Genomic DNA, 57,671 nt, shown 5'->3' with positions numbered 1-57,671 from the left:
TGAGTTAATCTGAGCCCCCTTGCCCCTGCCGAGCGTTCCATGTCCGACTTGCTCGACCGTTACCCGCTGACCGCGGGCACTTATCACGAATTGCTGGACGACAGCGGCGCGGTACGTGCCCATTGGCAGCGCCTGCTCGACCACCTGCAACGCAGCACGCCTGCCCAACTGGCCCAGCGCCAGGCGTTGCTGACCCGACAGATCCAGGAAAACGGCGTGACCTACAACGTCTACGCCGACCCCAAGGGCGCCGACCGCCCGTGGGAACTGGACCTGCTGCCCCATGTGCTGGCCGCTGATGAATGGCAGCAGTTGTCGGCGGGGATCGCCCAGCGTGCGCGCCTGCTCAACGCCGTGCTCGCCGACCTGTACGGCCCGCAACGCCTGATCAAGGAAGGCTTGCTGCCCGCCGAGCTGGTGTTCGGCCATAACAACTTCCTGTGGCCGTGCCAGGGCATCCAGCCGCCGGACGGAGCGTTCCTGCACCTGTACGCCGTGGACCTGGCGCGCACGCCGGATGGCCGTTGGTGGGTCACCGCCGACCGCACCCAGGCGCCTTCCGGTGCCGGTTATGCGTTGGAGAACCGCACCATTGTGTCCCGGGCGTTCCCGGATCTTTACCGGGATTTGCAGGTCCAGCACCTCACTGGTTTTTTCCGCACCTTGCAGGAAACCCTGGCCCGCCAGGCACCCGGTGATGACCAGCCGCCGCTGATCGTGCTGCTCACGCCGGGCCGGTTCAACGAAAGCTATTTCGAACACCTTTACCTCGCCCGCCAGCTCGGCTACCCGCTGGTAGAAGGCGGTGATCTCACGGTGCGCGACAGCACGGTGTTCCTGAAAACCCTCAGCGGCCTGCGCCGGGTGCACGCGATCATGCGGCGCCTGGATGACGACTTCTGCGACCCGCTGGAACTGCGCACCGACTCCGCCCTCGGCGTGCCCGGCCTGTTGGACGCGGTGCGCCAAGGCAATGTGCTGGTGGCCAATGCCCTGGGCAGCGGCGTGCTGGAGTCTCCCGGTCTGCTGGGCTTTCTGCCGAAGATCAACGAATTCCTGTTTGGTGAAAAACTGATTCTGCCGTCCATCGCCACCTGGTGGTGCGGTGAGGCGCCGGTACTCGCTGAAGCGCTGGAGAAACTGCCGGAGCTGCTGATCAAGCCGGCGTTTCCATCGCAGAGTTTTGCGCCGGTATTTGGCCGTGACCTGGACGATGAACAACGCCAGGCCCTGGCCGAACGCATGCGCGCGCGCCCCTATGCCTACGTTGCCCAGGAACTGGCGCAACTGTCCCAGGCGCCGGTGTGGCACACCGTGGATGACCACCTGCAACACCGCGCCATTGGCATGCGCGTGTACGCCGTGGCGAGTGACGAGGGGTACCGCGTGCTGCCCGGCGGCCTGACGCGTGTAGCGGCCGAAGCCGATGCCGAAGTGGTGTCGATGCAACGTGGCGGCGCCAGCAAGGACACCTGGGTGCTCGGCGAACGCGCTGCCGGTGGCGAGCACTGGCGCGCACAGCGGGCGATTGGCGCCCATGACCTGGTGCGCCGCGATCCCTACCTGCCGTCCCGCGTGGTGGAAAACCTGTTCTGGTTCGGGCGTTATTGCGAGCGCTGTGATGACAGCGCGCGCTGGCTGCGCATCGTGCTGGCGCGCTATGTGGACGGCGATGACCCGCTGGCCTTGCAGGCGGCGGTCGAGCTGGGCGAAAACCTGCGACTGCTGCCGGAAGAAGGCGAGTTGCCCGAACGCCTGCTGGCGGCACTGCTCGGCGATGACTGGCCGTCGAGCCTGCGCGCCAACCTGCAGCGCTTGCAGTGGGCGGCGTCCCAGGTGCGCGGCAAGTTGTCCCGGGAGAACTGGCAGGCCCTGGTGGAGCTGCAACGCGAAGCCATGGAGCTGGAACGCGACACCCCGGACTTTGGCGAGTTACTGGATTTCCTCAACCGCCTGGTGATGTCCCTGGCGGCGTTGTCGGGGTTTGCCCTGGACGACATGACCCGCGACGAAGGCTGGCGCTTCTTGATGATGGGCCGGCGCATCGAGCGCCTGCAATTTCTAAGCAGCAGCCTCGCGGCGTTCCTGCGTGGCGTGGCGGTGTTCGATCAGGCCGGGCTGGAGTGGTTGCTGGAACTGGGCAACAGCAGCATTACCTATCGCTCGCGCTACCTGGCGGTGCCGCAGTTGATCCCGGTCCTCGACCTGCTGTTGCTGGACGAGCAGAACCCCCATGCGGTGTTATTCCAGCTCAAGTTGGTGAGCCGCACCCTGCGGCGTCTCAATGACGACTTTGGTGTGCCACGGGAAACCGGTCTCGGCCCGTTGGTGGAGCGCCTGGCGCGATTCGACCTGGGTTGCCTGGAGAACCCGTTGTTTGGTGAGGCCAGCGTGCGTGCCGCGTTGGACGGCCTGGCGGACCTGCTGCAAGCAGTCGCCGATGAGAGTGGGCAAGTGTCGGACCGCCTGGCCTTGCGCCATTTTGCCCATGTGGATGATGTCAGCCAGCAAACGGTGTCGGTGTGATGAGTGCGCGCTACCAGATTTTCCACGATACCCATTACCACTACGACAGCCCGGTGTCCCTGGCCCAGCAGTTGGCGCACCTGTGGCCACGGCCGTGCGCCTGGCAGCGTTGCAGCTTGCAGCAACTGGATATCAGCCCGGAACCGACCTCGCGCCGCGATGAGTTGGATGTGTTCGGTAATCCCATCACCCGCCTGGCGTTCGAGCGGCCCCATGATGAACTGCTGGTGAATGCCGGGTTGACCGTGGAAGTGCTGGCGCGGCCAGTGCTGGACTTCCAGCAGTCGCCGGCCTGGGACCAAACCCGCGACAGCCTGACCTACAGCAGCCAGCCCATGTCGCCGCAGCTGATCGAAGCCTGCCGCTATCGGTTCGAATCACCCTACGTGCACCTGAAGAAAACCTTCGTTGAGTTCTCCGAAAGCTGTTTCCCCCCTGGCGAACCCTTGCTGTTGGGCGTGCAGGCGTTGATGGAAAAGATCTTCAGCGAGTTCACCTTCGATGCCGAAGCTACTCAGGTGGCTACCCCGCTGGTGGAAGTGCTGGAGCGCCGACGCGGTGTCTGCCAGGACTTCGCCCACTTGATGCTCGCCTGCCTGCGTTCGCGCGGCCTGGCGGCGCGCTATATCAGCGGTTACCTGCTCACCCAGCCACCGCCCGGCCAGCCACGGCTGATCGGCGCCGATGCGTCCCATGCGTGGGTGTCGGTGTATTGCCCGGTGTCAGGCTGGGTGGATTTTGATCCGACGAACAATGTGCAGCCGGCACTGGAGCACATCACCCTGGCCTGGGGCCGGGACTTTTCCGATGTGTCGCCGTTACGAGGGGTGATTCTGGGGGGAGGGAGCCATGACCCGGAGGTACGGGTGACGGTGATGCCGCTGGAATAGCGATTGATTGTGCCGAGCCGGGTGAGCCGGCTCAGCACAAAGGAAATTATTCAGCCGGATCCTTTGGTGTTTCGGGCTCGTCGCTCGTTACTTCACCATCGGCATCCGGGTTCAGTGCGCCGGCTTCTTCATCTGCAGCGGCTTTCTTGCGTTGCAGTTTTTCCTCTTTCTTCTGTTCCTTGGCCAAGTCTCTCTGACGTTTGGCGAAGGAGTAATTAGGTTTGGCCATGGGCGATCCTCTAGGGTCGAAGGTGAGGGTGGCGGCGCGCAGCTGCCTTGGGACGACATGGTAGCAGCTTCAAGGTGCGCTTGGCCTTCACTTACCGCAGGCGTAAGCGGCCAGCAGGCCGTTGAACAGTTGGTTGAGGTGCATGGCTCGGACTCCAGGGGGTGATGGGCCGATCATAGGCAGGTGGCAGTACTTTGGCTGGTAGATTGTGTTGATAAGTCTGATAGCCTAAAGTTGTATACAATCTGTTGATTCAGATCATAAGAATTTCTGCCTGCTTCAGGCACCCTTTGTCGCAATACGCGTTTTCTAAACCCTGCCTTGGAGATTCACATGTTTGCCAAACTCGTTGCTGTTTCCCTGCTGACTCTGGCGAGCGGCCAGTTGCTTGCTGCAGAGTGCAAGGTCACTGTCGACTCCACTGACCAAATGTCCTTCAACACCAAAGCCATTGAAATCGACAAGAGCTGCAAGACATTCACCGTCGAGCTGACTCACTCCGGCAACCTGCCGAAAAACGTCATGGGCCATAACTGGGTGCTGACCAGCGCCGCCAACATGCAGCCGGTTGCCACTGACGGCATGGCCGCTGGTATCGACAAGGACTACCTGAAACCCGGTGATGACCGCATCATCGCCCACACCAAGATCATCGGTGCGGGCGAGAAAGACTCGGTGACCTTCGACGTGTCGAAGCTGGCCGCCGGGACTGACTACGCGTTCTTCTGCTCGTTCCCAGGCCACATCTCGATGATGAAAGGCACTGTGACCCTGAAGTAACACCGCGTTATCGTTCTTCGCGAGCAAGCCCGCTCCCACATTCGACCGCGTTCCCATGTTGGAAAACGGTCAAGTGTGGGAGCGGGCTTACTCGCGAAGGCGGTCTAAAAAATCAACACAAACCTACAGGGTTCACCTCACGGCGCAAACGGCATGACCCGCTTGTGCTCGGTCTTGCGGTAGGTGTCGCAGATAATCTTGAACGCTTCCTCACGCACCGGCTCACCGTGCAGGAACGCATCGATCTCGGCGTAGGTCACGCCATGTGACGCTTCGTCCGGCTTGCCCGGCGACAGGTCTTCGAGGTCGGCAGTCGGAATCTTCTCCACCAACGATTCCGGCGCGCCAAAGTGCCGCGCAATCGCACGCACCTGGTTCTTCACCAGGCCGCTCAACGGCGCCAAATCGCACGCGCCGTCACCGAACTTGGTGAAAAAGCCCATCACCGCTTCCGCCGCATGGTCGGTACCGATCACCAGGCCACCGGCCGCGCCAGCGATGGTGTACTGCGCCACCATGCGCATGCGTGCCTTGGTGTTGCCCAGCACGAAATCGCGGGACACCGCGGCCTTGCCTTCAAATGCCGCCACTTCATTGGCCAGGGCTTTCACCGCCGGGCCGATGTTCACGGTGTGGCGCTCGTCCGGCTCGATAAAGTCCACCGACGCCTGGGCGTCGATCTCATCGAACTGGGTTTCGTACGGCAGGCGCACGGCGATAAAACGGTAGGCCTCATCGCCGGTGCTGGCGCGCAGTTCCTGCATCGCACGTTGGGCCAACAGGCCTGCGGTCAGGGAATCGACGCCACCGCTGATGCCCAGTACCAACGCTTTGAGCCCGGAATTGCGCAGGCAGTCCTGGATAAAGGTCACGCGGCGGGCAACCTCGGCCTCAAGGGCGGCCTGGTCGTTGAACGGTGCTTGGACCTTGAGCTGTTCAGCAATCTCACGCTGTACGGCTTGCATGATTCACTCCTTGCTAGAGATGGCAGGTACTTTGAAAACATGACGCAAATAGGCGACGAAATTCGGGTCGGTGCAGTGGGTCTTGCCCGCTTCATCGGAGATCTTCGCGACGGGTTGGCCATTGCAGGCGGTCATTTTAAGCACGATGCTCATCGGCTCAACACCTGGAATGTCGCAGGTCAGGTTGGTGCCGATGCCGAAGCTCACATTAATGCGACCACGCAGGGCGCGGAATATTTCCAGGGCCTTGGGCAACGACAGGCTGTCGGAGAACACCAGGGTCTTGCTCATCGGCTCGATGCCGAGCTTGTGGTAGTGGGCGATGGCTTTTTCTGCCCATTGCACGGGATCGCCGGAGTCATGGCGCAGGCCGTCGAACAGCTTGGCGAAGTACAGGTCGAAGTCGCCCAGGAACGCGTCGGTGGTGATGCAGTCGGTCAGGGCGATGCCCAGCAGGCCACGGTATTCGCGGACCCAGCAGTCGAGCGCGGCGATCTGGCTGTCGATCAGGCGCGGTCCGAGTTGCTGGTGGGCCATGATCCACTCGTGGGCCATGGTGCCCAGCGGCTTCATATCGAACTCGCGGGCCAGGTGCACGTTGCTGGTGCCGACGAAACGGCCGGGGAAGTCGTGCTTGAGCACGCTGACCACTTCTTCCTGCACGCGGTACGAAAAGCGCCGACGCGTGCCGAAGTCAGCCACTTGCAGCTCCGACAGTTCATCGCTGCTGGCGTTGGCGGTCAGCCAGTCGAACTTGCGGTACAGCTGCTCCCGCGCCTGTTCGAGGATCACGGTTTGGTAGCGATAGCGGTTACGCACTTCGCTGACGATGGCCAGCATCGGCACTTCAAACAGGATCACATGCAGCCACGGCCCGCGCAGGCGGATGAACAACTCACCGTTCTCGATGCCGGTCTGCACGTAGCGCAGGTTGAAGCGGAACAGCCCGAGGAAGCGCAAAAAGTCCGGCTTCATAAAGCTGATGCGTTCCAGGAAGCCCAACTGGTCCGGGCTCAGGCTCAGCTCGGCGAGGCGCTCGATCTGGTAGCGGATCTCCGCCAGGTACGGGCGCAGGTCTTCGCTGTTACGGCAACGAAACTCCCATTCAACTTCCACGTTGGGGTAGTTGTGCAGCACCGCCTGCATCATGGTCAGCTTGTAGAAGTCGGTGTCGAGCAAGTTCTGCACGATGCGATCGGCAAACACACTCTCGCTCATAACGGGAATCTCCAGACGGGTCGGCGATGGGCGCCGACCTTTACGCACAATTAAGGAAGGGGGCTAGTGGCGCATAGACGCGGGTCGGTTTGCCAGTGATTTTTTTGTCGAGGCTACTGGCGCTATCGCCGGCAAGCCGGCTCCTACCTTGAAATATGAACCCCTGTAGGAGCTGGCTTGCCAGCGATGGCGGTAGTCAGCCATCCACCTGCTCCATCATCCACTTCACAAAATCGCGCACCTTGGGCACCTCCGCCGAATGTTCCGGATACGCCAGGTAATACGCATCCTGACTCGGCATTGCATGCTGCCAGGGGATCACCAGCTTGCCATCGGCCAGTTCCTCTTCCACCAGAAAACGCGGCAGCAGCGCCACGCCACAACCCACCTGCGCGGCACGGATGCACATATAGAAGGTGTCGAACCGCGGCCCGTGATAGCTGTGCTCGGTCTGGTAGCCCTGGCTGGCGAACCAGTCATGCCAGCCCTGGGGGCGCGAGGCGTTTTGCAGCAGCACCAAGTTGCTCAATTGCGTGGGGTCGGAGAATGGCTGCGCCGGCAGGCTTTCCGGCGAACATACAGGTACAAGCTCTTCGCTGAACAATTTCAGGCTTTCGGTGCCCGGCCGTGAGCCCTGGCCGAAGTAGAAGGCCATATCCGCCTTGCCTTGCAGCAACTCGTCCGGCTCCTGCTCGTTGCACAGGTCCAAATGGATCTGCGGATGACGCAGGCGCCAGCCCTTGAGACGCGGCACCAGCCAGCGTGCGCCGAAGGTATAGGGCGTGGACACGCGCAGCACTTCGGTTTCGCCGCCGTAGGAGCGCAGGTAATGGGTGGACATCTCCACCTGGGTGAGGATTTTGCGCACTTCCACCAGGTACAGGTCGCCTGCCGGGGTCATCTGCAATCGCCGACGCACTCGGCGAAACAGCAGGTGTTGCAGCAGTTCTTCCAGTTGCGCCACTTGTTTGCTCACTGCGCTCTGCGTGAGGTTCAGCTCCTCGGCGGCGCGGGTGAAGCTCAAGTGGCGGGTGGCGGCTTCGAAACACTGCAGGGCAGTGATCGAGGGCAAATGTCTTTTGTTCAGCACGGCACGCCTCTTTTTATTCTTTGCATGAATAAACGGAATGATATCTCGCCTAATCGTCGTTTGTTGGCAAGTCTTGGGCCAGCTACAAATAAGGTCTGGATCGCCGTGTCGGTGGCGGCGCAACTTTTCTGTTTGTAGATTGAAGGAGTGACCCATGGTTGCCGCATTGCTTGATCGTCTCGGGGTAAACCCGGCGCTGTACCAGTCGGGCAAACAGCCCGTGCATTCGCCGATTGATGGCAGCCGCATCGGCAGCGTGCACTGGGAAGGGGCCGCCGAGGTGGAACAACAGGTCAGTCGCGCCGAGCATGCATTCGAGGCCTGGCGCAAAGTGCCGGCACCGCGCCGTGGCGAATTGGTGCGCCAGTTCGGTGATGTGTTGCGCGAATACAAGGCCGACCTGGGCGAGCTGGTGTCCTGGGAAGCCGGCAAGATCACCCAGGAAGGCCTGGGCGAAGTGCAGGAAATGATCGACATCTGCGACTTCGCCGTCGGGCTGTCGCGCCAGCTGTACGGTTTGACCATCGCCTCTGAGCGTCCGGGCCACCACATGCGTGAAACCTGGCACCCGCTGGGCGTGGTTGGCGTGATCAGCGCGTTCAACTTCCCGGTGGCCGTGTGGGCGTGGAACACCACCCTGGCGCTGGTGTGCGGCAATGCCGTGATCTGGAAACCCTCGGAAAAGACCCCGCTCACTGCGCTGGCCTGCCAGGCATTGTTCGAGCGCGTGCTGAAGAAATTCGACGGCGCCCCCGAGTACCTGAGCCAAGTGATCATCGGCGGTCGCGATGCCGGTGCCGCGTTGGTAGATGACCCGCGCGTCGCCCTGATCAGCGCCACCGGCAGCACCCGCATGGGCCGCGAAGTGGCGCCGAAAGTCGCCGCCCGTTTTGCCCGCAGCATCCTTGAGCTGGGCGGCAACAACGCGATGATCCTCGGCCCAAGCGCCGACCTGGACATGGCCGTGCGCGCCATCCTGTTCAGCGCCGTTGGCACTGCCGGCCAGCGTTGCACTACCCTGCGCCGCCTGATCGCCCATGAATCGGTCAAGGAAGAAATCGTCACCCGCCTCAAGGCCGCCTATTCCAAAGTGCGCATCGGCCACCCGCTGGAAGGCAACCTGATCGGCCCGTTGATCGACAAGCATGGCTTCGACAACATGCAGGACGCCCTGGAGCAAGCCTTGAGCGAAGGCGGCAAGGTGTTCGGCGGCAAGCGCCAACTGGAGGACACATTCCCCAACGCTTACTACGTGTCGCCGGCGATTGTGGAAATGCCCGAGCAAAGTGATGTGGTGTGCACCGAGACGTTTGCGCCGATTCTCTACGTGGTGGGCTACACCGACTTCGCCGAAGCCCTGCGCCTGAACAATGCCGTGCCGCAAGGCTTGTCATCGTGCATCTTCACCACCGACGTGCGTGAAGCCGAGCAGTTCATGTCGGCGGTCGGCAGTGACTGTGGCATCGCCAACGTCAACATCGGCCCGAGCGGCGCGGAAATCGGCGGCGCATTTGGCGGTGAGAAAGAGACCGGCGGCGGGCGTGAGTCGGGTTCGGATGCATGGCGCGGGTACATGCGTCGCCAGACCAACACCGTGAACTACTCGTTGGAATTGCCGCTGGCCCAGGGCATTACCTTCGACTGATTCCTCAAGTCGAAGCGCGGTCAATGTGGGAGCTGGCTTGCCTGCGATAGCATCACCATGGGGTACCTGATACACCGAGGTGCCTGCATCGCAGGCAAGCCAGCTCCCACATTTGATTGGGTTTGCAATTCAAAATAACAGTTGTTTGTTAGGTTTCATCCCGGAGTCTGGCAATGGCACTACGCGAAACATGTTTGTGGGAGCACCTCACCCCTCGCCGGCCGGATCGTGCGGCGCTCAAGGGGGAGGTCAAGGTCGATGTGTGTGTGATCGGCGCCGGGATCACGGGCCTTTCGGCAGCCATTCATTTGCTGGAGCAGGGTAAAAGCGTCGCCGTGCTGGAGGCTTATCGCACCGGGCATGGCGGTTCGGGGCGTAACGTCGGGTTGGTCAACGCCGGCATGTGGATCCCGCCGGACGACATCGAAGCCGGTTTTGGCGAGGCGGTGGGCAGCCAGCTCAACCGCATGTTGGGCGCGGCACCGTCGCTGGTGTTCAGCCTGATCGACAAATACAACATCGATTGCCAACTGCGCCGTGAAGGCACCTTGCACATGGCGCACAACGCCCGTGGCGAGGCGGATTTACGCAGTCGCGAAGAACAATGGAAGCGCCGTGGCGCACCGGTAGAACTGCTCACCGGCCAGGCTTGCGTGCAGGCCACCGGTACCCGGAAAATCGCTGCCGCCTTGCTGGACCGACGTGCTGGCACCCTGAACCCGATGGCCTACACCAGTGGCTTGGCCAACGCGGCGGTCGGCCTGGGCGGGCAGTTATTCGACCATTCTCCTGTCACCCAGCTTGAACGCCAGGGCGCGCACTGGTCGGTGCAGACCGCCCAGGGTTCAGTGCAGGCTGCACAGGTGGTGATCGCCTCCAATGCCTACACCGAAGGCGAATGGACCGAACTGCGGCGCAATTTTTTTCCCGGTTACTACTATCAGGTCGCGTCGGCTCCGCTGACGGACGACGCCGCCAAACAGATCCTGCCCGGTGGCCAGGGCTCCTGGGACACGCGCCAGGTGCTGAGCAGCATCCGCCGCGATGCCGATGGCCGCCTGTTGCTCGGCAGCCTGGGCAACGGCAACCGGAAACCGGCGTGGTTCCTCAAAGCGTGGGCCGATCGGGTGCAGCAGCATTACTTCCCGTACCTCAAATCGGTGCAGTGGGAATTCACCTGGACCGGCTGCATCGCCTTTACCCCGGATCACTTGATGCGCCTGTTCGAGCCCGCCCCTGGCCTCGTGGCAGTAACGGGCTATAACGGGCGTGGCGTGACCACCGGCAGCGTGGTCGGCAAGGCGTTTGCCGACTACCTGTGTCACCAGAATCCCCAGGCGTTGCCGATCCCCTTCGCGCCCATGCAGCCGTTGGCCGGGGTGGGACTGCGCAGCTGTCTTTATGAAGCAGGATTCTCGCTGTATCACGCTGGGCAATGCTTGAGGATCGTTATCTAATCAGCGAAATACCGCTCAGAAGCCTGCATTTTCTTAGCAGGCTACTAATCTGTATTGGTGCAAGTCGTAGCAATCACGCACTGTAAATGTGCAGTTCCGTTACGCCGTCTGTTACAGCTGTAGGAACTGTCGTTTATAGCTTTGGTTGCAGGTGCGACCTGCCGAGGTTGTACTTTTTGGATCCATTGGTTGCACCTTCTGATGCTAGAGGGTTGCACGTCCTGGCGAATGGAGGCGAAACGCCTGCAATAACAATGACACCGTGTCTTTTTGAAGAATAAAAACGTAATGGCACGCGCCTTGCTCTGGGCTTTCAGTGAAAAGTTTGAACGCAAGTTGTCGTGCCAAAAATCAAAAATATCGGAGCACCACTCATGTCCCAGACGTTTTACAAGAAAGGTTTTCTGGCCCTCGCCGTTGCAGCGGCGCTGGGTGTTTCTGCGTTTGTTCAAGCTGATGTGAAGATTGGCGTAGCGGGGCCGATGACCGGTGCCAACGCCGCTTTCGGTGAGCAGTACATGAAGGGTGCCCAAGCGGCAGCCGATGTGATCAACAAGGCCGGCGGCATCAACGGTGAGAAAATCGTGCTGGTGGCCGGCGACGATGCCTGCGAACCCAAGCAGGCCGTGGCTGTGGCCAACCGCCTGGCAGACCAGGACAAAGTGATCGGCGTGGTCGGCCACTTCTGCTCCTCCAACACCATCCCGGCGTCCGAGGTGTATGACGAAGCGGGCATCATCGCGATCACCCCAGGTTCCACCAACCCACAAGTGACCGAACGCGGCCTGGGCGCCATGTTCCGCATGTGCGGCCGTGACGACCAGCAAGGCATCGTTGCTGGCGACTACATCGTTGACGTGCTCAAGGGCAAGAAAGTCGCCGTGATCAACGACAAGGACACCTACGGCAAAGGCCTGGCTGACGCCACCGCTGCCCAGTTGACCAAACGCGGCGTCAAGCCAGTGCTGGAAGAAGGCCTGACCCGTGGCGAGAAAGACTTCAGCGCCCTGGTCACCAAGATCCGCTCCACCGGTGCCGACGTCGTGTACTTCGGCGGCCTGCACCCGGAAGCCGGTCCACTGGTTCGCCAGATCCGTGAAGCCGGTCTGAAAGACGTGAAGTTCATGTCCGATGACGGTGTTGTGACCGACGAACTGGTGGCCACCGCTGGCGGCAAGCAATACGTCGACGGCGTGTACATGACCTTCGGCGCCGACCCGCGCCTGCTGCCAGACAGCAAGGCCGTAGTGGAAGAGTTCCGCAAAAACGGCACCGAGCCAGAAGGCTACACCCTGTACGCCTACGCGTCGGTCCAGGCCCTGGCCGCCGGCTTCAACGGTGCCAAGTCCAACAAGGGTGAAGACGCCGCCAAGTGGCTCAAGGCTCACCCGGTAAAAACCGTCATGGGCGAAAAGGCCTGGGATTCCAAGGGCGACCTGAAAATCTCCGACTACGTGGTTTACCAGTGGGATAAAGACGGCAAATACCATCAGCTGGAAAAACAGAAGTAAGCATTAACGCGACCACGCAGGCACCACAGAGCCACTGTGGGAGCCGGGCTTGCCCGCGATGACGGACTGACAGTCGACACCTGTGTTGAATGTGAAACCGCTATCGCAGGCAAGCCAGCTCCCACAGGGGATCGAGGTTGCCAACTGCATCGTGTCCAGCAACGACTCTGTTTTTTCCTCCAGAAGCGCCGCACACCCACCGGTGTGCAGGTGCTCACCGCGTGAGATTGCGTTATGGATGGTATTTTCCTGCAGCAACTGGTCAACGGCCTGACCCTCGGGTCGGTCTATGGCCTGATCGCCATCGGCTACACAATGGTCTATGGCATCATTGGCATGATCAACTTCGCCCATGGCGAGGTTTATATGATTTCCGCTTACCTCGCGGCGATCAGTCTGGCACTGCTGGCTTACTTTGGCATCGAATCCTTCCCGCTGCTCATTCTCGGCACCTTGATCTTCACTGTCGTCGTCACCGGCGTTTACGGTTGGGTCATCGAGCGTGTCGCCTACAAACCGCTGCGCAACTCCACCCGACTGGCCCCGCTGATCAGTGCCATCGGCATCTCCCTGATCCTGCAGAACTATGCGCAGATCGCCCAGGGCGCCAAGCAACAAGGTATTCCTACCCTGCTGGCCGGGGCCTGGCGTGTCGACATCGGCAGTGGGTTCGTCCAGCTCACGTATACCAAGGTCTTCATCCTGGTCGCCGCCTTCGCCGGCATGGCCCTGCTGACCTACGTGATCAAGTACACCAAGCTCGGCCGCATGTGCCGCGCGACCCAGCAAGACCGCAAGATGGCGTCGATCCTCGGCATCAACACCGACCGGGTGATCTCCTACGTGTTCGTCATTGGTGCCGCCATGGCTGCATTGGCCGGCGTGCTCATCACCCTCAACTACGGCACCTTCGACTTCTATGCCGGCTTCATCATCGGCATCAAGGCATTTACCGCAGCGGTACTCGGCGGCATCGGCTCCCTGCCTGGGGCGATGTTGGGCGGGATCATCCTCGGTATCTCCGAGTCGTTGTTCTCGGGGTTGATCAACTCTGACTACAAAGACGTGTTCAGTTTCTCCCTGCTGGTGGTGATTCTGATTTTCCGTCCCCAGGGCCTGCTTGGTCGCCCACTTGTGGCGAAGGTGTAAACATGTCTGCTGCCAAACCAATCGATATCAAGAAAAGTGTGGTCGATACGGTCCTCGCCGGGCTGATTTCGTTGATCGTGTTCGGTCCGATCGTCGGCGTTGTACTCGACGGCTACAGCTTCAACCTGGAACCGGCCCGCGTGGGCCTGCTGGTGGCCATTGTGATGGTCGGCCGCTTTGCCATGAGCCTGTTCCTGCAAACCCCCAAGGGCCTGAAGATTTTGCAGGGCTTCGAGAGCAGTGGCTCTGGCGTGCATGTGCTGGCGCCGGACTACAAGTCGCGGCTGCGCTGGATCATCCCGGCACTGATCGTGATCGCCATCGTGTTTCCGATCTTCGCCAACAAGTACCTGCTGACCGTGGTGATCCTCGGGCTGATCTACGTGTTGCTCGGCCTGGGCCTCAACATCGTGGTGGGCCTGGCCGGCTTGCTCGACCTGGGTTACGTGGCGTTCTACGCCATCGGCGCCTACGGCCTTGCACTGGGTTATCAATACCTGGGCCTGGGCTTCTGGACCGTGTTGCCACTGGCGGCCATCGCCGCAGCGTTGGCGGGGTGCATACTCGGGTTCCCGGTGCTACGAATGCACGGTGACTATTTGGCCATCGTGACCCTGGGCTTTGGTGAAATCATCCGTCTGGTGCTCAACAACTGGCTGTCGTTTACCGGCGGACCCAACGGCATGCCGGTGCCCTCGCCGACTTTCCTCGGCCTGGAGTTTGGCAAGCGCGCGAAGGATGGCGGGGTTCCCTTCCATGAATTCTTCGGCATCGACTACAACCCCAACATCAAATTCCTGTTCATCTACATTGTGCTGTTCCTGGTGGTGCTGGCCGTGCTGTACATCAAGCATCGCCTGACCCGCATGCCGGTAGGCCGCGCCTGGGAAGCGCTGCGCGAAGATGAAATCGCCTGCCGTTCCATGGGCCTGAACCACGTGCTGGTCAAGCTCTCGGCCTTCACCATCGGTGCATCGACTGCCGGTTTGGCCGGTGTGTTCTTTGCCAGCTACCAGGGCTTCGTCAACCCGTCATCGTTCACCTTCTTCGAGTCGGCGCTGATCCTGGCCATCGTGGTGCTGGGCGGCATGGGCTCGACGGTGGGCGTGGTGATCGCGGCCTTTGTATTGACCGTCGCCCCGGAGCTGCTGCGCAGCTTCTCCGAATACCGCGTGCTGCTGTTTGGCGTGTTGATGGTGGTGATGATGATCTGGCGACCGCGCGGCCTGATCCGGATCAGCCGTACCGGTGTGACGCCACGTAAGGGGGTAGCGCCATGAGCAAGGAAGTCGTGCTCTCCGTGGAACACCTGATGATGCACTTCGGTGGCATCAAGGCCTTGAGCGACGTGAGCCTCAAGGTCGAACGCAACTCGATCTTCGCCCTGATCGGCCCCAACGGCGCCGGCAAGACCACGGTGTTCAACTGCCTCACCGGTTTCTACAAAGCCAGCGGCGGCAAGATCGAACTCAACATCCGTGGCAAGCAGACCAACGTGATCCAACTGCTGGGCGAGCGCTTCAAGGCCACCGACTTTGTGTCGCCCAAGAGCTTTTTCAGCCGCGTTTACTACAAGATGTTTGGCGGCACCCACCTGGTTAACCGTGCCGGTTTGGCGCGTACCTTCCAGAACATTCGCCTGTTCAAGGAAATGTCGGTGCTGGAGAACCTGCTGGTGGCCCAGCACATGTGGGTCAACCGCAACATGCTCGCGGGCATTCTCAACACCAAGGGCTACCGCAAGGCTGAAAGCGATGCCCTCGACCACGCCTTCTACTGGCTGGAAGTTGTGGACCTGGTGGACTGCGCCAACCGTCTGGCGGGTGAACTCTCCTACGGCCAACAGCGCCGCCTGGAAATAGCCCGCGCCATGTGCACGCGGCCGCAGATCATCTGCCTGGACGAACCCGCTGCGGGCCTCAACCCCCAGGAAACCGAAGCCCTCAGCGCGATGATTCGCCTGTTGCGCGACGAACACGACCTCACGGTGGTGCTGATCGAACACGACATGGGCATGGTGATGAGTATTTCCGACCACATCGTGGTGCTGGACCACGGCAACGTGATCGCCGAGGGTGGCCCGGATGCGATCCGCAACGACCCGAAAGTGATTGCCGCCTACCTGGGCGCTGACGAAGAGGAGTTGGTATGAGTGCACCTATCCTCGAAATGAAGGACCTGGACGTGTATTACGGCCCGATCCAGGCCCTGAAAAAAGTCTCGCTGCACATCAATGAAGGCGAAACTGTCAGCCTGATTGGCTCCAACGGCGCGGGCAAGTCCACGCTGCTGATGTCGATCTTCGGCCAGCCACGGGCCGAGTCGGGGCAGATCATCTATAACGGCGTGGACATTACCCACAAGTCGTCTCACTACATCGCCTCCAACGGCATTGCGCAGTCGCCGGAAGGGCGGCGGGTGTTCCCTGACATGACCGTCGAGGAGAACCTGCTGATGGGCACCATCCCGATTGGCGACAAGTTCGCCTTTGATGACATGCAGCGCATGTTCGAGCTGTTTCCACGGCTCAAGGAGCGGCGTAACCAGCGCGCCATGACCATGTCCGGCGGCGAGCAGCAAATGCTCGCCATCGCCCGCGCGCTGATGAGCCGGCCCAAGCTGTTGCTGCTGGATGAACCGAGCCTGGGCCTGGCGCCGATTGTGGTGAAGCAGATCTTCTCGACGTTGCGCGAGCTGGCCTCCACCGGGATGACTATCTTCCTGGTGGAGCAGAACGCCAACCATGCGTTGCGCTTGTCGGACCGCGCTTATGTGATGGTCAACGGCGAGATTCGCCTGACCGGCACCGGCAAGGAACTGCTGGTGAACGAGGAAGTGCGCAACGCCTACCTTGGCGGTCACTGATGTAAAACTTGATGCAGGCCTCCTGTAGGTGGCTGCTGTATGTGGGAGCTGGCTTGCCTGCGATGCAAACGCCTCGGTCTATCAGTTGAACCGAGGAGATTCCATCGCAGGCAAGCCAGCTCCCACATTTGTTTTTGTGGTGTTCACAAGGCCGATGCCAAATTGTGGAAAACAAATCTGGCTCCCCTCCAAAGCGCGACATATAGCCGCCGCAAATCCCTGTTTTGTCACAGTTTTGACTTGTCCCCATCCGCTGTGGAACCGGCTGTGGGTAACGTGGGTGTAGCTGGCTGAACGCCAATAAATACGTGGCTTGTAGCGCGATGGTTGTTTTTTGATCAGGCGGTTTTTAGTGGCCGCCCCAGCACTTTGTCAACCTGTTTAAAGACACAGGTATATGACCGAAAAATGTCCATCCAGCCTGTGGATAAGTCTGTGACTAAACTCTGGAAAGACCGCCGCAGAGGCCGGAATGACTGGCCTGGAGCCATCGTTCCGGTTTCCCCTTCTTCCTGGGGCCTACATACGCTCCCACCAAGGTCAAGCAAAAAACTTTCTAAAACCGCCTGAAACCCTTGTGTATAGAGGCCTGAGGCATTTTGCACTTGCCCCCAAAGACTGTGGGCGCAGCTGTGGATAACCTGCGTGCACATAGCTGCAAGCCACGGTTTATATGGTCTTGCTCGTCATGGTTAAAAAATGATCAGGGGTGTATGAGGTTATGTGCATAGCGGTTGCCGCCATCGCGGCGTACGGGCATTCTGCTGGCTGATTTTTTCCCCGATGCCCGCAAGGAGAACACCATGTCCGACACGCTGTTTATTACTGGCGCAACCTCCGGTTTCGGCGAAGCCTGCGCCCGTCGTTTTGCCGAAGCCGGCTGGAAACTGGTGCTCACTGGCCGTCGTGCCGACCGCCTGAATGCGCTGGTCGAAGAACTTTCCAAGCAGACCGAAGTACACGGCCTGGTCGTGGACGTGCGTGACCGCAAGGGCATGGAAGACGCCATTGCCAACCTGCCTCCGTCGTTCGCCAAGCTGCGCGGGCTGATCAACAACGCTGGCCTGGCCGTGGGCACCGACCCTGCGCCCAAATGCAACCTCGACGATTGGGAAACCATGGTCGACACCAACATCAAGGGCCTGCTGACCACGACCAGCCTGCTGCTGCCGCGCCTGATCGCCCATGGCCGTGGCGCCGGTATCATCAACCTGGGCTCCATCGCCGGCAGCTACCCGTACCCCGGCAGCCATGTGTATGGCGGCTCCAAGGCGTTCGTGAAGCAGTTCTCGCTGAACCTGCGCTGCGACCTGCAGGGTACCGGCGTACGCGTCACCAACATTGAGCCAGGCCTGTGCGAGAGCGAGTTCTCGTTGGTGCGTTTTGGCGGTGACCAGGCGCGGTATGACGCGACTTATGCGGGTGCCGAGCCGATCCAGCCGCAGGACATCGCCGACACGATCTTCTGGGTGCTCAACACACCGGCGCACGTGAATATCAACCGGTTGGAGCTGATGCCGGTGAGCCAGACTTGGGCTGGGTTTGCGATTGAGCGTGGCGCCAAGGGCTGACGCTGCGTCCTGCTGGTTTTTGTGGTGAGCGAGCTTGCCTCGCGCGGGGCAAGCCCGCTCACCACAGGATCAGATTTTTACCGCTAACCATGTGGCAAATCGGCCAAAACACGACATAAGGTACACTCCACCCGGTAAAACCCCTCCGCACCGTGCGGATTTAAGGTTTTGACGGGAGGAAATGTGAGTAACCGAGGTGAGCAGGCACTGCTCAAACAATCGACCATCCTGATGTTCGCTGTCGCGATCGCCGGGATCGTCACGGGTGTGGTATCCGGCGCCCAATCCATTCTGTTCGACGGCTTTTTCTCGCTGATCGCCACCGCCATCAAGGTGTTGATGCTGATCACGGCCAAGCTGATCGCCAAGAAAAGCAACGAGCGCTTCCAGTTCGGCTATTGGCACCTGGAACCCATGGTGCTGCTGATCGAAGGCAGTTTCCTGTTGCTGATCGCCATCTATGCGTTCCTCAACGGTGTGTTCGGCATCATCAATGGCGGGCGCGAGATCGAGTTGGGGCTGGTGATCATCTACGCGGCGGTGTTCACCGTCGTCGAGTTCGCCTACTTCTTCTACGTGCGCTACCGCAATCGCAGGCTGAAATCATCGCTGATCCAGTTCGATAACATCAGTTGGCTGGTGGACGCGATGCTGTCGGTGGGCTTGCTGATCAGCTTCCTGGCGGCACTGGTGCTCAAGTCCCAGGGCTATGGCGAGTGGGCCGTATACGTCGACCCGTTGATCCTGATCCTGCTGGCCCTGAGCATGCTGGCGCCGGCGTTCAAGATCTTGCGCCCGGCATTGCGCGAGGTGCTGGGGATTGCGCCAGACCATCTCGACGACAAAGTGCGCGAGGTGATGGAAGCGGCGCAGGCCAAACATGGTTTCGACGACTACGTGTCCTACGTGCAAAAGCACGGGCGGGCGCGGTTTATCGAGATTCATGTGGTGTTGCCGGCGGATTACCCGGTGGATAACGTCGCGACCCTCGACGCGCTGCGCGAAGAGATATCCACAGGGCTCGGCACGCCGGATGCGGCGCGCTGGCTGACGATCAGCTTTACTGGAGATCGCAAGTGGATTGCGTGAGGTCAGCGAGACCGAGATGACGCCTTCGCGAGCAAGCCCGCTCCCACATTTCGACCGTGTTTCAAGGATGTACTCGGTCAAACTGTGGGAGCGGGCTTGCTCGCGAAGAGGCCCTGGCGTTCACCCAAGATGCTGGATCAGGCCCTGATAGCAAGTCGCCAAATGATAAGGCGTGGTCGACGGCATATCCCGCCGACTCACCGCCCCTTGGGCGTCCAGGCATTCGTTCCAGCCTTTTGCATGCAAGAAGTGCTGTTGCAGCGCCAGCAATTGGCGCTGCAACACCGCCTCGCTGTCCGGCCGCAAGGTCAGTGCGCGCAGGTACTCGGCCTGGGCCCAGATCCGCTGGGTGCCGTCGCGCACAGTGCCATCCAGCGCCAACATGCCGCTGACCGCACCGCTGGCGTTATCCACACCCTTGAGCTCGGCGTAGGCGAAAGCCCGCGTCAACGAAGCATGCAGTGGCGTACCGCGCAGCACACCCGAAGACTCCAGCAGAAAGAACCACTCGAATTGATGGCCCGGTTCGAACCAGTTATCCACAGCGCCCAGCGGTTTTTCCATCATCACGCCGTGCTGGCGGTCGATGAAACGCTGCTGCATGGCCGTCGCCAAGGCCAGCAGGGCCGCTTGCACCTGTGCGTCTTCACGCACGGCCAGGGTGGCGAGGAAACCTTCGGCCAGGTGCATCAGTGGGTTCTGCAACGGGCCGGACTTGAGGGACGACCAGTTGCGCTCCAGCACGGCTTCATACAATCCGTCGCCGGTGGAGAACCGCTCGGCGACCACTTCAAGGGCAGCATTGAGGACTGATTCCACCAGCGGCTCACGCACCTTGGCCCAGTAATGGGCGCAGGCAAAGATGATGAACGCGTGGGTGTAGAGGTCTTTGCGCTTGTCCAGCGGCTGGCCGGCCGGGTCGATGCTGTAGAACCAGCCGCCGTGCTCGGCATCGTGGAAGTGCCGTTGCAGGGAACGGAACAGCGCCGCCGCGCGCTCTTCGGCAAACCCTGCGCCGGGCTCGCCGATCAGGCTGGCGAACAGGTACAACTGCCGTGCACAGGCCATGGCGCGATAGCGTTGGGGGGGGAGCGGCTGGTGATCGGCGTCCAGCGCCTCATAGGGCAATGCCAACTCGGCGTTCCAGCCAGGGCCTTGCCAGAGCGGCACGATCAGGCTGTGGAAGTGCGTGAGCACGGTGTTCAAGGCGGGTTGGGAAGCGCTGGGCATTGGCTGGCGTCGTCACGGCAGGGGTGTAGGCGCGCATGGTATCAGGCTTGGGTTCTGTGGTGTCTTTGAGACCGTTATCGCGGGCAAGCCCGGCTCCCACATTTTTGATTTGCAAACCCAATCAAATGTGGCAGCTGGCTTGCCTGCGATGAGGCCCGTAAAAGCGCAACATCACTCAGCCCGCGAGCAACCACACCCCAGTCGCCGCCGAAGCCGCGCCCGCAATCCGCACCAACGGCGCCGCTGCGGCTGGCAGGAAGCGCACCACGGCATAACCGGCCGCGTGCAGCACCGCCGTTGCACCGACAAAACCCGCCGCATACGTCCAAGGGCTGGACATGTCCGGCAGTTCCAGGCCATGGGCCACGCCGTGGAACAGCGCAAACAAGGCCGTCGCCCCGACTGCCACGAACAACGGTGGACGCACCGCCAGCGCCACCGCCAAGCCCAGCGCCAGCACCGACGCGGCAATCCCGCTCTCCAGCGCTGGCAATTCCAGGCCTTCAAAACCCAGCACACCACCGATCAGCATAGTGCCCACGAAGGTGCACGGCAGTGCCCAGCGCGCGGCGCCCTTTTGTTGGGCGGCCCACAAGCCGACCGCCACCATGGCCAGCAGGTGGTCGATACCGCTCAAAGGGTGGCTGATGCCGGCCACCAGGCCATTGTCGCCATGGCCCGGATGAGCGAAGGCCAGGGCCGGGGCCAGCAGCAGGGCGGCGGCGGTGAAGAGTTTCTTGAGGCTCATGGACAGGTTCCTTATGGGTTGATCAGGCGGCGGTCAGCAGGCCTTGGCGTTCGATGAAGGCGACGATGTCATCCAGGCCGACACCGGTTTTCTGGTTGCTGAACACAAAGGGTTTACCGTTACGCATGCGCTGGGTGTCGCTGTTCATCAGCTCCAGCGAAGCGCCAACCAGCGGTGCCAGGTCGATCTTGTTGATCACCAGCAGGTCGGATTTGCAAATACCAGGCCCGCCCTTGCGTGGCAGCTTGTCGCCGGCGGACACATCGATCACGTAGATAGTCAGGTCGGACAGCTCCGGGCTGAAGGTCGCCGAGAGGTTGTCACCGCCGGACTCCACCAGGATCAGATCCAGGCCGGGGAAGCGGCGGTTGAGTTGATCCACCGCCTCCAGGTTGATCGAGGCGTCTTCGCGGATCGCCGTGTGCGGGCAGCCGCCGGTTTCCACACCGATGATGCGTTCCGGCGCCAGGGCCTGGTTGCGCACCAGGAAGTCGGCGTCTTCGCGGGTGTAGATATCGTTGGTGACCACGGCCAGGTTGTAGCGGTCGCGCAGTGCGAGGCACAGGGCCAAGGTCAGGGCGGTCTTGCCGGAACCGACCGGGCCGCCAATGCCGACGCGCAGGGGTTGTGTATTCATGGGTGTGTTCTCCTAGGAACGGAACAGGCGGCTGTACTGGCGCTCGTGGGCCATGCACGCCAGGGACAGGCCAAACGCGGCACTGCCGAAACGGGTGGGGTCGATGCGGCTGGCAGCTTGCTGGGCTTGCTGTAATAGCGGCAGCAGTTCGCTGGTCAGGCGCTGGGCGGCTTGCTGGCCCAAGGGCAGGGTCTTCATCAGCACGGCCAATTGGTTTTCCAGCCAGCTCCATAGCCAGGCGGCGAGGGCATCGGCGGGGCTGATGCCCCAGGCGCGGGCGGCGAGGGCCCACCCCAAGGCCAAGTGGGGCTCGGGGGTTTGTGCGAGGAAGTCGCGCGCAGCGTCGTCCAATTCCGGCAGGCCGTTGAGCAATTGTTGCAGGGAGTAGCCCATCTGCCGGCTCTCCTGATACAGCTCGCGGGTCTCGCGGCTGGCGCGGTGTTCGTCGCACAGCTGCGCCAGGCGCGACCAATTTGCGTCCAGGGCGGCCTGGCAATGGGCGAGCAGCAGCGGTGCCTCGAAACGCGCAAGGTTGAGCAGCAACTGATCGCTGATCCAGCGTCTTGCACTGGTTGCGTCAGCGACGCGGCCGTTCTCCACTGCCATTTCCAGGCCCTGGGAATAGCTGTAGCCGCCAATCGGCAATTGCGGACTGGCCAGACGCAGCAGCGCCCAGGCTGGGTTCATAGACGCACGCCGAACTGATGCAGCTTGGGCGGGTAGTTGAAGTCTTCATCGCCATGGCGCGAGTGATGGTGCCCGCCGCCGTAGGCGCCATGCTCCGGCTGGAACGGCGCCTCGATGGTTTCGGTGTGCGCACCCAGCTGTTCGAGCATGGCCTTGAGCACATAGTCGTCGAGCAGGCGCAACCAGCCATCGCCCACTTGCAGCGCTACGTGGCGGTTGCCCAGGTGATAGGCCGCGCGGGTCAGTTCAAACGCACTGCTGCACGTCACGTGTAAGAGTTGTTCAGGCCGAGCGCACACGCGTACGACGCGTCCGTCCTCGGCCTGCAGGCATTCGCCATCGTGAAGCGGTGGTTGGCCACGCTCCAGGAAAAGGCCAACGTCTTCACCGTCGGCACTGAAACAGCGCAGGCGGCTTTTGCTGCGTGCTTCGAAATTCAGCAGCAACTCGGCAGCCCAGAGGGCTTGGGGGGCGATTCGACGGTGGATCACCAGCATCAGGAAGCTTCCAGCTATGAGCGATGAAACAGCTAGAGCAAGGGGCTTGCCAACCTTGTTGGGGATTAGGAATTGCCTGTAGGCAAGTGAGGCAGCGCCACTAAATAGGGCGAGCGAAGACGGACTAATTGCGCCAAAGTGGTGCGAGGTATTGCGTGTTGCACAAGCGGTGGGCGTTTTAGGATTTTCCCTACAAGGTCTAAGGAAACGGCGTTCATCAGCTTACCTGCGAGATCATTAGTCTGTGCGCCGTGTTTAATCCACTGCGACGTTCATCATGTTCAAGTCACTTTGTTACCTGTTTATTGCCAGCCTGGCATTCGCGCTTTCATCGGCCTCCGCCTCTCTACAGCCCCATACGTCTTTCTCGGCCTCACTGAAGGAAGTGTCCATCAACGATGTGATCGACCGCGCCCACGAACTGCTGGGCATCCCTTACAAATGGGGCGGCACCTCGGCGGACCAGGGCTTCGATTGCAGCAGTTTCCTGGTCTATCTGTTCAAGACCGAGGCCAATATCCAGATACCGCGCACCACCGCCGCGATGCACCGATCAACCGCCGCGACCATCAAGCGCACTGCGCTCAAGCCCGGTGATGCGGTGTTTTTCAAAGGTAATGGGCGCGGCCAGATTAGCCATGTGGGCCTTTATATCGGTGAGGGCAAATTCATCCATTCGCCGCGCACGGGCAAGAGCATCCGCATCGACTCGTTGAGCAACACGTACTGGAACAAGCACTACACCACGGCCAAGCGTTTCCACTCGGCGGGGTGATCGCGTTATTCGGTGCTGCCCAGGCCTTGCCAGTGCTTCAAGCCGATAAAGATAAAGCGCAATTGCTGGGTGATTTTCGCCTGGGGCGTGAGGTGGTCGGGCAGGGCCTGGGCCGGTGGGTCGATGATATCGGGGAGGGTGGCGAACACACTTTTGACGATCAGGTCGGCCATCACGTGCAAGCCTTCGGGATCCAGGTGCTGCAGCTTGGGCATCAGCGTCAGGTCGGCCGCCAAGTCGCGGGTGATGTCTTCGCGCAATGCACCGATGGCCTGGCGCACGGCCAGGCAGCCGCCGTACTGCTCGCGGGCCAGGAAGAGGAATTGCGATCGGTTGGCCGAGACCACATCGAGGAAGATCCGCACGGAGGCATCGATAATGCCGCCCATCACGAATTCGTTGTGGCGCACCAGACGGATCGTGGCGCGGAAGGTCTGTCCCACTTCACTCACCAGCACAAGGCCAAGCTGGTCCATGTCGGCAAAGTGGCGATAGAAACCGGTGGGCACGATGCCGGCCGTCTTCGCCACTTCGCGCAGGCTCAGGCTGCCAAACCCACGGCCACACTCCATCAGATGGCGGGCTGCGTCCATCAGGGCGAGGCGGGTCTGTTGCTTCTGTTCGGCGCGGGGCAGCATTGGCGGGTGGGCTTTGTCGGCAAGTACAGCGACGCACTCTAGCAAAACAGCTTCGCTGGCGTCGAACTTGGCTGGGAGGGCATGCGTGACAAGGTCTACAAAAAGTCAAAAGCCCGATCGGCTGATCGGGCTTTTTTATGGGCCACCACGGGGTTAGCTCTGTGCTTGATGCAGTTCTTGCAGACGGTCTGCACCACCTTCGGCAACACCTTCGGTGTAGGCGCGTTTGTTGGCTTGTTCAGCACCGCCTTCGACCAGGCCTTTCTGTTCGAGGCGATCACGACCACCTTCGGCGACAGCGTTACGTTCCAGCAAGCGATCAGCACCGCCTTCAACCAGACCTTTCTGTTCCAGGCGGTTGCGACCGTTTTCGGTCAGGCCTTCGGTGTAAGCGCGTTTGTTGGCTTGTTCCGAACCATTTTCAGCAACAGCACCTTTGGCGTAGTCACGGTTCTCTTCTTCTTGCGAACCGCTGCGAGCGACAGTCTGGCTGTAATGAACGGCGTCAGCTTTAACTTGTGGGGTGGCCTGTTCGGCGGCTGGCAGGGCAAAGGCACTGGAAGCCAGGATGGATAACAGGGCGGTAGCGAGTACTTGGCGTTTCATGATGGGTTGCTCCTTGGGAGGGCGATAAAGTGGGTACAGGGCTAATGCTACTCTCGATAAGTCGATATAAAAGTTCATAAACACAATGGTAATAATCAACAGAATTGATTGTTCTAGGCGGAGGCTCTAGAACGGGCCTCTCAAGCACGCGGTTTTGCACCGGGGTGGGTATTTTCGACACGCACATGGGTAACATTGGTGCGCCGTCCCTGGCGGAATCTGTCGGGGTGGTCAGAAATCGAGGTTTTTCCTGGCAAATCGGGGATTGGGTTAAACCCCCGCGCGGTTTGCCAGTCGTAGTTCTATAAGCTGTCCTAAATGGCTGTGACCCAGCCAGTCGTATTCAGGAGTCCTGTGCAATGACGCGCACTCGTAAAATCATCGCTTGGAGCTGCGCCAGCTTCGTTCTGTTAATCGCCGTGGTGGTTGTGGTCCTGGTGTTCTTTGACTGGAACCGCATCAAGCCGACCCTCAATGCCAAGGTTTCCGAAGAGCTGCACCGACCGTTTGCCATCAATGGCAACCTGGCGGTGGTGTGGGCGCGTGAGCCCGATGAAGGGGGCTGGCGCGCCTGGGTGCCGTGGCCTCATGTGATTGCCGAAGACCTGACCCTGGGCAACCCTGAATGGTCGAAAACCCCGCAGATGGTCACGCTCAAAAAGGTTGAGCTGCGCATTTCGCCGCTGGCATTGCTGGTACAGCGCGTGGTGATCCCGCGCATCGACCTCACCGAGCCGAGCGCGCAATTGCAGCGCCTGGCCGACGGCCGCGCCAACTGGACCTTCAAGTTCGACCCCAAGGACCCGAACGCCGAGCCCTCCAATTGGGTGGTAGACATCGGTGCCATCGGTTTCGACAAAGGCCATGTGACCCTCGACGACCAAACCCTCAAGACCCAACTGGATGTGATCATCGATCCGCTGGGCAAGCCCATCCCCTTCGGCGAAATCGTCGGCGATGCCGATGCCAAGAAGGCGCTGGAAAAAGGCTCCGCCCCGCAGGACTACGCGTTTGGCCTCAAGGTCAAAGGCCAATACCACGGCCAGAAGCTCGACGGCAGCGGCAAGATCGGCGGCCTGCTCGCCCTGCAGGACGCGGCCAAGCCGTTCCCCTTGCAGGCCCAGGTCAAGATTGCCGACACCAGCATCGCCCTGGCCGGCACGCTCACTGACCCGCTCAACCTGGGGGCCCTCGACCTGCGCCTGAAACTCGCCGGCTCCAGCCTGGGCAACCTCTACCCACTGACTGGCGTGACCCTGCCGGACTCGCCAGCCTACTCCACCGACGGCCATCTGATCGCCAAACTGCACGAAGCCAGCGGCGCCTCGTTCAGCTATGAAAACTTCAACGGCAAGATCGGCAACAGCGATATCCACGGCAACCTCGCCTACGTCGCCAGCCAGCCACGGCCCAAGCTCAGTGGCGCGCTGGTCTCCAACCAATTGCTGATGACCGACCTCGCGCCCTTGATTGGCGCCGATTCCAATGCCAAGCAAAAAGCCCGTGGCGGCGACAGCAAGCAGCCAGCGACCAAAGTGCTGCCGGTGGAAGAGTTCCGCACCGAGCGCTGGCGCGTCATGGATGCCGATGTGGAATTCACCGGCAAGCGCATCGTGCACAGTGCCGAGCTGCCCTTCACCGACCTCTACACCCACTTGGTGCTCAATGACGGTGAGCTGAGCCTGGAACCCCTGCGTTTCGGCGTGGCCGGCGGCAAGCTGGACGCGCAGATTCGCTTGAATGGCCGCACGGTACCGATGGAAGGCCGCGCCAAACTCACCGCGCGCAACTTCAAGCTCAAGCAGCTGTTCCCAACCTTTGAACCGATGAAAACCAGTTTCGGTGAGCTTAACGGCGATGCCGACATTTCCGGGCGCGGCAACTCGGTCGCAGCACTGCTGGGCACCTCCAACGGTGACCTCAAGATGCTGATCAACGACGGCGCTATAAGCCGTGGCCTGATGGAAATCGCCGGGCTCAACGTGGGCAACTACGTGGTGGGCCGCCTGTTTGGCGACAAGGAAGTGAAGATCAACTGCGCGGCGGCGGACTTCGGGATCAAGACCGGCCTGGCGACCACGCGGTTGTTTGTGTTCGATACCGAGAACGCCATCATCTACATCGATGGCACCGCGAACATGGCCACGGAGCAATTGGACCTGACCATCACCCCGGAATCGAAAGGCTTCCGCCTGTTCTCCCTGCGTTCACCGTTGTACGTTAACGGGCCGTTCATCAAGCCGAACGCCGGCGTGAAAGCCATTCCCTTGGCGCTGCGTGGTGCAGGCATGGTGGCGCTCGGTGTCATCGCTGGCCCGGCGGCCGGGCTGCTGGCATTGGTTGCCCCAAGTGGCGGCGAGCCGAACGAGTGCGCACCGTTGCTGCAACAGATGAAGGAAGGCAAGGCACCGAAAACCGTAAAAGGTTGATCGGCCACAAAAAAGGAGCCGGCAAGCCGGCTCCTACAGGGTATTGCGGGGTTACAGGCTTTCTAGGATGTCGGCCATATCGTCGGCATGCTCTTCTTCCTGGGCCAGGATTTCTTCGAAGAGGCGGCGCGTGGTTGGGTCTGTATCGCCGATGTACTGGATGATTTCGCGGTAGCTGTCCACGGCAATGCGCTCGGCTACCAAGTCTTCGTAGACCATTTCCTTCAAGTTATTGCCTGCCACGTACTGTGCGTGGGAGTTCTTCGACAGCAGGTCCGGGTTGAACTCCGGCTCACCGCCCAACTGCACGATGCGCTCGGCGAGCTTGTCGGCGTGTTCGGCTTCCTGGGTAGCGTGCTCAAGGAATTCCTGCGCGGCGACTGCCGCCTTGATGCCGCTGGCCATGAAGTAGTGGCGCTTGTAGCGCAATACGCAGACCAACTCGGTGGCCAGCGAGGCGTTCAGCAGGCGAATGATTTCTTCGCGATCGGCGTCGTAGCCCTCGGTCACGGCACCGTTTTCGACGTTCTGGCGGGCGCGGCTGCGCAGGGTCGCAACGTCAGTCAAGTTTGCTTCAGTCATTTCAATCTCCTGGGGCTAATCCGGTTTTGCGCCACGCTCTACCGGCGTGATCGCTCCAAGTTGTGAGTCCCAGGCAACGCAAAAAGTTTTATCGGATTTTCCGGCCGCGTCATCAGCCGGACTTGAGGCTGGGCTAGGCTGCATGGATCAGATTAAGAGGATGCCCGGTTCATGCCGCAGTCGTTGGCCACGCGTTACCCCCTGGTGTTGGTGCCGGGCATGCTCGGATTTGTGCGCCTGGTTTGGTTCCCCTACTGGTACGGCATCGTCCCGGCGCTGCGGGCGGGCGGGGCGCAGGTGTTTCCCGTGCAGGTGGCGCCGCTGGATTCCAGCGAGGTGCGCGGCGAGCAATTGCTGGCGCACATCGAACGCATCCGCCGCGACACCGGGGTCGACAAAGTCAACCTGATCGGCCATAGCCAGGGCTCGCTCACCGCGCGGTATGCGGCGGCCAAACGTCCGGAGTGGGTGGCGTCGGTGACGTCCGTGGCCGGCCCCAATCATGGCTCGGAGCTGGCGGACCATATCCATCTTCATTATCCCGCTGACGGCGTAAAAGGCCGACTCATGAGCGCACTGTTTCATCTGGTCGCCTTCGTGATGGGCGTGCTGGAAACCGGCTATCGCGGGCCACGCTTCAAGGCGGACTTGCAGGCGTCCCATCACTCCCTGACCAGCGCCGGCGTGGCGCTGTTCAATCGAAATTATCCACAGGGGTTGCCGCAGACATGGGGCGGGCAGGGCGCGGAAGTGGTCAACGGCGTGCGCTATTACTCATGGTCCGGCACCTTGCAGCCGGGCATTACCGACCGCGGTCGTAACCTGTTCGACGGTACGAACCGCAGTTGCCGCCTATTCGCCCGCAGCTTCGTGCGCGAAAAGGGCCAGTGCGACGGCATGGTCGGGCGCTACAGCTCACACCTGGGGTTGGTGATCGGCGATGACTACGCCCTTGACCACTTCGATATCGTCAACCAGTCCATGGGCCTGGTGGGCAAGGGCGCGGAGCCGATCCGTCTATTTGTCGAGCATGCGCAAAGGCTCAAGGCTGCTGGAGTTTAGTCGGGAGACCGCGTTTTCGTTCTTCGCGAGCAAGCCCGCTCCCACATTCGACCGAGTTCCACCTTTGGAATGTGGCCGAATGTGGGAGCTGGCTTGCCTGCGATAGCGACGGTTCAGGCAGCACTGACCGGCGTGGTCCAGCGCTCCGACAAGATCACCCCACCCAAGGTCAATAGGCCGCCCACCAGGTGATACAGCGCCAGTTCTTCCTTCAACACCACTGCCGCAATCAGCGCGGTGATCAATGGCAGCAGGTTGAAAAACAGCGTGGTGCGGCTCGGGCCCAAGGTCTTCACCGAGTGCATCCACGCCAGCGGCGCGACCATCGAGGCCAACAGGCACGCGTACAGCACCAGTGGAATGTTCGCCCAACCCAAGCCAGCTTTCGCCGAAAACAGAAACAGCGGAAACAGCACCACCACCGCCACCAGCACCTGCAGATACAGCAACACCAGCGGCGGCAGGCGCAGCTGCCATTTTTTCAGCAGGGTGCTGTAGACCGCGTAGGCCAGGGTCGCGACCAGCATCATGCCGTCCCCCAGGTTGACCCCGTGCTGCAACAGCGCGTCGAGGCTGCCGGCGGAAACCACCACCACCACGCCAGCGAATGACAGCACGGCACCGGTCATCGCGCCGTAGGTCAGGCGTTGGCCGAGGCTGATAATGGCCGCCGTCAGTGCCATCAATGGCATCAACGACAGGATGATGCCCATGTTGGTCGCGGTGGTGAGCGACGCGGCGTAATACGCCAGGCTCTGGTACACCGCCATGCCCAACACACCGAGGATGAACACCTTGCCCAGGTTCGGACGGATCAACGCCCAGTTGGCGATCACCGGCTTGATCATGAACGGCGTGAACAGCAGCGCCGCCAGCAACCAGCGGTAAAAGCCAATTTCCGCCGGGAACAGTGCGCCCACGGCTAGCTTGTTGACGACGGTGTTGCCGGCCCAGATGAAAATGGCCAGCAAGGGATAAGCGTATTGCATCGAAAGGAACCAGGTGTGTTGATGAGGCGGGATTATCCATTGTCTGGATCGAAGCCTATACTGCGATCCAGACAACCGACCTCTGTATCCAGACAATATGGCCAAGCACAACGTACGCCTGGCGGATTTCCCCCGGCTGCCGAGCCCGGTGTACTTCCGCTATTCGGATTTCGCCCCGGACACCGAATGCACCCCGCACCAGCATTTATGGGGCTCGCTGGATTACTCGGCCAGCGGCGTGATGCGCATGGAAGTGGCCGGCAACCGCTTCATGTCACCCCCGCAATACGCCGTGTGGGTGCCGCCGCATACCGAACACAGCTCCTACAATGCCGAGGCCATTGTCTACCACTCGGTCGGGTTGGCGCCGGAACTCTGCGAGCAGTTGCCGCAGCAGCCTTGCACCCTGGCCATCAGTGACATCCTCAAGGCCATCCTCAGCGACTTCGCCCAGCGCGATGTGAACATGCCGCAGACTGAGTCCGACATCCGCCTGGCCCAGGTGCTGGTGGACCAGCTCAAGCAAGCGCCGATTCATGAGTGTTTCTTGCCCTACGCCCGCCACCCCGGCCTGCTCGGCGTGCTGGAAGGCCTGCAGGCCGACCCCGGAGACAACCGCCCGCTGGCGCATTGGGCCGAACAGGTGCATGTGAGCGAGCGCACCCTGGCGCGTCAGTTTGTGCGCGAGCTGGGCATGAGCTTTGGCGAGTGGCGCCAGCGCTTGCGTTACCTGGCGGCCATCGAGGCTCTCGACAGCGATCGCAGCGTGCAACATGTGGCGTTTGACCTGGGCTACAGCACCGCCTCGGCGTTTATCGCCATGTTCCAGCGCCAGGCCGGCTGCACCCCTGAGCAGTATCGACGGACACACATCCGCGGCCGATGAAGATGTAACAAGCTTTGACTACACTGCTGGGTAGGCCGTGCCCCCCGGTGCGGTAACAGGGAGAAAACTCCATGAAGATGCTGCGAATTCCGCTGTTGATGATGGGCCTGCTGCTGTGTTCCCAAGGTTTTGCCGCCACCGCCCAGCAAAACAAAATGACCACCTGCAACGCCGAAGCCACCACCAAGACGCTCAAGGGTGACGAGCGCAAGGCCTTTATGAAGACCTGCCTGTCGGCCCCGGCAGCCAATGACGCCAAGACCCTGACACCGCAGCAGCAGAAGATGAAGGATTGCAACGCGGACGCCAAGACCAAAGCCTTGACCGGCGACGCGCGCAAAACCTTTATGAGCACCTGCCTGAAGAAATAATAGCCCCAGGCCATAGAAGGCTGCGACACTCGCACACAGCCCCCTGTAGGAGCTGGCTTGCCAGCGAAAAAACGTGAACGTTGGCGCGTTCATTCAGACTAAACGCGGTGCACTTGCGTTTTTCGCCGGCAAGCCGGCTCCTACACATCCTTTAACGCCGTTCGTTTTGAGGCTGTATGCCAACGTTTTCTCAACGTCACGTGATATTGCTGGCCAGCTACATCATCATTTTCGGCGGGTTGCTGCTGGTCCTGCCGCTCAAATTGCTGCCCAGCCTGCTGGCCGGCCTGTTGGTCTATGAACTGGTCAACATGCTCACCCCCCAACTGCAGCGATTGATCGAAGGCCGGCGCGCGCGTTGGCTGGCGGTGGCGTTGCTCGGCACCCTGATCGTCAGCGTGCTGACCCTGATTTTTGCCGGCGCCATCAGCTTCCTGCTCCACGAAGCGGAAAACCCCGGGGCGTCCCTCGACAAATTCATGGGCGTGGTCGACCGTGCGCGCGGGCAGTTGCCGCCGTTCCTTGACGCCTATCTGCCCGCCAGCGCCGCCGAGTTCCGCGTGGCCATTGGCGACTGGCTGAGCAAGCATCTGAGCGAACTGCAGCTTGTGGGTAAGGATGCTGCCCACATGTTCGTCACGTTGCTGATCGGCATGGTGCTCGGTGCGATCATCGCCCTGCAGCGCGTGCCCGACCTGACCAAACGCAAACCCCTGGCCGCCGCGCTGTTCGACCGCTTGCACCTGCTGGTCCAGGCGTTTCGCAACATCGTCTTCGCGCAAATCAAGATCGCCGCGCTCAATACCGCGTTCACCGCCATATTCCTCGCTGTGGTGCTGCCGCTGTGCGGCATCCACCTGCCGCTGACCAAAACCCTGATCGTGCTGACCTTCCTGCTCGGCCTGCTGCCGGTGATCGGCAACCTGATGTCCAACACCCTGATCACCATCGTCGCGCTGTCGTTGTCGATTTGGGTCGCAGTGGCGGCGCTGGGTTACCTGATCGTGATCCACAAGGTCGAGTACTTCCTCAACGCGCGGATCGTGGGCGGGCAGATCAGTGCCAAGTCCTGGGAATTGCTCCTGGCGATGCTGGTGTTTGAAGCCGCCTTCGGCTTGCCGGGCGTGGTGGCGGGGCCGATTTACTATGCGTACCTGAAAAGCGAGTTAAAGCTCGGCGGGATGGTTTGACGCAATAACTGAAGTGCTGTTGCTTCGTGGACTTTAAAGGGACTTAGAGGGATACAAGCTGTGAGCGACAATATCTATGCTCCGCCAACGGCGGAATTGTCTGAGGCGGTAAAGCCCGCTGCCGAGTTTTATGTCATTTCCCAGAAAAAGCTGCTGATTCTGAGCCTGCTCAGTTTTGGGCTGTACACCTATGTCTGGGCGTATAAAAACTGGAGCCTGTACAAGAAAGCCAACCAAGCCGATATCTTGCCGTTGGCGCGCGCGTTCTTTTTTATCTTCTTTGTGCACAAGCTTTACCGCCTTGCCTACCGGCGGGTGGTCGAGAGCGGCCGAAAATTCGATTTCGATTTTGAGCAATGGGCGACGGTGTTTGTGGTGGTGACTGTGGGCGCCAACGTGTTCGACGCCGTGGCTGCGCGCGTCGAGGCGTTGTTTGCCTATAAAAGCCTGACGCTCCTGGCGCTGCCTCTTTGTGCCTACATCCTTCAACAATCCCAGGCCCTGATCAATTTTGCCGCCGGCGACCCGGAAGGTCAGAGCAACGCTCGGTTCAATCCGTGGAACTACTTGGTGATCGTGCCCGGTATTGTCATGTGGGGCCTGACATTTCTTGGGCTGTGGGCGATCTATTTTCGCTAGCCCCCCGCAAAAAGGACTCCTCCATGAACAAGGAATTAAGCGTCGTACTCCTCGCCATCGGCTTTTCGGCACTGGTCGGCTGTTCCGCAGCCGGTGTCGTGGCCAGTTCCGATCCCCGGCAAAAGTTGGCTGACGCCGACGCGTTACTGGATCAGGGGCGGCCACTGCCGGCCGAGCGCTTGATTGCCGAGGCCGTGCAACGGTGCACGGCGGCCGGGGATCAGTTGTGCCTGGCGGACGCTTATCGCGGGTATGGATTGTTTTTCATGTCGTCGGCGTTGGCCAGCCAGAAGGACCGCTATACGACGCAGGGCTTTCGTGACACCACGGCGACCTACGAACAGCGCTACGTGAAAGCCAATGAGTACCTGGAGAAGTCCCGGGCGATCTATGCCCATGCCGGGCGGTTTGAGGTGGTGACCAATCTCAATTTGAACCGGGGCTTTGCCTACGAGATGGCGGGGGATAAGTCGGCGGCTTGCCAGGCCTATGTTGATAGCCTGGCGGCAAGTCGGGAGAACGCGCGGCTCAAGCCGGGCGCCGTGATCCAAGTGCCGGCCAAGTACGGGACATTTGAGCAGTACATCGGCGTGCAAAAAGCGCGGGTGGGGTGTGGCGTTTAGCGTCTTGGGGCGAACTGAGTCTTTGTGGTGAGCGGGGTAAGCCCACTCACCACTCGACAGATCAGTTTCCGTAACGCTTGCTGGCCTCAATCGCCAGGCCACTGCCGATACTGCCAAAGATATTGCCTTCCACATGCCGTGCATTCGGCAACATCGCCGAGATGCTGTGTCGCAGTGCCGGGATGCCGCTTGAACCACCGGTGAAGAACACCGTGTCTACCTGTGCCACGCTCACCGACGCATCGTTGAGCAACTGCGTGACGCTGTTGCGCACGCGCTCCAGCAAACCGTCGATGGCCGATTCAAATAGCGTCCGGCTCAGCTCCACGCTCAACCCTGGCTCAACACGGTCCAGCAGCACGTGGCGGCTGTCTTCGTGGGTCAGCTGGATCTTGGTTTCTTCCACTTCCATGGCCAGCCAGTGCCCGGCGCGCTGTTCGATCAGCTTGAACAGGCGGTCGATGCCACCGGTGTCTTCGATGTCGTAGCGCATACTGCCCAATGCCAGCTGGGACTTTTGCGAGTACACCGAGTTGATGGTGTGCCAGGTGGCCAGGTTCATGTGGTGGCTGGTGGGCATGTAAGCACCGCTTTTCATGCGGCTGCCGTAGCCGAACAGCGGCATCATCCCTTGCAGGCTCAACTGCTTGTCGAAGTCGGTGCCGCCGATGTGCACGCCACCGGTGGCAAGGATGTCGCTCTGGCGGTTGTCGTTGTGGCGACGGTCCGGGGACAGGCGCACCAGAGAGAAGTCGGACGTACCCCCGCCGATGTCGACGATCAGGACCAACTCTTCCTTCTCAATGGTGGACTCGTAGTCGAACGCCGCTGCAATCGGCTCGTACTGGAACGAGATGTCTTTGAAGCCGATCTTGCGTGCCACGTCGACCAGGGTGTTTTCGGCTTCCTGGTCAGCCATCGGGTCGTCATCGACGAAGAACACCGGGCGGCCCAGTACCACTTCTTCGAACTCACGCCCGGCATTGGCTTCGGCGCGGCTCTTGAGCTGGCCGATGAACAGCGCCAGCAGGTCGGTGAAGGGCATCGCGGTGCCCAGCACGCTGGTGTCGTGCTTGATCAGCTTGGAACCCAGCAGGCTCTTGAGCGAGCGCATCAACCGGCCTTCGTAGTTTTCCAGGTATTCGTGCAGGGCCAGGCGGCCGTACACCGGGCGGCGCTCCTCAAAGTTGAAGAACACCACCGACGGCAACGTGATCTTGTCGTCCTCCAGCGCGATGAGCGTCTCCTCGCCGGGGCGGATCCAGCCGACGGTGGAGTTGGACGTGCCAAAGTCGATGCCGCAGGCACGGGCTGGGGATGGGTTTTTCATGATCTATCGGGTTCCGGTTGAAAAACGGCCGCGCAGTGTATGCCAGTCGAAGGCGGATGCGTAGGCCGACTATCCGCTAAATCGTGCTTGAAAGTTGGGTATTTGCCCCCACATCTGCTGCATACGGCTAGTGCCGATAACACTTTGACGCACCCCCCAGGCCACAAGACTCAACAAGTGCAATGCAGCGCACGTTGTGCCTTGGGCGGTGCGATCTCGATTAAGGATGGTGAAACGCCGATGGATTTCAAAGACTACTACAAGATATTGGGTGTCGAGCCGAGCGCCGATGACAAGGAAATCAAGGCTGCCTATCGCAAACTTGCACGCAAATATCACCCGGATGTGAGCAAGGAAAAAGACGCCGAAGCCAAGTTCAAGGACGCGTCCGAAGCTTATGAAGCGCTTAAAAGCGCCGATAAGCGCGCCGAGTACGACGAGCTGCGCAAATACGGCCAGCACGGCCAGCCGTTCCAGGGCCCGCCGGGCTGGCAGAGCCGTGGCGGCTTCGGCGGTGGCGGTGGTGGCGAGGATTTCTCGGACTTCTTCAGCTCGATCTTCGGCTCGCGCGGCGACGCCTTTGGTGGCGGCCAGCGCCGTCCTGCCGGGCGCAAAGGCCAGGACGTCGAGATGCAGCTGTCGGTGTTCCTGGAAGAAACGCTGTCCACCGAGTCCAAGCAGATCAGCTTCCAGGTGCCGCAGTACGACGCCTCGGGGCGTCACGTCAGCAACACCACCAAGAGCCTGAACGTGAAGATCCCCGCCGGCGTGGCCGATGGCGAGCGTATCCGCCTCAAGGCACAGGGCGCCCCCGGTATCGGCGGTGGGGCCAATGGCGACTTGTACCTGATCATCAAGTTCGCGCCACACCCCAAGTTCGAAGTGGACGGCGAAAACCTGATCATCAACCTGCCCCTGGCCCCGTGGGAGTTGGCGCTGGGTGCTGAAGTGCAGGTGCCGACGCTCACCGGCAAGATCAACCTCAAGGTGCCTGCCGGCAGCCAGAACGGCCAGCGCATGCGCGCCAAGGGCCATGGCCTGCTGAACAAGGCCGGGCAGCGCGGTTACCTGTTCGTGCAGCTCAAGGCGGTGATGCCAAAGGACAGCAGCGATGAGGTCAAGGCGCTGTGGCAGGCACTGGCTGCCAAGGCGGCGTTCAACCCGCGTGAGGGGTTCTGATCGGCCCTCTGGGCTAAGCATCTACCACGGCCAGCGGTGCCGGGCATGGTGTGCTGTCTCTTCATTTGAACCAGGAGAGCCACTATGCCCGGCACACTATTGCCACTCCCGGCCACACCAGCCAGCGCAAGTATCCACAACGCTCTGCTTGAGCAAACCATCCCCGATTGGCTGACCCAGGCCACGCCGCGCCGTTGCTCGGCCAGGCGCTAAAAGACGCCTTGAACGGCTCGCCCCGGGAACGCCAGGCCCTGCTGGGTCGGGAGTTCTGGAAGGATTACATCACGCATAAAAACCAGGATCAGTTCGAGGCGTTCAGCCAACCGTTCCAGGATCGACTGGCTGCACGCCACGCTGATTTTGAAGCGGACCTGATCCAGGCCATGACCCAGGGCGAACTGGCAGAACACTCCAGGGCGTGATTCAAAACAGAAAGTAACGCTGGGCCATCGGCAGCGACTCAGCCGGCTCGCACCACAGCAACACGCCGTCGGCCTTGACTTGGTAGGTCTGTGGGTCGACGTCGATGTGCGGCAGGTAGTCGTTGTGGATCAGGTCGGATTTCTGCACGGTGCGGCAGCCTTTGACCACGGCGATCTGCTTCTTCAAACCCAGCGCTTCGGGCAGGCCGGCCTCCATCGCGGCCTGGCTGATAAAGGTCAGGCTGGTGGCGTGCAGCGAGCTGCCGAAGCTGGCGAACATCGGGCGGTAGTGCACCGGTTGCGGTGTCGGGATCGACGCGTTGGCATCGCCCATCAGGCTTGAGGCGATGGCGCCGCCCTTGAGAATCAAGGTGGGTTTTACGCCGAAGAAAGCCGGTCGCCACAGGACCAGGTCGGCCCACTTGCCCACTTCGATCGAGCCGACGATATGGCTGACGCCGTGGGTGATCGCCGGGTTGATCGTGTACTTGGCGATGTAGCGCTTGGCGCGGAAGTTGTCATTGCCTGGGCCGTCACCGGGGAGTGGACCACGTTGCTTTTTCATCTTGTCGGCGGTCTGCCAGGTGCGCGTGATCACCTCGCCGACGCGGCCCATGGCCTGGCTGTCGGAGCTGATCATCGAGAACGCGCCGAGGTCGTGCAGGATGTCTTCGGCGGCGATGGTTTCGCGGCGGATACGGCTTTCGGCGAAGGCCACGTCTTCGGCAATGCTCGGGTCCAGGTGATGACAGACCATCAACATGTCGAGGTGCTCATCGATGGTGTTGCGGGTGAACGGCCGCGTCGGGTTGGTTGAGCTCGGCAGCACGTTGGCGAAACCGCAGGCCTTGATGATGTCCGGTGCGTGACCGCCACCGGCACCTTCGGTGTGGTAAGTGTGGATGGTGCGGCCCTTGAGCGCGGCGAGGGTGGTTTCGACAAAGCCGGACTCATTGAGGGTGTCGCTGTGGATCGCCACCTGCACGTCGTAGTCATCGGCAACGCTCAGGCAGTTGTCGATACTCGCGGGGGTGGTGCCCCAGTCTTCATGCAGCTTCAAGCCGATGGCGCCGGCCTTGACCTGTTCGATCAACGGCTCCGGCAGGCTGGCGTTGCCCTTGCCGGTGAACCCGATGTTCATCGGGAACGAATCGCTGGCCTGGAGCATGCGCGCCAGGTGCCACGGCCCGGAGGTGCAGGTAGTGGCGTTGGTGCCGGTGGCGGGGCCTGTGCCACCACCGATCATGGTGGTGACGCCGCTGTTCAGCGCTTCTTCGATCTGCTGCGGGCAGATGAAGTGCACGTGGCTGTCGATGCCGCCGGCGGTGAGGATCATGCCTTCCCCGGCGATCACTTCGGTGCTGGCACCGATGGCCATGGTCACGCCGGGTTGGATGTCCGGGTTGCCGGCCTTGCCGATCGCATGGATACGACCGTTCTTCAGGCCGACGTCGGCCTTGACGATGCCCCAGTGGTCGATGATCAGCGCGTTGGTGATCAGGGTGTCGACCACTTCATGGGCGAGCAACTGGCTCTGGCCCTGACCGTCGCGGATCACTTTGCCGCCGCCGAATTTCACTTCCTCGCCATAGACGGTGAAGTCTTTTTCAACCTCGACGAACAGCTCGGTGTCGGCCAGGCGGACCTTGTCACCGACGGTGGGGCCGTACATGTCGGCGTAGGCGCTTCTAGAAATTTTCATGGGCATGCCTTTGTATTCAAGTGAATGGGGGACCGCTCGCGCGCTCGCTTTCGCCGGCAAGCCGGCTCCTACAGGTCACCCATGATGCGGCCGGCAAACCCGAACACCCGCCGCTCGCCGCTCAAATCCACCAACTCGATCTCCCGACTCTGCCCCGGTTCAAACCGTACCGCCGTCCCCGCCGGAATGTTCAAGCGCATGCCACGACTCGCCGTGCGATCAAACGTCAGCGCGTCATTGGTCTCGAAAAAATGGTAATGCGAGCCCACTTGGATCGGCCGGTCGCCGCTGTTGGCCACACTGAGGGTGACGGTGCGGCGGCCGACGTTGAGTTCGATATCGCCAGGCTCGATCTGATATTCACCAGGAATCATGCAGGTTGCCCCAGGGTCTTGAAGTAGATGGCGGTCGGGCTGTAGCGCCCGTCCGGGCTTTGGCAGTAGTCGGGCAGTTCACCGATCTTGGTGTAGCGCAGTGACTGATAAAAGGCCTCGGCCGGGGAGCCGGCCTCGGTGTCCAGGTACAACAGGCCGCGCTTGTGCTGGCGTGCGGCAAGCTCCAGGGTGTTCATCAACTGCTGGCCCAGGCCATGGCGTCGGGCGCTGCTGTGTACCAGCAGCTTTTGCACTTCGGCACGGTTGAGGCCGTTGGCCTTTTGGCAAAGCGCCAGTTGCACGCTGGCGATCACCCGTTCGTCGCGCACCACCACCCACAGCAACAGGCTGGCGTCTTCGATGCTGGCTTGCACGCCTTGGAGGTAGGCGCGGGCCTCGGCCTCGTCGAAGTCCGCCATGAAGCCGACCGAAGCACCGTGCTTCACCGCGTCCAGCAACAGCTCGATCAAACCCAGGCGGTAGTGGGCAAAACTTTCTGCATTCACTCGACGCAGTTGCGTAGCGTTCATCGACTTCACTCCTTGGGCGGTTCCGCGCCCGGGTTCAAGGCCAGTTGCATGAAGGTCAGGTCCAGCCAGCGGCCGAACTTGATGCCGACCTGGGGCATTTGCCCGGTGGTGATGAAACCCTGGCGCTCATGCAGGCGGATCGAGGCGTGGTTGCCGCTTTCGATGGCGGCGACCATCACGTGCTTGCCGGCTGCGCGCGCGCGTTCGATCAGGGCTTGCATCAGCAATGGGCCGAGGCCCTTGCCGCGTTGGTCGCTGCGCACATACACCGAGTGCTCGACGCTATAGCGGAAGCCCTCGAAAGGCCGCCAGTCGCCGAACGAGGCGTAGCCGGTGACCTCGCCATTTTCGACACTGACCAGGATCGGATAACCCTGGGCGTGGCGTGCACTGAACCAGGCCTGGCGATTGCCCAGGTCCACCGGTTGTTCGTTCCAGATCGCCGTGGTGTTGAGCACCGCGTCGTTGTAGATGTCGCGGATCGCCGGCAAGTCGTTTTGGGTTGCGTCACGAATCATGGCCGGGCCTCAGGCGATGGGTTGGTGGACGGTGACCAGCTTGGTGCCGTCGGGGAAGGTGGCTTCCACTTGGATATCCGGGATCATCTCCGGGATGCCTTCCATTACCTGTTCGCGGCTGAGCAGGGTGGTGCCGTAGTGCATCAGGTCGGCCACCGTGCGGCCATCGCGGGCGCCTTCCATCAAGGCTGCGGAGATATAGGCGATGGTTTCCGGGTAGTTGAGCTTCACACCGCGCGCCAGGCGACGCTCGGCCACCAGGCCTGCGGTGAAGATCAACAGTTTGTCTTTTTCCCGTGGGGTCAAATCCATGGTTCAAGGTCCTTGAAAAAACAGCATTCTTGACTACAACAGAGATCCACATTTAGATCGTCATGTGCTCCAGATTCGGGGTGAAACCGCCTCTCGTCCAAGCACCGCCGGGCGTAACAGCCGCCATAAATCAATCAACCATCCCCGCGCCAGCAACGCTTCACTGGCCAGGCAGCGGGCGACCAGCAGGCCGGGCAGTTGGGTCAGGTCGCCGCGCACTTCATGGGGCAGGGCGCGGCAGGTGTCGAGTAATTCGGGGTCTATGTCGCCGGTCAGCAACAGGGTCGCAAATACCGGCTGCCCATCCAGGCCGATGGGTGAGTCGAGCAAGCCGTCGGCCCCCACAATGCGCTGGCGCTCATGCCAGAGCAACTGGCCGTCGCGACGGATATCCAGGTGCGATTGAAAGTGGCCCAGGTCAAAACGCTCGCCACTGGCCGGGCGACCCAGGGCGACCACATCCCAGTAGAACAAGCGGGCATCGCCTTGCAGCTCGATGCGCGTGGTGAGTTCGGCCTGGGCGGCGCTGAACACGATGGTTTCCTGGGGCAGCCATTCCAGGGTGGCACCCGCTTGCACGGTGAGGTCCAGTTGCTGGTAGGCCGGGCCGCTGGCGCGATACCACTTGGCCGCGCCGGGGCTGGTCAATTGCGCCCAGGCACCCGCGCCGACATGCGCGCTGATGTCCAGGCGATCGCCGCCGGCAATCCCGCCGGGCGGGTGCACGATGATGTGCTGGCACACCTCGGGGCCTTCGGCGTAGAGGTGCTTTTGCACCCGCAGCGGGCCGAGATGGCGACGCATCACCGGCCGCGTGGTGTCGCCGAAACGCGCATAGCCGAGTTCCAGCTCGGCGTGCCAGCTGGGGGTGAACAGTGTGGAAATAACGGGCAGGCTCATGGCGTAGTGGTTGTCGTCAGGACGCTACAGATTAGTGCGCAGCACCATGGGGCGCGCACGCTCGCTATGCAAATTCATGGAGGTCCGTTTGTGCTAGCAAGGGCTATGCCCGCTTTGACTGTATGGCGTGGCTGCGCAGGCAACGGCAGGTCACAGGTATCAGCTGTGCGCGTATTTGGGGCGCGGCTCAGCAATTGCACTGCTTTGGTGCTAGATCTTGCATGCCACAGCAGATAACCAAGACTGGGACGGCGCCTCGCTACGAGGCCGTGAACATGTAGCGCATGGCGTCGACGTGATTGGTTGAGGATGTTTGAACTTAATCCTCAACCCTGAAGGAGCCGAAAGTGGCTTTGGATCAATCGCATCAAAATGATAGTCCCTCCCCCTCAGTAGACAAATCAGCGTTGGAAGGGCCTTTTTTACACGCGGACGATGCGGCGTATTGGGCGCATCGGCATATTGGTGGTGAGCGTAGCGTTGAGTACGGCGGCGTGATTCTAAAGAAAGGCACGCGTTTTTTCGCCTCGATACCTCAGCCGAGTAAAGGGCAGTTTGTTCGTAGCGATCTAGTCACGGTAAGCCCTGAAGGCAAGATGATTTTCCCTGATGGCTACACACCGTACGCGTTTTACCACTCGCATCCGACGCAGGCGCAACCGGCTGGACAGCCTACTGTGTCCGATGAAATGTGGTCTGTTTATTCCGGGATGTTTTCTTACGCCGATATTGAACGGATCATCGAGAATGGCTCCGTTGTACCCGCTCATTACCTATCTGGACCGGGAGACGCGCTGATCAAGTACGTGGTCAGCGGTTCGATCAGGGAGCGTGAGCTCGTCAGTCGCCTGCGGCCCGAAGACCGTCGGCCGTTTGATTTCTTTACCGATTACATCCCGATGATGGCTGGGGTCGGCGAGTTGAGTGTGGTGCTTGCCAGCGAGGCATGGGGTGGTATTCGTGGGCGTGTCGGCGAAGATTGGCGGATGGGCGTACCGTTGGCGGCAGATGTGTTGTCGCCGCTTTTCGAAAAGATTACCTCCAGCCCGAACTTCGGCGACCTCTTGTGGGAGAGGGCAGGCTCCTTGGTCGGCTACCAACTGAAGGCCATCGACAAAGAGGAATACCTCGTCATGGTGAAGGAGTGGGAGCCCGCTAGGCTGACGTCGCCAGAGCGGTTATTCCCGCTGAACCCGGATGGCGGGGTAAGGCTGCCTGCCAATTTTCGAATCAGTTCCCTTTACTGTTGGGAGGACTCGCGCGAAACCCCGAGTAGCGGCCACTTCTTTTCCCCGACGCTACTTGCCGGAGTAGCGGAACAACTGCGTACATCGCCTGAGCTGTACTTGCAGGAGCCACGTCTGCGACTGGTCATGTTAAGCGGCGATGGTGCATTGCTGTCTTACCGGTTTTCTGCAAGTGACAGCGAAGTGCAGTATCTGGGGAGGGGGGGCGCTACCGTTAACGCTCAATTGAAAGAAGGTCGTCTGACCGGGAGGCAGTTCTTCTTGCATATGGCTGGCATTGGCGAGTTGGAGACGCTGAGAGCTGGCAGTTCATGGCTTGCCGTCGGTAGAGTTTTGCCGGAATTGACTCTGGTCGATCAGTTGCACGCGACCATGAGCCCGGCGTTTATCACGGCGGATGATGCCGCCCGTTATTTGCATGATCGAGTTCGCGATCGTAGCGGGGAGATGCTTGGTTTGGTCTTTCAGCGAAATGATGGCCGATTTGTATCAACGCCTCCTATTTCTCAGCCTGATTTGGTCAAGTATTTGGGCCCCGCGGACAGCAGCACCTTCCACACCATGGCATTGCCGTCAGGTTATCGGATCCACGGTTTTTTTGTCGCCAACAGCCTCTTTGACGAGACCCAGTTGTCTCCCCAGTCTGATGGGACGGTACTGCCCCAACTCTCGCCAGGAGAACACGCAGCGCTGTCCGACGCGATACCTGATTATCGCTCAGTGGCAGACATGATGCGCGACGACCAAAAGATGTCTGCGTTTTATACTTCGAGCTCTCTTGGCTCATTGGTCAAATACGTCCGCAGTGGATCGCAAGTTGAGAGCGCCTTCGGCGCCTTTCTGCAGGAGGCTATACGCACCGGAATGTTTAAGAACCAAATGGATGGGTTTGACGGCACACCGATTGAAATGGTCAAAAAACTTGCACGTCTCGGCGAGTTTTCCGTTCTGGTGACGAGCCGGGTCTGGGGGGGGAGCCGAGGTCGGGTACCCGCACATTGGGCGCCGTTCAAGCCCTTCGTCGCCGCATCGCCTGTCCCGTCCTTATACAGCTGGATATTTCAGGATGCACTCACAGCTGCAACATATGGCCACGACCAGTTGGCTTTAACCACTGGCAATCAATCTGTCGTATTTATCCTTAAAGCCGTTGGGCTCGACCAGTATGTGGCGGCGCTTGCGGACGCCGTTTCAGGCTTGAGCGTTTTTTCGGGTGATTCACTGGGGCATCCAGTGCTCGTGAGTGGGTTTGAGCTGCACGGGATGTGTTTTTCTTCCCGCCCAGCATTGGGCCAAAAGGTCGAACAACGCTGGTTGTATGAGTGTTTCGTGGCGCCGGACGAGCTGGCGGTGGCGATCGCAGCTTCCCGTGAGGCAGGCGCTACCGTTAAAACCCTTTACTTGAATACGCGCGATGGCGCGCAACTGGAATATCAATTTAGCGGGACCGCGCTGGAAAGTCAGCTTTATGGCGTAACGCCCACCGGAGAGGTCAACGATAATGGCCATAAGGCGAGTTTGCGCTCCGGGGCCGTGACACCTACAGAGTATGTACTGCGGGTTGCGGCGGCGGGCGAGCTGTCGGTGTTGGTGGCCGGCAAGCTGTGGGATGTCCAAGGCCGCGTGGAACAAACCTGGCGGCCCTTTGCGCGCTATCGCATGCCGGAGTTCAGTCCACCGTTTCTGCAGGCCGATGATGCCGCACGGTTTGCCCATGAACAGGTGGGTTCCGAGCGTTATGGTGAATACTGTGGTTGCATCCTCAAGACACTCGACCAGCGTTTCGTCGCCACGCTGCCGGTGGCGTGCAAGGAGGAGCAGCGGTTTGCGATCGGCACGGTGTTTCCTGCTGACCACAGCGGTGTGCTGCTGGTCCCCGAGCCCTACGTGCTCTACGGGCAATACGCGTCCTGCCGGTCGATTGCCCGCCTGGACAAGGCCCGCATGCGGCGCAACGGCTGGTCACGTGAGCAGGCCAGTGTTGATTGGCAACTGTTCAGTGATGCTGATCTGCGCAACCTCATCGGCAACCGGCATTGGGTCTCCACCGGCTACCTCTCCTGCGACGAGCACGCCCTGATTGCCTTTGACCTTACGGGCGCCAAGGAGCAATTGGATGAATTGAACCCAGACACCTCCTCGGCGCCCCGCGAGCCGCAGGCCAGAGTGCGGCACTTGTCGGCCATCGGCTTGCGCATTGTGCTCGGCAGTCCTTTGTGGGGATTACCTGGCAGTGCTTCATCAACCTGGCGCGCTTACGCGCCAGCGGCGACGTTTGAAAAATCGCAGCAGGTGGCCTTCGGTGCGGTGTTTTCCACTGCCAAATCTGCTGTCATAGATGCTCACACGCGGTTGCGACGTAGCTATCAATCGGCGCAGACGGCTTTTGCCTTTCTCCTCAAGCACATCCACAAAGATGAATATGTGGTGAGTGAGGCTGTTCCCGCAGATGCCACCAACCCGCTGTTTACCCTGGCGAGCTTGTTTGGTAACCAGGATGACGGAACGTTCATTTACCCGCCGGCGTTTGCTCTTCACGGTCTGTTCTACGTGCGCCGATGGATGCCCGATAATTTGCAAAATCCACAGCGATGGTTGGCCAGGTATTTCCTGTCCTCTGCAGACTTGTACAGCGCCTTTCTGGCCGCCAGGCGTTGGCGCGACAAGGGTAGCAGCGTGACCTTGCCTGTATTTATTTCAACCCTGGACACTGCGCTACTCCAATACCAGACGGCCGTTTCGACACGGTTGTTTGATCCGGAAAAACAACCTTCGGGCCTCTTTGAAGACGTGCATACCCTTCTAAGTGGCGGGCAGTTGTCGGCTCAGGAATTTGTCAAGAAAGTCATCAGCATGAGCTGGCTCAGCGTGCTTGTGCCCAGCGAATGCTGGGATGAGGAAGTCGCCCGCCTAGGGAGCGATTGGATCCCGTATGCCGACTTCAGTCGCAGGGCGTTGAGCCCGGCGTTCTTTCACCAGGCGGATGCGCTGCGCTACGCACACCAGCGACTGGGCAATCGTCGCGGCAGGGTGTACGGCGGCTTGCTGCTCAAGCGCGTCGACGGCTTGTTTGTCGCCACCGAGCCGCTGCCTGTCGCGACCGAAAACTTCGACCCCAAATGGATCCTGCCCGATGAAGATGTGCGTGTGGACTGGTTGGCCCCAGGCATGACCCTGGTGGCGCGCTATCGTTCGCGGCAAGACGTACTGCCCTCCTTTGTGCTGGACGAGGATGGCGAGGCGGTCTCTCGAGCGATGTTTTCCACCGATGTGCTGGGCACGGCGTTTACGTGTCAGCATCTGTGGAGCCATGAGTACCTGTTTGGGCTGGACGGCTCGGTGATCGGTTTCAGTTGTAAAAGCGCAATGGACGCGACGCAGCAAGACCCGCTTGCCAATGACCTTGATGCACTCCGGCAGGCATTGGCACCGGCTGAGCAAACGCCTCACGACCCGCTGAGCAATGCCCTCGAGAAACAGCTGCGCGACGGCAGCCTGACGCCTGTCGAGTTCGTCAATCGGGTACTCAAGGTCGCCTCTATGACCGTGGTGCAAGGCAGCGCACTATGGGGCAACGCTCAGGTGCTGGGCCGCGGATGGCTACCTGCACGTGGTTTTATCACCCCTGGTCGGTTCATCCGTGCCACGGCCGATCGTGCCCTGGGGCCGGTATTCAGTCATATCGATGACGCCGCGCGCGACGCCCATGAACACGCCGGGGAGCGAGACCACCTGACCTACGGCTTCATCTTCAAGATGGCCAATGGTCACTGTATGGCCAGCCGGCCGGTGGACGGTGAGGACCGACGGTTCCCCTACGACAGGGTGTTGCTGGGCGGGCGTTTGCCGGTGGGCTGCACGATAGCGGCGCTCTACCTGTGCGCCCCGGCCCGCCAGCCGCAAGAGTTGGGAGCATCAACGGTCTATCACGCCTTCATCCCTCCGAGCCTGTTGCGTGCTGCGTTGGTGGTGGTGCGTACGGAAAAGAATGCCGGGGCTGCGCCTTATCTGCCGTTGTACCTGTCCTGCGCCGACAGCGCCCTGCTCAAATACAGTGCCTCACGCCTGGACAGTGACTGGGACGGAGAGTCGCAGTTGCAGGCCTATATCCGCACGTTGAATGGGAACTTCAACCCTCACGACTACATACGCCAGGTCGCTCGTGCCGGGCAGCTCGAGGTGCTGGTGACGGGGGCAATCTGGGCAGGCCAAGGGCCGGTGTCACAGTCATGGAGAGCCGGTACACCCACCACGGTCGCCGAAGATCCGGATGCGCGGGTGGTGCTCGGGCCGCTGTTTTCTCACCCGGACGATGCCGCGCGATATATGTGGCGCCGCTCACCGGCCGTTCCAGGCAAGGCCAGCATGGGGGCTATCCTGAAAAATGCAGCAGGCAACAGTTATCTCGCCAGTGAGCCGGTGGACGACAGCGGGCCGAGTGTTCACGTGGGGCTACGCATGAATACAAGTGCTTATCGACGCCTGTTTGGCTGGGTGATGAGCCTGGACGAACGCACTCAACCGCGTCCCAAATACCCTGCGGGCTACCGCGTGATGGGGGTGCAGCAATTGCACAAATGGGACGCCAGCCTGGAGCGGCTGACCGACCGGCATGAACACGCCATCGCCGAGAACTTTATCTCGCAGAAGGAATTCCGGTTTGTGGTCGACATGTTAAGGCAGGATAAAGTGGCTGGCGCCCGCTACTACTTCACTCCCAGAAATGGCGCCCTGTTGGTCTACGCGCCCAGTTTCGAACGCGCCGAACACGACCTGTTGCTGTTTGGCTGGGTCGACCCCGAATCGGACGAACCCCGGCTCAAGGCCAGCGAAGCCCTTACGGTCCTATTCAATTCCGGCAGGCTGCATGTGTTGGAGCCCGACCGGTTTTGGCAACCCAAGGGGCATGTCGCCTCGCGGTTTTTGATGGCGTTGCGTAAAGCGCAGCAGGCTCAACTCAGATCGTGACGAGGCCACGTACACCTTCACTTTCCATATTTTCACCTCGGCCTTGCTGCACGATTTCACCACGGGACATCACCAGGTATTGATCCGCCAACTCGGCGGCAAAATCGTAGAACTGCTCCACCAGCAGGATCGCCATATCGCCACGGGCCGCGAGTTTCTTGATCACCGCGCCGATCTCCTTGATCACCGAGGGCTGGATGCCTTCGGTGGGCTCGTCGAGGATCAGCAGGCGCGGGCGGCTGGCCAATGCTCGACCGATCGCCAGTTGTTGTTGCTGGCCACCGGACAAATCGCCGCCACGGCGGTGCTTCATTTGCAGCAGCACCGGGAACAGTTCGTAGATGAAGGCGGGCACTTCCTTGGCTTGCGAACCCGGAAAACGCGAAAGCCCCATCAACAGGTTTTCTTCCACCGTCAGCCGCCCGAAGATCTCCCGGCCTTGTGGCACATAGGCGATGCCGGCGTGCACACGCTGGTGCGGCTTTAAACCGGTGATCGCCTTGCCTTCCCAATTCACCGCGCCTTCTTTGGCCGGCAGCAGGCCCATCAGGCACTTGAGCAAGGTGGTCTTGCCCACGCCGTTACGGCCGAGCAGGCAGGTGACTTCCCCGACCTTCACCTCAAAGGACAGCCCGCGCAGGATGTGGCTACCGCCGTAGTACTGGTGCAGCTTGTCGACGTGCAGCATTCTCAAAACCTCCTCGGTTCCCGTTTGGAAACCGGATCAAATGTGGGAGCTGGCTTGCCTGCGATAGCGGTGTATCAGTTACACCGAGTTGCCTGTATCGCAGGCAAGCCAGCTCCCACATAAAGCAGTCCGTGTCCGGCTCAGCGACCGAGGTACACCTCGATGACGCGTTCGTTTTCCTGCACCTGCTCCAGCGAGCCTTCGGCCAGCACGCTGCCCTGGTGCAACACGGTCACGTGGTCGGCAATCGAGCCGACAAAGCCCATGTCATGTTCGACCACCATCAGCGAATGCTTGCCCGCCAGGCGCTTGAACAATTCGGCGGTGAATTCGGTTTCTGCGTCGGTCATCCCTGCCACCGGTTCGTCCAGCAGCAACAGCTGCGGGTCCTGCATCAACAGCATGCCGATTTCCAGGAACTGCTTCTGGCCGTGGGACAGCAGCCCTGCCTGGCTCTGCGCCAAGGCGGTGAGGCGCAGGGTGTCGAGCACCTCGTCGATACGGTCTTTCTGCTCGCCACTCAGGCACGCGCGCAGGCTGGCCCATACGGATTTGTCGGTCTTCTGCGCCAGCTCCAGGTTTTCGAACACGCTCAGGGCTTCGAACACCGTGGGCTTCTGGAACTTGCGGCCGATGCCGGCCTGGGCTATCTGCACTTCGCTCATGCCGGTCAAGTCCAGGTGTTCGCCAAACCAGGCGGTGCCATGGCTGGGGCGGGTCTTGCCGGTGATCACGTCCATCAGCGTGGTCTTGCCGGCACCGTTGGGGCCGATGATGCAGCGCAGTTCGCCAACGCCGATGTAGAGGTTCAGGTTGTTGAGGGCCTTGAAGCCGTCAAAGCTGACGCTGATGTCTTCCAGGGTCAGGATGGTGCCGTGGCGGGTGTCCAGGCCCTTGCTGGCGGCCTGGCCAATGCCGATGGCATCGCGGCCGCTGCCTGCATCGAAAATAGGTTCAAGCATGACGTTCCTCATTTCTTCAGCAGGCCGATGACGCCCTTGGGCAGGTAGAGGGTGACGATGATGAACAACGCCCCGAGGAAGAACAGCCAGTATTCCGGGAAGGCCACGGTGAACCAGCTTTTCATGCCGTTCACCACGCCGGCACCGAGCAACGGGCCGATCAACGTACCGCGCCCACCCAGGCCTACCCACACGGCGGCTTCGATGGAGTTGGTCGGCGACATTTCGCTGGGGTTGATAATGCCCACCTGCGGCACATACAGCGCCCCGGCCAAGCCACACAGCACGGCGCTCAACACCCACACGAACAGCTTGAAGCCACGCGGGTCGTAGCCGCAGAACATCAGGCGGTTCTCGGCATCGCGCAGAGCGGTCAACACCCGGCCGAACTTGCTCCTGGCCAGGCGCCAGCCGATGAACAGGCTCGCCACCAGCAACAGCACCGTGGCCACGAACAATACGGCGCGTGTGCCTGGCTCGGTAATGCCAAAGCCGAGGATGCTGCGAAAATTGGTAAAGCCGTTATTGCCGCCAAACCCGGTCTCGTTGCGGAAAAACAACAGCATCCCGGCGAAGGTCAGCGCCTGGGTCATGATCGAGAAATACACGCCCTTGATCCGCGAGCGGAAGGCGAAGAACCCGAACACCAGCGCCAGCACACCTGGCGCCAGTACCACCAGGCACAAGGCCCAGAGGAAGTGCTCGGTGCCGACCCAGTACCACGGCAGTTCGGTCCACGATAGGAAGGTCATGAACGCCGGCAGTTCATCACCGGACGCCTGGCGCATCAGGTACATGCCCATCGCATAACCGCCCAGGGCGAAGAACAGGCCGTGGCCGAGGGACAGCATGCCGGCGTAGCCCCACACCAGGTCAAGGGCGAGGGCGACGATGGCGTAGCAGAGGATCTTGCCCACCAGTGTCAGGGTGTAGGCCGAGACATGAAACGCGTGGTCCGGTGGCAGCAGCGACAGCAACGGCAGCGCCAGCAGCACCACGAGGATCAGCGCGCCGACGGCAATCGTCGCCCTGGGGCCGGCCTTTTGCGTGGCCGTAAGCATCAATGGCTGGTTCATCAGTCGATCACCCGTCCTTTCAGTGCGAAGAGTCCCTGCGGGCGTTTCTGGATAAACAGAATGATCAGCGCGAGGATCAGGATCTTGCCGAGCACGGCGCCGATCTGGGGTTCCAGGATCTTGTTGGCGATGCCCAGCCCGAAGGCCGCCATGACGCTACCGGCCAACTGGCCGACACCGCCCAGTACCACCACCAGGAACGAGTCGATAATGTAGCTCTGGCCAAGGTCCGGGCCGACGTTGCCGATCTGGCTCAGCGCCACGCCGCCCAAGCCGGCAATACCGGAGCCGAGGCCAAAGGCGAGCATGTCCACGCGGCCAGTGGGCACGCCGCAGCAGGCGGCCATGTTGCGGTTCTGGGTGACGGCGCGCACGTTGAGGCCCAGGCGGGTCTTGTTCAGCAGCAGCCAGGTGAGCACCACTACGCACAGGGCGAAGGCGATGATCACGATGCGGTTGTAGGGCAGTACCAGGTTGGGCAGCACTTGAATGCCTCCGGAGAGCCATTCGGGGTTGGACACCTCGACGTTCTGCGCCCCGAACACCAGGCGCACCAGCTGGATCAGCATCAGGCTGATCCCCCAGGTGGCCAGCAGGGTTTCCAGCGGCCGGCCGTACAGGTGGCGGATCACTGTGCGCTCCAGGGCCATGCCGATGGCGGCGGTGACAAAAAACGCCACCGGCAGCGCGATCAGCGGGTAGAACTCGATGGCCGCAGGCACATAGCGTTGCATCAGCATCTGCACCACATAGGTGGAGTAGGCACCGAGCATCAGCATTTCACCGTGGGCCATGTTGATTACGCCGAGCAAGCCAAAGGTGATCGCCAGGCCCAAGGCCGCCAACAGCAAAATCGAACCCAGGGACATGCCGCTAAAGGCCTGCCCGAGGACCTCGCCGACCATCAGTTTGCGTTTGACCTGTGCCAGGCTGGTCTCGGCGGCGGTGTGCACGGCGGCGTCGGCTTCGACGCCGGGGGCGAGCAATGCCTCAAGGCGGGTACGGGCCAGCGGGTCGCCGGTGCTGCCGAGCAGACGCACGGCGGCCAGGCGCACCAGCGGGTCGGGGTCGACCAATTGCAGGTTGGCCAAGGCCAGGCTGAGAGCGGTGTGCACGTCCTCATTGGTCTCGGCGGCGACCTGCTGGTCGAGGAATTTCAGTTGCGCGGGTTGCGCGCTTTTTTGCAGGGCTTGCGCGGCGGCCAGGCGGACCTTGGGGTCGGCGGCGAGCAGTTGCTGGCTGGCTTGTACGTTGTCGATCAGGCCGCGCAGGCGGTTGTTCAGGCGTACGGTCTTGGTTTCGCCGTTAACGGTGAGTTGGCCTTGTTGCAGGGCGTCCACCAACTCGATGCGGGCCGGGTCGGGCTGGGCGGCCCAGTCCTGGAGCAGCTTCGCTTGTTGGCTGGGGTTGGCAGCCAGAAAGTCTTCGGCATCGCTGGCGTGTGCCGCCAAAGGCAGCAACAGCAGGGCCATAAGGATGAAGCGGTAAAAGGCAGTGGGCATAACAAAATGTCCTGATCATTCACGGACGGTGTAGGCGCTGGCTTGCCGGCGATGGCAATTTCAAGGACGCCATCGCCGGCAAGCCGGCTCCTACAGAGAGTTAGTTGCTCTTCACGGCGTAATCCGGCTTCTTGTCATTGCCTGGAATGTACGGGCTCCACGGTTGTGCACGGATTGGCTCGTTGGTTTGCCACACCACCGAGAACTGCCCATCCGCCTGGATCTCACCGATCATCACCGGCTTGTGCAGGTGGTGGTTGGTCTTGTCCATGGTCAGGGTGAAACCCGACGGCGCGGCGAACGTCTGGCCGGCGAGGGCTTCGCGCACTTTGTCGACGTCGGTGGACTTGGCTTTCTCGGCCGCTTGCGCCCACATGTGGATACCCACGTAGGTGGCTTCCATCGGGTCGTTGGTCACGGCTTTATCCGCGCCCGGCAGGTTGTGTTTCTTGGCGTAGGCCTTCCAGTCGGCGACGAATTTCTGGTTCACCGGGTTCTCGACCGACTGGAAGTAGTTCCAGGCGGCGAGGTTACCCACCAGCGGCTTGGTGTCGATGCCGCGCAGCTCTTCTTCACCCACGGAGAAGGCGACCACCGGCACCTCGGTGGCCTTCAGGCCCTGGTTGGCCAGCTCTTTGTAGAACGGCACGTTGGAGTCGCCGTTGACGGTGGAGATCACCGCCGTCTTGCCGCCGGCCGAGAACTTCTTGATGTTGGCGACGATGGTCTGGTAATCGCTGTGGCCGAACGGGGTGTAGACCTCTTCGATGTCTTTATCTGCGACACCCTTGGCGTGCAGGAACGAACGCAGGATCTTGTTGGTGGTGCGCGGGTACACGTAGTCGGTGCCGAGCAGGAAGAAGCGCTTGGCGCCGCCGCCTTCTTCGCTCATCAGATATTCCACGGCCGGGATGGCTTGCTGATTCGGCGCCGCGCCGGTGTAGAACACGTTTGGCGACATTTCTTCGCCTTCGTATTGCACCGGGTAGAACAGCAGGCCGTTGAGTTCTTCGAACACCGGCAAGACTGATTTACGCGACACCGATGTCCAGCAGCCAAACACCACGGCGACCTTGTCCTGGGTCAGCAATTGGCGCCCCTTTTCGGCGAACAGCGGCCAGTTGGAGGCCGGGTCGACTACCACGGGTTCGAGCATCTTGCCGTTCACGCCGCCCTTGGCGTTGATCTCGTCGATGGTCATCAACGCCATGTCTTTAAGGGACGTTTCGGAGATGGCCATGGTGCCGGACAGCGAGTGCAGGATGCCGACCTTGATGGTCTCGGCGGCCTGCACCGTCCAGGTCATGCCCATGGCGGCAATGGATGCCGAGAGAGTGAAAGCCTTGATCAAGCTGCGACGCTTCATGGTGCGATCTCCGAGACCGATTTTTTTGAGGGGCAGATGAGTGACGTTACTGAGGTGATAGCAAGGGCTGTGCCGAACTCATCCACCCCGCCCAGGCCAGGGTCATACCAATGTGCGAATCGAACGGGTCGCACCAACGTGGCGCCCGATTGCGGTAATCGGGCACGACGGTGTGCTGTTGTGGTGCTCGGTGTTGTCGCTACTTATCTACCGGTCAGAAGTAGCTCTGCACTCTGAGAATGAAAGGGCCGGGCGCTGTGCTCAGGCATTCATTCAAGGAGTTGTCATGGCTATCAGATTGTCACGCGAAGAGCGAGCTGCCAGCTCAAACCGGGGGGCTACCCAGCTGCCACCCCTGAGCCCTGCGTTTCTGCATGAGGCAGATGCGGCTAACTGGGCTCATCAGGAAATTGGTCAACGACGAGACATTGAATACGGCGGGGTGATTGTGCGAGACCCTACCGGCCAGTATTTCGCGACTCGGCCGGTGGCGGGCAAGGGAATGCAGTTCGATTTACTGGCTGTGGTGGGTACCGGCAACGATGGCTACTATCTTCAACCACCGGGGTATACCTGCGTCGCGTCCTACCATTCGCATCCTGCGCAACATGAAAAGATGCTCCAGAGAAACCTCACCTTTGATGTACGCATGGCCAAGGCGGCTTTGGGGTTTCTCTCCGGTGCGGATTTTTATCGGGATGTGCATGATCGTAGTTTTTTCCCGTCTTCCTATCTCTCTGGACCGGACGGATCCCTGATCCGCCATACCCCTTCCGGATCCAGGGCGGAGTTCAGTTTCGCCCTTTGGGTCCAGGCCGGAAAACCACCCGACGATCCGGTTGGTGTGTACGGCGGCTATGATAAGTTCATCAAAAAGATCTCGACCTTCGGCTCGTTAAACTTAATTGTGCCGACCGCACTGTGGGGTGGCTCTCGCGGCAAAGTGCCGCCCGATTGGGTGGTTTTCGAACCTTTTTCCTCGTCGGCGGTGACCGAGCAGCCGCTGTTCACAGCGATCTTTCCTGAGGCGTCGTTGGCAGTGACGGCAGCGTTTTCCCCGCAGCCAGAGACGGTTGAATCGCGCATCGGCGTGGTGCTCAAGCACGTCAGCCAGGATCGTTACGTCGCAACCTTGGCATCGCCCGGTCTTGAACCCTTATTCACTCTCGATACGCTCTTTCCCAAGGGACCGGATGGGCGGCTGCAATTACCCGCTGAGTATCGCCTGGAAGCCCTCTATTTCAGTGAGGGGTCTGAAGTGAGTAGGGTTGCTGCTCGAGAAAACTGGCTGGTCAATGTGCTTTTCACACCGATGCAACTGGGGGCTGCCATCCGAGAGGGAAGCAGGACGTTGGCTCTTCAGGACCCGAAGCGTGGACTTTCCCTCTATATCAATACCCTGGATCAAGCGTTGCTCAAACTTAAAGTCCCTCAGGAGTATCTGGCGGCCGAGCTGTTTAAACGAAGCAGTGATGGGGGGATCAATGACAGCGGTGCCCAGGCCGAGATGGCCGCTGGCACCCTGACGCCACGCGACTTTTTGCGCAGGGTGATCGATGTCACGGACCTCTGGGTGGTTCGGGCAGGCCAGGTCTGGCGTGAGGTAGGGCGGGTGAATAAGCGTTCGGCGGTGTTGTCGACAGAGCACCCGATGACCTTGAGTGGTTCGTTTCTGTCATCTCGGGACGCTGCGTTGTACGCCCATGAGCAGATTGGCAACGCTCGAGCTCATTACTACGGCGGTTACGTGCTGAAGGGGCCCGACGGTCGTTTTGTAATCACCCTTCCCAAGCAAAGCTTCGGCAATCCATTTGCGTTCATGCTGTTTTTCCCCGTGGGTGAACAGGGCGCACTGATTCCTCCCGAACACTATGAGCTGTATGCACGTTATGGCTCTCATCCGGCGCCGTCCATGCTCGATCCTGACTGGGTAAAGCAGCGGCGGTGGACGCGGCAGGAAGCGCTGATCAACCTGCAGGTATTTTCCTGCGATGAAATGTACTCAACCCTCATTACCGGGCGGGTGGCTTACCTTTCCGGAGCGCAGGATTGTTTACTGGAATACGCCCCGAACCATTCGTCCAATGAGGAGCTGCTACGGGAAGATCTAAACCCGTCTGCTGGAGAGCATGGGCTTGCACGTAAGCTGGATCGCGGCGTGCTAAGACCCGCTGATTGGGTCACGAGGTTAGCCGCTGCGGGCGAATTCAAGATTGTCCAGGGTAATTCGTTGTGGGGGCCGCGCGGGGTTGTCTACAGCGATTGGACGCCAGACTTTGACTATGCACCTAGAAGCGGCCCGCCTGACTACGTTACCTATGGTTCTTTATTCACAACCCTCAATGATGCCGCCCGCGACCTGCATAAGCGAGTGCATGGTCGCAACCTCGACGCGCAGGCCTGCTTTGCATTTATCCTCAAACGCAAAGGTCAGGAACAGTACGTTGCGACCGAGGCAGTGGGTGCTCTCTCCGCCGGCGACTTGTTCGACCTCGACACATTGTTTGCTCGAACGAGCCGTGACGAGTTTGTGTTGCCCGAAGGGTTTGAGCTACATGCCTTATTCAGGTCACAGCAATGGTCGCCGAAGTGGAACACTGTAGCGAATGCTTGGCTGACGTTGTATTTCGTCATGCCGAAAGTACTGTATTCCGCACTCTATGAAGCTCAGCGGAATCAAACACGCAATCTGCCCATCTTCTTTTCGACTCTGGACGGTGCATTGTTAAGTTTTCGCGCCTCTCCTATCGACGTGAAAGCCGGTGGTGAGGCGGACACCCTGTTAGCGCTGGCACAGACGCAGTTGGATTCTGGCATAAAGACACATTTCGACTTTGTCAGGCAGTGGGCAACCAAGGGCGAACTACAAGTGGTGCGTACCAGCCAGTGTTGGGATGAGGTCGGTATTGTCAGTAAAGACTGGGCTGGCTACAAAACCTTGACTGCACGCCGATTGAGCCCTGCGTTTGCCTCGGCTGATGATGCGGCCCGTCATGCCCTGAGCTCCATTGGCAACCACTTTCGCCGCGCCTATGGCGGCGTCATCCTCAAGCTGACCAGCGGTCTGTGCGTGGCCACTGAACCCCTGATACTGCCGCCGCGGGGGGTGTCACTGAATTGGATCTACCCTGATGCCAGCGTTGCCTCGGGGCTTTATCCTGGGGGGGGCACGATCATCGCTCGCTACCGCTCCCTACCCATTCAAGAAGTCCCCCTATTGCTGTCGGCCCTACAAAAATCGGTCTACCAAAGCATGATTCCCAGTGCTGTACTGGCAGAGCTGCTAGACAGAGAGGCGCATATCAAGCGCGAGTACGTTTTCGGAGCAAACGGGGCGATTCTCAGCTACGACCTGTCAGACTCTGAGGAGGAAAAGCTGCTGAATCGTAAGTTGCGTGCTCTCAACCCCGTCAAAGGTGATTTGGCCGACAACGACTATGAGCAGCAACTTCGCACGGGAGCGCTGTCACCGCAGGATTTCGTCAATGCAGTGGCCAAGGCTGGCCTCTTGCGGGTTGTTAAGGGAGATGCATTGTGGGGGTTTCCAAGGACACTCAAACCTGAGTTCGCGCTGAATCAATACATCATAAACCCATTGGAGGTGCGCAAAGTCGCAGCGGACTCACCGTGCAGTCCGATATTCACCCGTGCCCTTGATGCCGTCCGACACGTCCAGCTGGCTTGGAAACCACAGGCTCAAGTGGCGGTTGGTTATGTGCTGAAGGCATTCGGACGGGACCTTTACATGGCGACGTTACCTCTTGTCAGAGCGCAATTTGGCGCATTGGCATCCGTCTTTGCCGGCGACCAATTACCCCAGGGTTACCAGATGCATGGCTTGTACTTGTGCGCATCGACTGAAACGATTGCCCCGGCGAAAGACGAAATGGCCCGGTCCTTCTTCTCGCCTGTCACGATTGCGAAAGCGCTGATTTACATGACCAGCCCCCGTAATGGACTGACACTGCCGCTTTACCTGTTATGTGCCGACGGTGCGTTGCTGCGGTACAAGGTGCCTAAATCAGCTGCTGTGACGCAGTGGCAGAATGACCTGTACCACATCGCCGAAGGCGTGAATAAGGGCTACCTCTCAGTGCGGGACTACATACGTGAGTTGGCGAGCATTGGAGAGTTGGACATCCGGGTCACCAGCCCGACCTGGGGCCGCAAGGAGCTGGTCGGTGCCCTGTGGTCTCCCAATCGACTGCCGCACGATTTTGCTGACGACCCTTATTACCATTCATTCTGCGGTCCATGGTATTTCTATGCCGATGACGCCGCCCGGTACGCTCAGCGTATGCTTGCCCCCTTTGTTGATCGTTCGTATCTAGGGGCAGTCCTGGTGCCGCCGAGAGTTGGCGGGTTTGTCGCAATCGATCCCGTGGAGGAACGCCCCGGTTTTGGCGACAGTACGTTGGAAAGTTTGTTCTGGAAGGATCACGCCGGATTCGACGTGCCGGAGACCAATGTGCTGCGCAACTACAAGATTGCAGCGGTGCATGCCTTTTATAAGGCAATGCCCAGTACGCGCAGTCAGCTCCCGGTTGACATCAACCTGCTGGCTAATTTTGTCTCCAGTACTGACCTGGACAATTATCGTTCGGTCATACGCAGTAATTTACCTGACGCCAAGAGCATCTACCTGTCTTGCCGTCGGGGAGCGCTGCTCAAGTACGAACCTGCAATGACAGCAGAGGAAGCCGCTATGCTGCGCGCCTGGCCAGCGGCCACCCCCAGTGTGCTGGTGAGTCAGTTGCGGCGCATGGGCAACCTGTCAGTGCTGGTCACCGACGGCTTCTGGAACGCACTGGGGCCTTTGAGTGAACATTTGGAACCGGTGGGGATCGGGGCAAATGAGCCCTGGTACGGCCGCAACAAGGATGAGCTTTGATGAACACCCTTAACGCAGTTGCCTGAAACGCCTCATTTTGATCAGCGCCGGCGCATCAACCCGATAAAAAACAGCCCGCCAATCGCCGCGGTGGCCACGCCAATCGGCAAGTCTTCCGGGGCGATCAAGG

The 57,671-nt window shown here is 60.6% G+C and carries 50 protein-coding genes (1 of these 50 cut by a window edge); 24 read left to right on the top strand and 26 right to left on the bottom strand.

Features of this window, described 5'->3' with window-relative positions; translation table 11 throughout:
- The first annotated feature begins 39 nt into the window (after positions 1-39).
- Complete coding sequence (locus AC0IYN_RS07745) at positions 40-2,526, top strand: circularly permuted type 2 ATP-grasp protein (RefSeq protein ID WP_457239607.1); 2,487 nt, start codon at positions 40-42, stop codon at positions 2,524-2,526.
- Positions 2,526-3,416, top strand: a complete 891-nt coding sequence (locus tag AC0IYN_RS07740; protein WP_406598217.1) for a transglutaminase family protein — start codon at positions 2,526-2,528, stop codon at positions 3,414-3,416. Before AC0IYN_RS07745 ends, AC0IYN_RS07740 begins: the two co-directional genes overlap by 1 nt.
- 46 nt (positions 3,417-3,462) lie before the next feature.
- Here the strand turns inward: AC0IYN_RS07740 and AC0IYN_RS07735 are convergent, their stop codons facing one another.
- On the bottom strand, positions 3,463-3,645 hold the full coding sequence (locus AC0IYN_RS07735; protein ID WP_100491614.1) for a hypothetical protein: 183 nt from the start codon (positions 3,643-3,645) through the stop codon (positions 3,463-3,465).
- A gap of 333 nt (positions 3,646-3,978) precedes the next feature.
- On the opposite strand from AC0IYN_RS07735, the gene azu reads away from it, so the two are divergent.
- Positions 3,979-4,425 (top strand): azurin, encoded by a 447-nt coding sequence (gene azu, locus AC0IYN_RS07730; protein WP_033897397.1) that lies wholly within the window; start codon positions 3,979-3,981, stop codon positions 4,423-4,425.
- 137 nt (positions 4,426-4,562) lie between these two features.
- On the opposite strand, the gene nadE is transcribed toward azu, so the two are convergent.
- The 3 genes from nadE to AC0IYN_RS07715 all read right to left on the bottom strand — a co-directional run bounded on the left by nadE (position 4,563) and on the right by AC0IYN_RS07715 (position 7,698).
- The gene (gene nadE, locus AC0IYN_RS07725) at positions 4,563-5,390 is read right to left on the bottom strand and encodes an ammonia-dependent NAD(+) synthetase (protein WP_078046618.1); all 828 of its coding nucleotides are present in this window, start codon (positions 5,388-5,390) and stop codon (positions 4,563-4,565) included.
- A gap of 3 nt (positions 5,391-5,393) precedes the next feature.
- Positions 5,394-6,608 carry a nicotinate phosphoribosyltransferase gene (gene pncB, locus AC0IYN_RS07720; protein WP_012721934.1) on the bottom strand — a complete coding sequence of 405 codons (1,215 nt, stop codon included), beginning with the start codon at positions 6,606-6,608 and terminating at the stop codon, positions 5,394-5,396.
- Between the two features lie 196 nt (positions 6,609-6,804).
- The gene (locus tag AC0IYN_RS07715) at positions 6,805-7,698 is read right to left on the bottom strand and encodes a LysR family transcriptional regulator (protein WP_471840968.1); all 894 of its coding nucleotides are present in this window, start codon (positions 7,696-7,698) and stop codon (positions 6,805-6,807) included.
- Between the two features lie 154 nt (positions 7,699-7,852).
- Here AC0IYN_RS07715 and amaB point away from each other — a divergent pair, with 154 nt between their 5' ends.
- The 9 genes from amaB to AC0IYN_RS07670 all read left to right on the top strand — a co-directional run bounded on the left by amaB (position 7,853) and on the right by AC0IYN_RS07670 (position 18,985).
- Positions 7,853-9,343 (top strand): L-piperidine-6-carboxylate dehydrogenase, encoded by a 1,491-nt coding sequence (gene amaB / locus AC0IYN_RS07710; RefSeq protein ID WP_406598215.1) that lies wholly within the window; start codon positions 7,853-7,855, stop codon positions 9,341-9,343.
- 173 nt (positions 9,344-9,516) lie between these two features.
- Complete coding sequence (gene amaA / locus AC0IYN_RS07705) at positions 9,517-10,800, top strand: L-pipecolate oxidase (RefSeq protein ID WP_471840967.1); 1,284 nt, start codon at positions 9,517-9,519, stop codon at positions 10,798-10,800.
- Positions 10,801-11,174: 374 nt separating this feature from the next.
- Complete coding sequence (locus AC0IYN_RS07700) at positions 11,175-12,311, top strand: branched-chain amino acid ABC transporter substrate-binding protein (protein ID WP_078046622.1); 1,137 nt, start codon at positions 11,175-11,177, stop codon at positions 12,309-12,311.
- 234 nt (positions 12,312-12,545) lie between these two features.
- On the top strand, positions 12,546-13,460 hold the full coding sequence (locus tag AC0IYN_RS07695) for an ABC transporter permease subunit (RefSeq protein WP_010213575.1): 915 nt from the start codon (positions 12,546-12,548) through the stop codon (positions 13,458-13,460).
- Between the two features lie 2 nt (positions 13,461-13,462).
- A complete protein-coding gene (gene livM, locus AC0IYN_RS07690; protein ID WP_368946288.1) occupies positions 13,463-14,740 on the top strand; it encodes a high-affinity branched-chain amino acid ABC transporter permease LivM in 1,278 nt (425 codons plus the stop codon).
- A complete protein-coding gene (locus AC0IYN_RS07685; protein WP_025857340.1) occupies positions 14,737-15,612 on the top strand; it encodes an ABC transporter ATP-binding protein in 876 nt (291 codons plus the stop codon). Before livM ends, AC0IYN_RS07685 begins: the two co-directional genes overlap by 4 nt.
- Entirely contained in the window at positions 15,609-16,325 is a 717-nt protein-coding gene (locus AC0IYN_RS07680) for an ABC transporter ATP-binding protein (protein WP_406598212.1), read from the top strand. Before AC0IYN_RS07685 ends, AC0IYN_RS07680 begins: the two co-directional genes overlap by 4 nt.
- Before the next feature lie 803 nt (positions 16,326-17,128).
- Positions 17,129-17,896 carry an SDR family oxidoreductase gene (locus tag AC0IYN_RS07675; protein WP_406598211.1) on the top strand — a complete coding sequence of 256 codons (768 nt, stop codon included), beginning with the start codon at positions 17,129-17,131 and terminating at the stop codon, positions 17,894-17,896.
- A gap of 183 nt (positions 17,897-18,079) precedes the next feature.
- Positions 18,080-18,985, top strand: coding sequence for a cation diffusion facilitator family transporter (locus AC0IYN_RS07670; protein WP_406598210.1), 906 nt, complete (start codon positions 18,080-18,082; stop codon positions 18,983-18,985).
- A 120-nt stretch (positions 18,986-19,105) separates the two neighbouring features.
- Here AC0IYN_RS07670 and AC0IYN_RS07665 read toward each other — a convergent pair whose 3' ends face one another.
- The 5 genes from AC0IYN_RS07665 to ureE form a co-directional block, all read right to left on the bottom strand.
- Complete coding sequence (locus AC0IYN_RS07665) at positions 19,106-20,215, bottom strand: AGE family epimerase/isomerase (RefSeq protein WP_406598209.1); 1,110 nt, start codon at positions 20,213-20,215, stop codon at positions 19,106-19,108.
- 175 nt (positions 20,216-20,390) lie between these two features.
- The gene (locus tag AC0IYN_RS07660) at positions 20,391-20,963 is read right to left on the bottom strand and encodes a HupE/UreJ family protein (protein WP_406598208.1); all 573 of its coding nucleotides are present in this window, start codon (positions 20,961-20,963) and stop codon (positions 20,391-20,393) included.
- A gap of 22 nt (positions 20,964-20,985) precedes the next feature.
- The gene (gene ureG, locus AC0IYN_RS07655; protein ID WP_003188109.1) at positions 20,986-21,600 is read right to left on the bottom strand and encodes an urease accessory protein UreG; all 615 of its coding nucleotides are present in this window, start codon (positions 21,598-21,600) and stop codon (positions 20,986-20,988) included.
- Positions 21,601-21,612: 12 nt separating this feature from the next.
- Positions 21,613-22,287: an urease accessory protein UreF gene (locus tag AC0IYN_RS07650; protein WP_406598207.1), complete on the bottom strand. Its 675-nt coding sequence runs from the start codon at positions 22,285-22,287 to the stop codon at positions 21,613-21,615.
- Positions 22,284-22,784 (bottom strand): urease accessory protein UreE, encoded by a 501-nt coding sequence (ureE, locus tag AC0IYN_RS07645; protein ID WP_078046630.1) that lies wholly within the window; start codon positions 22,782-22,784, stop codon positions 22,284-22,286. Before ureE ends, AC0IYN_RS07650 begins: the two co-directional genes overlap by 4 nt.
- A 277-nt stretch (positions 22,785-23,061) precedes the next feature.
- On the opposite strand from ureE, the gene AC0IYN_RS07640 reads away from it, so the two are divergent.
- Positions 23,062-23,559 (top strand): C40 family peptidase, encoded by a 498-nt coding sequence (locus AC0IYN_RS07640; RefSeq protein ID WP_471840964.1) that lies wholly within the window; start codon positions 23,062-23,064, stop codon positions 23,557-23,559.
- 5 nt (positions 23,560-23,564) lie between these two features.
- On the opposite strand, the gene AC0IYN_RS07635 is transcribed toward AC0IYN_RS07640, so the two are convergent.
- Complete coding sequence (locus AC0IYN_RS07635) at positions 23,565-24,197, bottom strand: TetR family transcriptional regulator (protein ID WP_012721951.1); 633 nt, start codon at positions 24,195-24,197, stop codon at positions 23,565-23,567.
- Positions 24,198-24,350: 153 nt separating this feature from the next.
- On the bottom strand, positions 24,351-24,803 hold the full coding sequence (locus AC0IYN_RS07630) for a hypothetical protein (RefSeq protein WP_078046632.1): 453 nt from the start codon (positions 24,801-24,803) through the stop codon (positions 24,351-24,353).
- A gap of 359 nt (positions 24,804-25,162) precedes the next feature.
- Between AC0IYN_RS07630 and AC0IYN_RS07625 the strand changes: the two genes are divergently transcribed.
- On the top strand, positions 25,163-27,232 hold the full coding sequence (locus tag AC0IYN_RS07625) for an AsmA family protein (protein WP_471840962.1): 2,070 nt from the start codon (positions 25,163-25,165) through the stop codon (positions 27,230-27,232).
- A 51-nt stretch (positions 27,233-27,283) separates the two neighbouring features.
- Here AC0IYN_RS07625 and AC0IYN_RS07620 read toward each other — a convergent pair whose 3' ends face one another.
- Positions 27,284-27,814, bottom strand: coding sequence for a ferritin-like domain-containing protein (locus AC0IYN_RS07620; RefSeq protein WP_078046634.1), 531 nt, complete (start codon positions 27,812-27,814; stop codon positions 27,284-27,286).
- Between the two features lie 171 nt (positions 27,815-27,985).
- On the opposite strand from AC0IYN_RS07620, the gene AC0IYN_RS07615 reads away from it, so the two are divergent.
- On the top strand, positions 27,986-28,876 hold the full coding sequence (locus tag AC0IYN_RS07615; RefSeq protein ID WP_457239027.1) for an esterase/lipase family protein: 891 nt from the start codon (positions 27,986-27,988) through the stop codon (positions 28,874-28,876).
- Between the two features lie 113 nt (positions 28,877-28,989).
- Here AC0IYN_RS07615 and AC0IYN_RS07610 read toward each other — a convergent pair whose 3' ends face one another.
- Positions 28,990-29,865: a DMT family transporter gene (locus AC0IYN_RS07610; protein ID WP_406598203.1), complete on the bottom strand. Its 876-nt coding sequence runs from the start codon at positions 29,863-29,865 to the stop codon at positions 28,990-28,992.
- 97 nt (positions 29,866-29,962) lie between these two features.
- On the opposite strand from AC0IYN_RS07610, the gene AC0IYN_RS07605 reads away from it, so the two are divergent.
- The 5 genes from AC0IYN_RS07605 to AC0IYN_RS07585 all read left to right on the top strand — a co-directional run bounded on the left by AC0IYN_RS07605 (position 29,963) and on the right by AC0IYN_RS07585 (position 33,574).
- On the top strand, positions 29,963-30,751 hold the full coding sequence (locus AC0IYN_RS07605) for an AraC family transcriptional regulator (protein ID WP_406598202.1): 789 nt from the start codon (positions 29,963-29,965) through the stop codon (positions 30,749-30,751).
- Between the two features lie 71 nt (positions 30,752-30,822).
- The gene (locus tag AC0IYN_RS07600; protein ID WP_024073127.1) at positions 30,823-31,122 is read left to right on the top strand and encodes a PsiF family protein; all 300 of its coding nucleotides are present in this window, start codon (positions 30,823-30,825) and stop codon (positions 31,120-31,122) included.
- Positions 31,123-31,298: 176 nt separating this feature from the next.
- Positions 31,299-32,312: an AI-2E family transporter gene (locus AC0IYN_RS07595; protein ID WP_078046638.1), complete on the top strand. Its 1,014-nt coding sequence runs from the start codon at positions 31,299-31,301 to the stop codon at positions 32,310-32,312.
- A gap of 60 nt (positions 32,313-32,372) precedes the next feature.
- Positions 32,373-32,951, top strand: coding sequence for a hypothetical protein (locus tag AC0IYN_RS07590; RefSeq protein WP_034105628.1), 579 nt, complete (start codon positions 32,373-32,375; stop codon positions 32,949-32,951).
- Between the two features lie 23 nt (positions 32,952-32,974).
- Positions 32,975-33,574 (top strand): hypothetical protein, encoded by a 600-nt coding sequence (locus AC0IYN_RS07585; protein WP_471840959.1) that lies wholly within the window; start codon positions 32,975-32,977, stop codon positions 33,572-33,574.
- Between the two features lie 61 nt (positions 33,575-33,635).
- On the opposite strand, the gene AC0IYN_RS07580 is transcribed toward AC0IYN_RS07585, so the two are convergent.
- Positions 33,636-34,904, bottom strand: a complete 1,269-nt coding sequence (locus tag AC0IYN_RS07580; RefSeq protein ID WP_406598199.1) for an Hsp70 family protein — start codon at positions 34,902-34,904, stop codon at positions 33,636-33,638.
- A 240-nt stretch (positions 34,905-35,144) separates the two neighbouring features.
- On the opposite strand from AC0IYN_RS07580, the gene AC0IYN_RS07575 reads away from it, so the two are divergent.
- Positions 35,145-36,083, top strand: a complete 939-nt coding sequence (locus tag AC0IYN_RS07575) for a DnaJ C-terminal domain-containing protein (RefSeq protein ID WP_406598198.1) — start codon at positions 35,145-35,147, stop codon at positions 36,081-36,083.
- 167 nt (positions 36,084-36,250) lie between these two features.
- Positions 36,251-36,505, top strand: coding sequence for a hypothetical protein (locus AC0IYN_RS07570; protein ID WP_406598197.1), 255 nt, complete (start codon positions 36,251-36,253; stop codon positions 36,503-36,505).
- A 1-nt stretch (position 36,506) separates the two neighbouring features.
- Here AC0IYN_RS07570 and ureC read toward each other — a convergent pair whose 3' ends face one another.
- The 6 genes from ureC to AC0IYN_RS07540 form a co-directional block, all read right to left on the bottom strand.
- Entirely contained in the window at positions 36,507-38,207 is a 1,701-nt protein-coding gene (gene ureC / locus AC0IYN_RS07565; RefSeq protein ID WP_406598196.1) for an urease subunit alpha, read from the bottom strand.
- A gap of 68 nt (positions 38,208-38,275) precedes the next feature.
- Positions 38,276-38,581: an urease subunit beta gene (locus tag AC0IYN_RS07560; protein ID WP_406598195.1), complete on the bottom strand. Its 306-nt coding sequence runs from the start codon at positions 38,579-38,581 to the stop codon at positions 38,276-38,278.
- The gene (locus AC0IYN_RS07555) at positions 38,578-39,111 is read right to left on the bottom strand and encodes a GNAT family N-acetyltransferase (RefSeq protein ID WP_099493480.1); all 534 of its coding nucleotides are present in this window, start codon (positions 39,109-39,111) and stop codon (positions 38,578-38,580) included. The genes AC0IYN_RS07560 and AC0IYN_RS07555 overlap by 4 nt, the downstream gene beginning before the upstream one ends.
- A 5-nt stretch (positions 39,112-39,116) precedes the next feature.
- Positions 39,117-39,629: a GNAT family N-acetyltransferase gene (locus tag AC0IYN_RS07550; protein ID WP_406598194.1), complete on the bottom strand. Its 513-nt coding sequence runs from the start codon at positions 39,627-39,629 to the stop codon at positions 39,117-39,119.
- A gap of 9 nt (positions 39,630-39,638) precedes the next feature.
- Complete coding sequence (ureA, locus tag AC0IYN_RS07545; RefSeq protein ID WP_003171437.1) at positions 39,639-39,941, bottom strand: urease subunit gamma; 303 nt, start codon at positions 39,939-39,941, stop codon at positions 39,639-39,641.
- 60 nt (positions 39,942-40,001) lie between these two features.
- Positions 40,002-40,841, bottom strand: coding sequence for an urease accessory protein UreD (locus tag AC0IYN_RS07540; protein WP_406598193.1), 840 nt, complete (start codon positions 40,839-40,841; stop codon positions 40,002-40,004).
- 347 nt (positions 40,842-41,188) lie between these two features.
- Here AC0IYN_RS07540 and AC0IYN_RS07535 point away from each other — a divergent pair, with 347 nt between their 5' ends.
- Positions 41,189-47,056, top strand: a complete 5,868-nt coding sequence (locus AC0IYN_RS07535) for a hypothetical protein (protein ID WP_471840956.1) — start codon at positions 41,189-41,191, stop codon at positions 47,054-47,056.
- Here AC0IYN_RS07535 and urtE read toward each other — a convergent pair.
- The 5 genes from urtE to urtA form a co-directional block, all read right to left on the bottom strand.
- A complete protein-coding gene (gene urtE, locus AC0IYN_RS07530; RefSeq protein WP_406598191.1) occupies positions 47,046-47,744 on the bottom strand; it encodes an urea ABC transporter ATP-binding subunit UrtE in 699 nt (232 codons plus the stop codon). The two genes, AC0IYN_RS07535 and urtE, sit on opposite strands and share 11 nt — an antisense overlap.
- Positions 47,745-47,884: 140 nt before the next feature.
- Positions 47,885-48,718 (bottom strand): urea ABC transporter ATP-binding protein UrtD, encoded by an 834-nt coding sequence (urtD, locus tag AC0IYN_RS07525; RefSeq protein WP_406598190.1) that lies wholly within the window; start codon positions 48,716-48,718, stop codon positions 47,885-47,887.
- Positions 48,715-49,782 (bottom strand): urea ABC transporter permease subunit UrtC, encoded by a 1,068-nt coding sequence (gene urtC / locus AC0IYN_RS07520; protein ID WP_457239023.1) that lies wholly within the window; start codon positions 49,780-49,782, stop codon positions 48,715-48,717. The genes urtD and urtC overlap by 4 nt, the downstream gene beginning before the upstream one ends.
- Positions 49,782-51,284, bottom strand: a complete 1,503-nt coding sequence (gene urtB / locus AC0IYN_RS07515; RefSeq protein ID WP_406598188.1) for an urea ABC transporter permease subunit UrtB — start codon at positions 51,282-51,284, stop codon at positions 49,782-49,784. Before urtB ends, urtC begins: the two co-directional genes overlap by 1 nt.
- Positions 51,285-51,384: 100 nt before the next feature.
- The gene (urtA, locus tag AC0IYN_RS07510; protein WP_078046653.1) at positions 51,385-52,650 is read right to left on the bottom strand and encodes an urea ABC transporter substrate-binding protein; all 1,266 of its coding nucleotides are present in this window, start codon (positions 52,648-52,650) and stop codon (positions 51,385-51,387) included.
- Positions 52,651-52,936: 286 nt separating this feature from the next.
- Here urtA and AC0IYN_RS07505 point away from each other — a divergent pair, with 286 nt between their 5' ends.
- On the top strand, positions 52,937-57,541 hold the full coding sequence (locus AC0IYN_RS07505; protein WP_471840953.1) for a DUF4329 domain-containing protein: 4,605 nt from the start codon (positions 52,937-52,939) through the stop codon (positions 57,539-57,541).
- 41 nt (positions 57,542-57,582) lie between these two features.
- On the opposite strand, the gene AC0IYN_RS07500 is transcribed toward AC0IYN_RS07505, so the two are convergent.
- On the bottom strand, positions 57,583-57,671 hold the end of the coding sequence (locus AC0IYN_RS07500; protein WP_368983171.1) for a FecCD family ABC transporter permease. 922 nt of this gene lie beyond the right edge of the window; only the last 89 of its 1,011 coding nucleotides appear in the window; the start codon falls outside the window, past its right edge; its stop codon occupies positions 57,583-57,585.

The organism is Pseudomonas sp. AC112, assembly GCF_979253545.1.
Note: the sequence above shows the minus strand (reverse complement) of the source record. Positions and strands in the feature narration are given on the sequence as shown.

Bases quoted from the DNA above. Each gene is read 5' to 3' on its own strand.
- AC0IYN_RS07625 (WP_471840962.1), top strand. From the start codon at position 25,163: ATGACGCGCACTCGTAAAATCATCGCTTGGAGCTGCGCCAGCTTCGTT.
- AC0IYN_RS07740 (WP_406598217.1), top strand. From the start codon at position 2,526: ATGAGTGCGCGCTACCAGATTTTCCACGATACCCATTACCACTACGAC.
- AC0IYN_RS07640 (WP_471840964.1), top strand. From the start codon at position 23,062: ATGTTCAAGTCACTTTGTTACCTGTTTATTGCCAGCCTGGCATTCGCG.
- pncB (WP_012721934.1), bottom strand. From the start codon at position 6,608: ATGAGCGAGAGTGTGTTTGCCGATCGCATCGTGCAGAACTTGCTCGAC.
- AC0IYN_RS07735 (WP_100491614.1), bottom strand. From the start codon at position 3,645: ATGGCCAAACCTAATTACTCCTTCGCCAAACGTCAGAGAGACTTGGCC.
- AC0IYN_RS07745 (WP_457239607.1), top strand. From the start codon at position 40: ATGTCCGACTTGCTCGACCGTTACCCGCTGACCGCGGGCACTTATCAC.
- ureC (WP_406598196.1), bottom strand. From the start codon at position 38,207: ATGAAAATTTCTAGAAGCGCCTACGCCGACATGTACGGCCCCACCGTC.
- urtD (WP_406598190.1), bottom strand. From the start codon at position 48,718: ATGAGGAACGTCATGCTTGAACCTATTTTCGATGCAGGCAGCGGCCGC.
- AC0IYN_RS07675 (WP_406598211.1), top strand. From the start codon at position 17,129: ATGTCCGACACGCTGTTTATTACTGGCGCAACCTCCGGTTTCGGCGAA.
- urtB (WP_406598188.1), bottom strand. From the start codon at position 51,284: ATGCCCACTGCCTTTTACCGCTTCATCCTTATGGCCCTGCTGTTGCTG.
- urtE (WP_406598191.1), bottom strand. From the start codon at position 47,744: ATGCTGCACGTCGACAAGCTGCACCAGTACTACGGCGGTAGCCACATC.
- AC0IYN_RS07505 (WP_471840953.1), top strand. From the start codon at position 52,937: ATGGCTATCAGATTGTCACGCGAAGAGCGAGCTGCCAGCTCAAACCGG.
- AC0IYN_RS07600 (WP_024073127.1), top strand. From the start codon at position 30,823: ATGAAGATGCTGCGAATTCCGCTGTTGATGATGGGCCTGCTGCTGTGT.
- AC0IYN_RS07650 (WP_406598207.1), bottom strand. From the start codon at position 22,287: ATGAACCCAGCCTGGGCGCTGCTGCGTCTGGCCAGTCCGCAATTGCCG.
- AC0IYN_RS07695 (WP_010213575.1), top strand. From the start codon at position 12,546: ATGGATGGTATTTTCCTGCAGCAACTGGTCAACGGCCTGACCCTCGGG.
- ureE (WP_078046630.1), bottom strand. From the start codon at position 22,784: ATGCTGGTGATCCACCGTCGAATCGCCCCCCAAGCCCTCTGGGCTGCC.
- amaB (WP_406598215.1), top strand. From the start codon at position 7,853: ATGGTTGCCGCATTGCTTGATCGTCTCGGGGTAAACCCGGCGCTGTAC.
- ureA (WP_003171437.1), bottom strand. From the start codon at position 39,941: ATGGATTTGACCCCACGGGAAAAAGACAAACTGTTGATCTTCACCGCA.
- AC0IYN_RS07585 (WP_471840959.1), top strand. From the start codon at position 32,975: ATGAACAAGGAATTAAGCGTCGTACTCCTCGCCATCGGCTTTTCGGCA.
- AC0IYN_RS07540 (WP_406598193.1), bottom strand. From the start codon at position 40,841: ATGAGCCTGCCCGTTATTTCCACACTGTTCACCCCCAGCTGGCACGCC.
- AC0IYN_RS07660 (WP_406598208.1), bottom strand. From the start codon at position 20,963: ATGAGCCTCAAGAAACTCTTCACCGCCGCCGCCCTGCTGCTGGCCCCG.
- AC0IYN_RS07580 (WP_406598199.1), bottom strand. From the start codon at position 34,904: ATGAAAAACCCATCCCCAGCCCGTGCCTGCGGCATCGACTTTGGCACG.
- AC0IYN_RS07615 (WP_457239027.1), top strand. From the start codon at position 27,986: ATGCCGCAGTCGTTGGCCACGCGTTACCCCCTGGTGTTGGTGCCGGGC.
- AC0IYN_RS07665 (WP_406598209.1), bottom strand. From the start codon at position 20,215: ATGCCCAGCGCTTCCCAACCCGCCTTGAACACCGTGCTCACGCACTTC.
- urtA (WP_078046653.1), bottom strand. From the start codon at position 52,650: ATGAAGCGTCGCAGCTTGATCAAGGCTTTCACTCTCTCGGCATCCATT.
- AC0IYN_RS07685 (WP_025857340.1), top strand. From the start codon at position 14,737: ATGAGCAAGGAAGTCGTGCTCTCCGTGGAACACCTGATGATGCACTTC.
- azu (WP_033897397.1), top strand. From the start codon at position 3,979: ATGTTTGCCAAACTCGTTGCTGTTTCCCTGCTGACTCTGGCGAGCGGC.
- livM (WP_368946288.1), top strand. From the start codon at position 13,463: ATGTCTGCTGCCAAACCAATCGATATCAAGAAAAGTGTGGTCGATACG.
- AC0IYN_RS07635 (WP_012721951.1), bottom strand. From the start codon at position 24,197: ATGCTGCCCCGCGCCGAACAGAAGCAACAGACCCGCCTCGCCCTGATG.
- AC0IYN_RS07700 (WP_078046622.1), top strand. From the start codon at position 11,175: ATGTCCCAGACGTTTTACAAGAAAGGTTTTCTGGCCCTCGCCGTTGCA.
- nadE (WP_078046618.1), bottom strand. From the start codon at position 5,390: ATGCAAGCCGTACAGCGTGAGATTGCTGAACAGCTCAAGGTCCAAGCA.
- AC0IYN_RS07610 (WP_406598203.1), bottom strand. From the start codon at position 29,865: ATGCAATACGCTTATCCCTTGCTGGCCATTTTCATCTGGGCCGGCAAC.
- AC0IYN_RS07630 (WP_078046632.1), bottom strand. From the start codon at position 24,803: ATGAAACGCCAAGTACTCGCTACCGCCCTGTTATCCATCCTGGCTTCC.
- amaA (WP_471840967.1), top strand. From the start codon at position 9,517: ATGGCACTACGCGAAACATGTTTGTGGGAGCACCTCACCCCTCGCCGG.
- urtC (WP_457239023.1), bottom strand. From the start codon at position 49,782: ATGAACCAGCCATTGATGCTTACGGCCACGCAAAAGGCCGGCCCCAGG.
- AC0IYN_RS07575 (WP_406598198.1), top strand. From the start codon at position 35,145: ATGGATTTCAAAGACTACTACAAGATATTGGGTGTCGAGCCGAGCGCC.
- ureG (WP_003188109.1), bottom strand. From the start codon at position 21,600: ATGAATACACAACCCCTGCGCGTCGGCATTGGCGGCCCGGTCGGTTCC.
- AC0IYN_RS07550 (WP_406598194.1), bottom strand. From the start codon at position 39,629: ATGATTCGTGACGCAACCCAAAACGACTTGCCGGCGATCCGCGACATC.
- AC0IYN_RS07620 (WP_078046634.1), bottom strand. From the start codon at position 27,814: ATGACTGAAGCAAACTTGACTGACGTTGCGACCCTGCGCAGCCGCGCC.
- AC0IYN_RS07605 (WP_406598202.1), top strand. From the start codon at position 29,963: ATGGCCAAGCACAACGTACGCCTGGCGGATTTCCCCCGGCTGCCGAGC.
- AC0IYN_RS07560 (WP_406598195.1), bottom strand. From the start codon at position 38,581: ATGATTCCTGGTGAATATCAGATCGAGCCTGGCGATATCGAACTCAAC.
- AC0IYN_RS07680 (WP_406598212.1), top strand. From the start codon at position 15,609: ATGAGTGCACCTATCCTCGAAATGAAGGACCTGGACGTGTATTACGGC.
- AC0IYN_RS07555 (WP_099493480.1), bottom strand. From the start codon at position 39,111: ATGAACGCTACGCAACTGCGTCGAGTGAATGCAGAAAGTTTTGCCCAC.
- AC0IYN_RS07595 (WP_078046638.1), top strand. From the start codon at position 31,299: ATGCCAACGTTTTCTCAACGTCACGTGATATTGCTGGCCAGCTACATC.